The 54,877-nt window shown below is 70.1% G+C and carries 59 protein-coding genes (2 of these 59 only partly in view); 26 read left to right on the top strand and 33 right to left on the bottom strand.

Features of this window, described 5'->3' with window-relative positions:
* The 5 genes in view from NR111_RS13165 to NR111_RS13145 are tightly spaced (at most 55 nt apart) and all read right to left on the bottom strand, a layout consistent with a single transcriptional unit that may run on beyond the window.
* On the bottom strand, positions 1–339 hold the 5' end (the start) of the coding sequence (locus NR111_RS13165; protein WP_067718784.1) for an APC family permease. The gene continues 996 nt to the left of window position 1, outside the view; the window shows 339 of its 1,335 coding nt (coding positions 1–339); it begins with the start codon at positions 337–339; the stop codon falls past the left edge of the window.
* A 55-nt stretch (positions 340–394) separates the two neighbouring features.
* Positions 395–823 (bottom strand): ChaB family protein, encoded by a 429-nt coding sequence (locus NR111_RS13160; RefSeq protein WP_096906548.1) that lies wholly within the window; start codon positions 821–823, stop codon positions 395–397.
* Positions 824–841: 18 nt separating this feature from the next.
* Complete coding sequence (locus NR111_RS13155) at positions 842–1,324, bottom strand: hypothetical protein (RefSeq protein ID WP_096906549.1); 483 nt, start codon at positions 1,322–1,324, stop codon at positions 842–844.
* Complete coding sequence (locus NR111_RS13150; protein WP_256821041.1) at positions 1,321–3,729, bottom strand: molybdopterin oxidoreductase family protein; 2,409 nt, start codon at positions 3,727–3,729, stop codon at positions 1,321–1,323. The genes NR111_RS13155 and NR111_RS13150 overlap by 4 nt, the downstream gene beginning before the upstream one ends.
* Positions 3,730–3,736: 7 nt before the next feature.
* A complete protein-coding gene (locus tag NR111_RS13145) occupies positions 3,737–4,189 on the bottom strand; it encodes a DUF4383 domain-containing protein (protein WP_182633887.1) in 453 nt (150 codons plus the stop codon).
* A gap of 159 nt (positions 4,190–4,348) precedes the next feature.
* On the opposite strand from NR111_RS13145, the gene NR111_RS13140 reads away from it, so the two are divergent.
* The 4 genes from NR111_RS13140 to NR111_RS13125 all read left to right on the top strand — a co-directional run bounded on the left by NR111_RS13140 (position 4,349) and on the right by NR111_RS13125 (position 8,468).
* A complete protein-coding gene (locus NR111_RS13140; RefSeq protein WP_256821040.1) occupies positions 4,349–4,639 on the top strand; it encodes a metal-sensitive transcriptional regulator in 291 nt (96 codons plus the stop codon).
* Positions 4,640–4,707: 68 nt separating this feature from the next.
* A complete protein-coding gene (locus NR111_RS13135) occupies positions 4,708–4,923 on the top strand; it encodes a heavy-metal-associated domain-containing protein (RefSeq protein ID WP_007633030.1) in 216 nt (71 codons plus the stop codon).
* Between the two features lie 7 nt (positions 4,924–4,930).
* Positions 4,931–7,354: a cation-translocating P-type ATPase gene (locus NR111_RS13130; protein ID WP_256821039.1), complete on the top strand. Its 2,424-nt coding sequence runs from the start codon at positions 4,931–4,933 to the stop codon at positions 7,352–7,354.
* 184 nt (positions 7,355–7,538) lie between these two features.
* A complete protein-coding gene (locus tag NR111_RS13125; protein ID WP_256821038.1) occupies positions 7,539–8,468 on the top strand; it encodes a TspO/MBR family protein in 930 nt (309 codons plus the stop codon).
* A gap of 30 nt (positions 8,469–8,498) precedes the next feature.
* Here the strand turns inward: NR111_RS13125 and NR111_RS13120 are convergent, their stop codons facing one another.
* From NR111_RS13120 to NR111_RS13080, 9 genes are all read right to left on the bottom strand, one after another.
* A complete protein-coding gene (locus NR111_RS13120) occupies positions 8,499–9,152 on the bottom strand; it encodes an A24 family peptidase (protein ID WP_256821037.1) in 654 nt (217 codons plus the stop codon).
* Between the two features lies 1 nt (position 9,153).
* Positions 9,154–10,062, bottom strand: coding sequence for a type II secretion system F family protein (locus NR111_RS13115; RefSeq protein ID WP_256821036.1), 909 nt, complete (start codon positions 10,060–10,062; stop codon positions 9,154–9,156).
* Between the two features lie 69 nt (positions 10,063–10,131).
* Entirely contained in the window at positions 10,132–11,076 is a 945-nt protein-coding gene (locus tag NR111_RS13110) for a type II secretion system F family protein (RefSeq protein WP_256821035.1), read from the bottom strand.
* A complete protein-coding gene (locus tag NR111_RS13105; RefSeq protein ID WP_256821034.1) occupies positions 11,073–12,578 on the bottom strand; it encodes a CpaF family protein in 1,506 nt (501 codons plus the stop codon). The genes NR111_RS13110 and NR111_RS13105 overlap by 4 nt, the downstream gene beginning before the upstream one ends.
* On the bottom strand, positions 12,575–13,807 hold the full coding sequence (locus tag NR111_RS13100) for an AAA family ATPase (protein WP_256821033.1): 1,233 nt from the start codon (positions 13,805–13,807) through the stop codon (positions 12,575–12,577). Before NR111_RS13100 ends, NR111_RS13105 begins: the two co-directional genes overlap by 4 nt.
* Positions 13,807–14,526: a Flp pilus assembly protein CpaB gene (cpaB, locus tag NR111_RS13095; RefSeq protein WP_256821032.1), complete on the bottom strand. Its 720-nt coding sequence runs from the start codon at positions 14,524–14,526 to the stop codon at positions 13,807–13,809. The genes NR111_RS13100 and cpaB overlap by 1 nt, the downstream gene beginning before the upstream one ends.
* 10 nt (positions 14,527–14,536) lie before the next feature.
* Positions 14,537–15,481, bottom strand: a complete 945-nt coding sequence (locus NR111_RS13090) for a pilus assembly protein TadG-related protein (protein ID WP_256821031.1) — start codon at positions 15,479–15,481, stop codon at positions 14,537–14,539.
* Entirely contained in the window at positions 15,469–15,861 is a 393-nt protein-coding gene (locus NR111_RS13085; protein WP_256821030.1) for a TadE/TadG family type IV pilus assembly protein, read from the bottom strand. Before NR111_RS13085 ends, NR111_RS13090 begins: the two co-directional genes overlap by 13 nt.
* Positions 15,862–15,964: 103 nt before the next feature.
* Positions 15,965–16,201, bottom strand: coding sequence for a Flp family type IVb pilin (locus tag NR111_RS13080; protein WP_256821029.1), 237 nt, complete (start codon positions 16,199–16,201; stop codon positions 15,965–15,967).
* A gap of 444 nt (positions 16,202–16,645) precedes the next feature.
* Between NR111_RS13080 and NR111_RS13075 the strand changes: the two genes are divergently transcribed.
* Positions 16,646–17,368, top strand: coding sequence for a superoxide dismutase family protein (locus NR111_RS13075; RefSeq protein ID WP_256821028.1), 723 nt, complete (start codon positions 16,646–16,648; stop codon positions 17,366–17,368).
* Here the strand turns inward: NR111_RS13075 and NR111_RS13070 are convergent, their stop codons facing one another.
* Entirely contained in the window at positions 17,369–17,941 is a 573-nt protein-coding gene (locus NR111_RS13070) for a peroxidase-related enzyme (protein WP_096906562.1), read from the bottom strand.
* A 105-nt stretch (positions 17,942–18,046) separates the two neighbouring features.
* Positions 18,047–18,457 (bottom strand): PPOX class F420-dependent oxidoreductase, encoded by a 411-nt coding sequence (locus NR111_RS13065; RefSeq protein ID WP_067718824.1) that lies wholly within the window; start codon positions 18,455–18,457, stop codon positions 18,047–18,049.
* Positions 18,458–18,606: 149 nt separating this feature from the next.
* Between NR111_RS13065 and NR111_RS13060 the strand changes: the two genes are divergently transcribed.
* On the top strand, positions 18,607–20,016 hold the full coding sequence (locus NR111_RS13060; RefSeq protein ID WP_256821027.1) for a rhodanese-like domain-containing protein: 1,410 nt from the start codon (positions 18,607–18,609) through the stop codon (positions 20,014–20,016).
* Here the strand turns inward: NR111_RS13060 and NR111_RS13055 are convergent.
* Positions 19,977–21,782 carry an amidohydrolase family protein gene (locus tag NR111_RS13055; protein ID WP_256821051.1) on the bottom strand — a complete coding sequence of 602 codons (1,806 nt, stop codon included), beginning with the start codon at positions 21,780–21,782 and terminating at the stop codon, positions 19,977–19,979. The two genes, NR111_RS13060 and NR111_RS13055, sit on opposite strands and share 40 nt — an antisense overlap.
* A 233-nt stretch (positions 21,783–22,015) precedes the next feature.
* Between NR111_RS13055 and NR111_RS13050 the strand changes: the two genes are divergently transcribed.
* Both NR111_RS13050 and NR111_RS13045 read left to right on the top strand, forming a co-directional pair.
* Complete coding sequence (locus NR111_RS13050) at positions 22,016–23,389, top strand: MFS transporter (protein WP_256821026.1); 1,374 nt, start codon at positions 22,016–22,018, stop codon at positions 23,387–23,389.
* 54 nt (positions 23,390–23,443) lie between these two features.
* The gene (locus NR111_RS13045) at positions 23,444–23,890 is read left to right on the top strand and encodes a hypothetical protein (protein WP_256821025.1); all 447 of its coding nucleotides are present in this window, start codon (positions 23,444–23,446) and stop codon (positions 23,888–23,890) included.
* Position 23,891: 1 nt separating this feature from the next.
* On the opposite strand, the gene NR111_RS13040 is transcribed toward NR111_RS13045, so the two are convergent.
* Positions 23,892–24,527: a DUF1707 domain-containing protein gene (locus NR111_RS13040; RefSeq protein ID WP_206475104.1), complete on the bottom strand. Its 636-nt coding sequence runs from the start codon at positions 24,525–24,527 to the stop codon at positions 23,892–23,894.
* Between the two features lie 123 nt (positions 24,528–24,650).
* On the opposite strand from NR111_RS13040, the gene NR111_RS13035 reads away from it, so the two are divergent.
* Positions 24,651–25,151 (top strand): carboxymuconolactone decarboxylase family protein, encoded by a 501-nt coding sequence (locus NR111_RS13035; protein WP_256821024.1) that lies wholly within the window; start codon positions 24,651–24,653, stop codon positions 25,149–25,151.
* Positions 25,148–26,056 carry a sigma-70 family RNA polymerase sigma factor gene (locus tag NR111_RS13030; protein WP_256821023.1) on the top strand — a complete coding sequence of 303 codons (909 nt, stop codon included), beginning with the start codon at positions 25,148–25,150 and terminating at the stop codon, positions 26,054–26,056. Before NR111_RS13035 ends, NR111_RS13030 begins: the two co-directional genes overlap by 4 nt.
* Here the strand turns inward: NR111_RS13030 and NR111_RS13025 are convergent.
* Entirely contained in the window at positions 26,053–26,406 is a 354-nt protein-coding gene (locus tag NR111_RS13025) for a VOC family protein (protein WP_256821022.1), read from the bottom strand. The two genes, NR111_RS13030 and NR111_RS13025, sit on opposite strands and share 4 nt — an antisense overlap.
* A gap of 89 nt (positions 26,407–26,495) precedes the next feature.
* Between NR111_RS13025 and NR111_RS13020 the strand changes: the two genes are divergently transcribed.
* Together NR111_RS13020 and NR111_RS13015 are read left to right on the top strand one after the other, a co-directional pair.
* The gene (locus NR111_RS13020; RefSeq protein WP_256821021.1) at positions 26,496–27,872 is read left to right on the top strand and encodes a TrkH family potassium uptake protein; all 1,377 of its coding nucleotides are present in this window, start codon (positions 26,496–26,498) and stop codon (positions 27,870–27,872) included.
* A complete protein-coding gene (locus NR111_RS13015) occupies positions 27,865–28,545 on the top strand; it encodes a TrkA family potassium uptake protein (protein ID WP_256821020.1) in 681 nt (226 codons plus the stop codon). Before NR111_RS13020 ends, NR111_RS13015 begins: the two co-directional genes overlap by 8 nt.
* Before the next feature lie 90 nt (positions 28,546–28,635).
* Here the strand turns inward: NR111_RS13015 and NR111_RS13010 are convergent, their stop codons facing one another.
* Together NR111_RS13010 and thiM are read right to left on the bottom strand one after the other, a co-directional pair.
* Entirely contained in the window at positions 28,636–29,349 is a 714-nt protein-coding gene (locus tag NR111_RS13010; RefSeq protein ID WP_256821019.1) for a thiamine phosphate synthase, read from the bottom strand.
* Positions 29,346–30,203 (bottom strand): hydroxyethylthiazole kinase, encoded by an 858-nt coding sequence (gene thiM, locus NR111_RS13005; RefSeq protein WP_256821018.1) that lies wholly within the window; start codon positions 30,201–30,203, stop codon positions 29,346–29,348. Before thiM ends, NR111_RS13010 begins: the two co-directional genes overlap by 4 nt.
* A 71-nt stretch (positions 30,204–30,274) precedes the next feature.
* On the opposite strand from thiM, the gene NR111_RS13000 reads away from it, so the two are divergent.
* The 3 genes from NR111_RS13000 (at position 30,275) to NR111_RS12990 (ending at position 33,446) form a co-directional block, all read left to right on the top strand.
* Positions 30,275–31,303 carry an LLM class flavin-dependent oxidoreductase gene (locus tag NR111_RS13000; protein ID WP_256821017.1) on the top strand — a complete coding sequence of 343 codons (1,029 nt, stop codon included), beginning with the start codon at positions 30,275–30,277 and terminating at the stop codon, positions 31,301–31,303.
* 93 nt (positions 31,304–31,396) lie between these two features.
* Positions 31,397–32,599, top strand: coding sequence for an acyl-CoA desaturase (locus NR111_RS12995; RefSeq protein WP_154830144.1), 1,203 nt, complete (start codon positions 31,397–31,399; stop codon positions 32,597–32,599).
* Positions 32,600–32,621: 22 nt separating this feature from the next.
* Positions 32,622–33,446 (top strand): thioesterase family protein, encoded by an 825-nt coding sequence (locus NR111_RS12990; RefSeq protein ID WP_256821016.1) that lies wholly within the window; start codon positions 32,622–32,624, stop codon positions 33,444–33,446.
* Positions 33,447–33,568: 122 nt separating this feature from the next.
* On the opposite strand, the gene NR111_RS12985 is transcribed toward NR111_RS12990, so the two are convergent.
* Positions 33,569–35,224: a DEAD/DEAH box helicase gene (locus tag NR111_RS12985; protein WP_256821015.1), complete on the bottom strand. Its 1,656-nt coding sequence runs from the start codon at positions 35,222–35,224 to the stop codon at positions 33,569–33,571.
* A gap of 247 nt (positions 35,225–35,471) precedes the next feature.
* On the opposite strand from NR111_RS12985, the gene NR111_RS12980 reads away from it, so the two are divergent.
* Positions 35,472–37,028 (top strand): adenylate/guanylate cyclase domain-containing protein, encoded by a 1,557-nt coding sequence (locus NR111_RS12980; RefSeq protein ID WP_256821014.1) that lies wholly within the window; start codon positions 35,472–35,474, stop codon positions 37,026–37,028.
* A gap of 6 nt (positions 37,029–37,034) precedes the next feature.
* Here NR111_RS12980 and NR111_RS12975 read toward each other — a convergent pair whose 3' ends face one another.
* On the bottom strand, positions 37,035–37,769 hold the full coding sequence (locus NR111_RS12975; RefSeq protein WP_067718862.1) for an LmeA family phospholipid-binding protein: 735 nt from the start codon (positions 37,767–37,769) through the stop codon (positions 37,035–37,037).
* Between the two features lie 86 nt (positions 37,770–37,855).
* Here NR111_RS12975 and NR111_RS12970 point away from each other — a divergent pair, with 86 nt between their 5' ends.
* The 3 genes from NR111_RS12970 (at position 37,856) to NR111_RS12960 (ending at position 39,963) form a co-directional block, all read left to right on the top strand.
* On the top strand, positions 37,856–38,416 hold the full coding sequence (locus NR111_RS12970; protein ID WP_163376153.1) for a type 1 glutamine amidotransferase domain-containing protein: 561 nt from the start codon (positions 37,856–37,858) through the stop codon (positions 38,414–38,416).
* A 13-nt stretch (positions 38,417–38,429) separates the two neighbouring features.
* Entirely contained in the window at positions 38,430–39,446 is a 1,017-nt protein-coding gene (locus tag NR111_RS12965) for a glycosyltransferase (RefSeq protein WP_256821013.1), read from the top strand.
* A gap of 238 nt (positions 39,447–39,684) precedes the next feature.
* Positions 39,685–39,963 (top strand): WhiB family transcriptional regulator, encoded by a 279-nt coding sequence (locus NR111_RS12960; RefSeq protein WP_067718868.1) that lies wholly within the window; start codon positions 39,685–39,687, stop codon positions 39,961–39,963.
* A gap of 46 nt (positions 39,964–40,009) precedes the next feature.
* Here NR111_RS12960 and NR111_RS12955 read toward each other — a convergent pair whose 3' ends face one another.
* Positions 40,010–40,474 (bottom strand): hypothetical protein, encoded by a 465-nt coding sequence (locus NR111_RS12955; protein WP_200841539.1) that lies wholly within the window; start codon positions 40,472–40,474, stop codon positions 40,010–40,012.
* 2 nt (positions 40,475–40,476) lie between these two features.
* Positions 40,477–41,715 carry a fatty acid desaturase gene (locus NR111_RS12950; RefSeq protein ID WP_067718873.1) on the bottom strand — a complete coding sequence of 413 codons (1,239 nt, stop codon included), beginning with the start codon at positions 41,713–41,715 and terminating at the stop codon, positions 40,477–40,479.
* Positions 41,716–41,829: 114 nt separating this feature from the next.
* Between NR111_RS12950 and NR111_RS12945 the strand changes: the two genes are divergently transcribed.
* From NR111_RS12945 to NR111_RS12930, 4 genes are all read left to right on the top strand, one after another.
* Positions 41,830–42,564 carry an amino acid ABC transporter ATP-binding protein gene (locus NR111_RS12945; RefSeq protein ID WP_069389523.1) on the top strand — a complete coding sequence of 245 codons (735 nt, stop codon included), beginning with the start codon at positions 41,830–41,832 and terminating at the stop codon, positions 42,562–42,564.
* Between the two features lie 57 nt (positions 42,565–42,621).
* On the top strand, positions 42,622–43,440 hold the full coding sequence (locus NR111_RS12940) for a glutamate ABC transporter substrate-binding protein (RefSeq protein WP_256821012.1): 819 nt from the start codon (positions 42,622–42,624) through the stop codon (positions 43,438–43,440).
* A 113-nt stretch (positions 43,441–43,553) separates the two neighbouring features.
* Positions 43,554–44,216: an amino acid ABC transporter permease gene (locus NR111_RS12935; RefSeq protein WP_067718880.1), complete on the top strand. Its 663-nt coding sequence runs from the start codon at positions 43,554–43,556 to the stop codon at positions 44,214–44,216.
* The gene (locus NR111_RS12930) at positions 44,213–45,043 is read left to right on the top strand and encodes an amino acid ABC transporter permease (RefSeq protein ID WP_163376157.1); all 831 of its coding nucleotides are present in this window, start codon (positions 44,213–44,215) and stop codon (positions 45,041–45,043) included. Before NR111_RS12935 ends, NR111_RS12930 begins: the two co-directional genes overlap by 4 nt.
* A gap of 138 nt (positions 45,044–45,181) precedes the next feature.
* On the opposite strand, the gene NR111_RS12925 is transcribed toward NR111_RS12930, so the two are convergent.
* The 3 genes from NR111_RS12925 to NR111_RS12915 all read right to left on the bottom strand — a co-directional run bounded on the left by NR111_RS12925 (position 45,182) and on the right by NR111_RS12915 (position 47,175).
* Complete coding sequence (locus NR111_RS12925; RefSeq protein WP_256821011.1) at positions 45,182–45,958, bottom strand: SDR family NAD(P)-dependent oxidoreductase; 777 nt, start codon at positions 45,956–45,958, stop codon at positions 45,182–45,184.
* Positions 45,959–46,018: 60 nt separating this feature from the next.
* Positions 46,019–46,447, bottom strand: coding sequence for a VOC family protein (locus tag NR111_RS12920; RefSeq protein WP_163376158.1), 429 nt, complete (start codon positions 46,445–46,447; stop codon positions 46,019–46,021).
* An 83-nt stretch (positions 46,448–46,530) separates the two neighbouring features.
* On the bottom strand, positions 46,531–47,175 hold the full coding sequence (locus NR111_RS12915; protein WP_256821010.1) for a maleylpyruvate isomerase N-terminal domain-containing protein: 645 nt from the start codon (positions 47,173–47,175) through the stop codon (positions 46,531–46,533).
* A 108-nt stretch (positions 47,176–47,283) separates the two neighbouring features.
* Between NR111_RS12915 and htpG the strand changes: the two genes are divergently transcribed.
* Positions 47,284–49,356 carry a molecular chaperone HtpG gene (htpG, locus tag NR111_RS12910; RefSeq protein WP_256821009.1) on the top strand — a complete coding sequence of 691 codons (2,073 nt, stop codon included), beginning with the start codon at positions 47,284–47,286 and terminating at the stop codon, positions 49,354–49,356.
* A 25-nt stretch (positions 49,357–49,381) separates the two neighbouring features.
* On the opposite strand, the gene NR111_RS12905 is transcribed toward htpG, so the two are convergent.
* From NR111_RS12905 to NR111_RS12895, 3 genes are all read right to left on the bottom strand, one after another.
* Positions 49,382–50,023, bottom strand: coding sequence for a hypothetical protein (locus tag NR111_RS12905; protein ID WP_256821008.1), 642 nt, complete (start codon positions 50,021–50,023; stop codon positions 49,382–49,384).
* Between the two features lie 199 nt (positions 50,024–50,222).
* A complete protein-coding gene (locus tag NR111_RS12900; RefSeq protein ID WP_256821007.1) occupies positions 50,223–50,795 on the bottom strand; it encodes an O-acetyl-ADP-ribose deacetylase in 573 nt (190 codons plus the stop codon).
* A complete protein-coding gene (locus NR111_RS12895) occupies positions 50,792–51,613 on the bottom strand; it encodes a phosphatase PAP2 family protein (RefSeq protein WP_256821006.1) in 822 nt (273 codons plus the stop codon). The genes NR111_RS12900 and NR111_RS12895 overlap by 4 nt, the downstream gene beginning before the upstream one ends.
* A gap of 106 nt (positions 51,614–51,719) precedes the next feature.
* On the opposite strand from NR111_RS12895, the gene aspA reads away from it, so the two are divergent.
* Positions 51,720–53,183 (top strand): aspartate ammonia-lyase, encoded by a 1,464-nt coding sequence (aspA, locus tag NR111_RS12890; RefSeq protein ID WP_067718899.1) that lies wholly within the window; start codon positions 51,720–51,722, stop codon positions 53,181–53,183.
* Positions 53,184–53,241: 58 nt separating this feature from the next.
* On the opposite strand, the gene NR111_RS12885 is transcribed toward aspA, so the two are convergent.
* A complete protein-coding gene (locus tag NR111_RS12885; RefSeq protein ID WP_120285388.1) occupies positions 53,242–53,421 on the bottom strand; it encodes a hypothetical protein in 180 nt (59 codons plus the stop codon).
* A gap of 146 nt (positions 53,422–53,567) precedes the next feature.
* Here NR111_RS12885 and NR111_RS12880 point away from each other — a divergent pair, with 146 nt between their 5' ends.
* The gene (locus tag NR111_RS12880; protein WP_067718905.1) at positions 53,568–54,344 is read left to right on the top strand and encodes an acetoacetate decarboxylase family protein; all 777 of its coding nucleotides are present in this window, start codon (positions 53,568–53,570) and stop codon (positions 54,342–54,344) included.
* On the opposite strand, the gene NR111_RS12875 is transcribed toward NR111_RS12880, so the two are convergent.
* Positions 54,296–54,877 carry the final stretch of a glycosyltransferase 87 family protein gene (locus NR111_RS12875; RefSeq protein ID WP_256821005.1) on the bottom strand. Its footprint extends 639 nt past the window's final position, so only the last 582 of its 1,221 coding nucleotides appear in the window; the start codon falls outside the window, past its right edge; the stop codon is at positions 54,296–54,298. The two genes, NR111_RS12880 and NR111_RS12875, sit on opposite strands and share 49 nt — an antisense overlap.

Genomic DNA, 54,877 nt, shown 5'->3' with positions numbered 1-54,877 from the left:
GTAGGTGCCGAAGGTCCTGCCGAGGAGGGACTCGGCGAGGATCATCGACACGTACATGAACAGGGAGAACGAGCCGGCGACCACGCCGGGGCCGTACGCGGCCTTGAGCAGCATGGCGATTCCGCCGGACGACGGGTTGGTCGCCGAGTACCGGATGTACGAGTACGTGCTGAACAGCACGACCACCGCGCCGGCGAGAAACGCCCACGGCATCCACCCGCCGGCCAGCTCGCCGACCTGGCCGACCAGCGCGAAGATGCCGGCGCCGATCATGACCCCCGTGCCCAGCGCCACTGAACCGGTGAGTGAGAGTGATTTCCGGTCACTGGTGTGGTTCATTCTGTGGTCACATCCTCGGTGTGGCAGGGGCGGGGCGGTCCTCCTCCTGCCGGGCTCACGAGTCGTCTCGGCTCTCCCTCGTCTTCCGGTCGTTGGCCTTGCGCAGCGCCTCCACGAGCTCGTCCTTCGTCATGTCGGAGCGGCCCTCGATGTCGAGCCGCTGCGCCTGCTCGTAGAGGTGGTCCTTGCTGGCGTTGGCGTCCACCCCGCCCTTCGACTCTCCGGAGGGGTTCGGGCCGCCGCTCTCCGAGCGTGAATCCGAGGGTCCCTTGCCGTCCTTGGGCTCCCAGTGGTCGCCCACCTTCTCGTGCGTGTGCTTGACGGCGCTCCAGGCGGTCCGCGCGACACGGGACTCGTCGCTGTACTCCTCCTCCGCCGAGTCATAGGCCTTGGCGAAGGTGTCCTTGGCCTTCTGGTCGCTTCGCTGCAGCGTCGAGGGCAGCTCGCTGTCCTTCGCGTTCCCGTCGCTGTCTGTCTTCGGCATGGCGATTCCTCTCGTTTGTCAGCTCACCAGGATCTGGGTGGCGGTCTCTTTGAGCTTGGCCTGGGCCCATGTGGCCTGGCGCGTGGTCTGGGGTTGGCATTTCTCCGCGACTTCGAGAAGGTCGCGGTGCCGTAGGCCCTGCGCGGCCTGGGCGATGAGGAGCCAGTCCATGGCGACCCCGGAGGCCTCCATGTAGACGGTCCGTAGGTCCTCGAGCAGGAGCAGCTCCGGGGTGTGGTGTCTGCCGAGCAGTTCGCTGCCCTTCTCCCGCGCCCGTTCGGCCAGTCCGAGTTCGAGTCGGGGGGCGGGGTCGAGGTCCTGGCCGTAGTCGCCACCGATCCGGGCGATCCCGGCGATGTGGCTGCGGGACCAGCCCACCAGGTCCCGTGCGACGTGGTAGATCTCATGATCGACCTTGTGGCGCTCGGAAACCTGCAGAAGTTTGTGCGCGAGCCCGACCTCGGAGCGGTGTAGTTCGCGGAGAACGGGTCCGAGCCTCATGTCGGGCCTCCTGTCGATACGCGTGTCGGGCGGCCACGGGAGGTGGTGTCGCGGTCGGCGACCCGGGCGATGCGTGCGGCGGCGGTCTTGAAGATCGGCTGTTTGGAGGCGGGGTCCCAGTCCGTGGGGGTCAGCTCGTTGGCCGCGGTCCCCACGGCGTCGCCCTCTGGTCCGGCACTGTCGCCGGTGTCCCAGTAGCCGTAATGGAACGGCAGGAAGATCACTCCCGGTCGGATCCCGGTGATCCGGGCGGCCGCCCGCACCCGTCCGCGGGGGGTGGCGATCTCCGTGAGGTCTCCCTCGGTGATGCCGGCGGCCGCGGCGTCGGTGGCGCAGATCTCCACCCACACCTGCGGGGCGGCGGTTTGCAACTCGGGGGCTCTGCCGGTTTTGGTGCGGGTGTGGAAGTGGTAGATGGTCCGGCCCGTGATCAGCTGCAGGGGGAAGTGCTCGTCGGGCGGTTCGTGCGCGGGGAGGTATTCCGCGCCCTTGAGCATCGCCTTGCCCTCCGGATTCATCGCCTTGTACTCGGTGGCGTCTTTCGGGGCTCCGGTGACCAGGTCGCGACCGTAGTTCTCGCAGTAGTCCGGGTCCGCCCAGAATCTGCCGTCGGAGTAGAGGCGCTCGGTGCCGTCGGGGTTGTCGTCGTTGCACGGCCATTGGATACCGGAGCCGCCGCGCAGTCTGTCGTAGGTCAGTCCGGTGTAGTCGCACGGCCGGCCGGCGGTGCAGTCCTTCCACGCTTCGAACGCCGATTCGGGGTCGTGCCACTTGATCAGCGGCTCGCCGTCCTTGTCCTTGAGCCCCAGGCGGTGGGCGAAGTCGATGAAGATGTCCAGGTCGGCCCTGGCCTGGCCGGGCGGATCGACGGCCTTCTCCGACAGGTGCACGGTCCGGTCGGTGTTGGTGAACGTGCCGGTCTTCTCGCCCCATGTGGCGGCCGGCAGGACGACGTCGGCGAGCCTGGCGGTCTCGGTGAGGAAGATGTCCTGCACCACCAGTGTCAGTCGTTCCTGGGACAGGATCGAGCGGATGCGTGTGAGTTCCGGCAGGGAGACGGCCGGGTTGGTGCCGCTGACCCACAGCAGCCGGATCGAACCGTCCTCCACATACCGCATCATCTGCATGGCGTGGGTGGGTGCCGAGTAGTGCGGGATGTCCATCGGGTCGACGTTCCACACCCGGGCCAGGTCCTGCACGTGCGAGGTGTTGGACCAGTTCCGGAAGGCCGCCAGGTCGCCGTCGGCGCCACACTCACGGGTGTTCTGGGCGGTGGGCTGGCCGTTCATCTGCAGCACGCCGCACCCGGGCCGGCCGAGCATCCCGCGCAGCAGGTGGATGTTGTTGACCTGCACAGCGGCCGCGGTGGCCTGGTTGGACTGGTAGAAGCCCTGGAGCACCGTGGACATCAGCCGCTCGGCGCCCCCGATGAGCCGGGCGGCCCGGCGGATCTGCTCGGCCGGAACGTCACAGATCTCGGCCACCCGCTCCGGCGGGTAGTCGGCGACCTGCTCGGCCAGTGACGAGTATCCGACCGTGTGCTGGTCGATGTAGTTGCGGTCGATGTGGCCGGCGTCGAGCAGTTCGTGGATCAGGCTGTTCATCAGCGCCAGGTTGGTGCCCGGCCTCGGTGTCAGATGGATAGTGGCGTGTTCGGCGACCGGGGTGGGGCGTGGGTCCACGCACAGGATCGCGGGCGGGTCGTCCCCGGCCAGGCGATCCAGGATCCGCATCCAGGTCACGCTCTGCGTCTCGGCCATGTTGTGTCCGTAGAGGCAGATGACGTCGGCGTGGTCGATGTCGGCGTACGAGCCGGGCTGACCGTCACATCCGAAGGACGCCTTGAGTGCCGCGGCGGCCGTCGCGGTGCACAGCCGGGTGTTGCCGTCGACGTGGTTGGTGCCGATGCCACCGTGGGCGATCACACCGAGGGTGTAGTACTCCTCGGCGAAGAGTTGCCCGGTGGTGTAGAAACCGATCGCGCTGGGGCCCTGCTCGTCCAGCAACTCGGTGGTCCGGCCGACGACCCGGTCCATCGCCGTGTCCCAGTCGGTCTCCACCAATACGCCGTTCTCGCGTACCAGCGGGCGGGTCAGCCGGTCCGGTGAGGAGTTCGCCTGCCAGCCGTAGAGGTCCTTGACCCCCAGCCGGCCCCGATTGACCCGGTCCTCTGCACGTCCACGCACCCCGCAGATGCGGCCTTCGGCGACGGCGATGTCCAGCCCGTCGCCGTTGGAGTGCAGGATCGAGGCCGTCTGCACCCACCGGTCGACATCCGCCTCGGCCATTCCGTCGGCCAGGTGGGTGTCCACTCGGACGGGCCACTGCTCGCCGGGGCCGTACGGCGTGCGTTCGCCCCACGGGTGAGTGACCCGATCGGGCGTCGAGTCGCTGCCGGGTGTCATGGTGCTCCTAGGCTCGGCGCGGCTGCCCGCGGTGGAGGAAGGACAGGGCGACCATGGCGAGGCCCAGGATCAGGTGCAGCCAGTTGTCGGCCGTGTTGAGCGGCACGAAGTTGGCCGCCGAATCGTGGCCGATCACCAGGCCGTAGATCCACAGGGCCAGGTAGACGATGCCGCCAGCCAGTAGATAGATGCGGGCCGGCGGGGCGGTCCGGGACATCAGGATCCCGACGACGCCGTAGAGCAGGTGGACGATGTTGTGGAGGATCGACACCTGGAACAGGCCCAGCAGCATGGCCTCGGATTCGTGTCCCGCGAACTGCATGGTGTCGTACGCGGTGGTGATCCCGGGGATGAAGCCGGCGATCCCCACGAGCAGGAACACCACGCCGAAGGCGAGGGCTGCGTACTGGACGGGGGAGCGGTGCCGGGCCGGGCGAGCGGTCTGGGTCGTGTCCGTCATGAGTCCATTCCTTTCTCGACTGATCGACATCGGAAGTGACGCTGCCCCGACCATAAACAGCAGGGGCCGGATTGAAAACCGGTGCCGGGGGTCGGAGCGCTCGTCGGAGAACGCGATCGACTCTTGCGGCACCTACCCTAGGGGGGTACCGTATGCGGCATGGCCGAGCATGGATACACCCCGCACAAGGATGACCACCTCAAGCGGCTGCGCCGCATCGAGGGACAGGCCCGCGGGCTGCAACGGATGGTCGAGGAGGACAAATACTGCATCGACATCCTCACGCAGGTCTCCGCCATGACCCGGGCCCTACAGTCCGTCTCGCTGAGCCTGCTCTCCGAGCACCTCGGACACTGCGTCGCCGGCGCCATCGAGAACGGCAGCCCGGAGGAAGCCGAGGCCAAGCTCGCCGAGGCCAACGCCGCCATCGCCCGCCTGGTCAGGTCCTGATCACCGCGCCGACCGATCGCGGGCCCCAAAAGTCACCGCACACCCACCACCCGAACGAGGAGAACACCATGTCCGCCACTGCCACCTACACCGTCTCCGGCATGACCTGCGGCCACTGCGTCGCCTCCGTGACGGAGGAGGTCTCGGAAATCTCGGGAGTCACCGAGGTCGAGGTCGATCTGGAGTCGGGTCGCCTCGTCGTCGTCTCCTCCGACCCGGTCGATCCCGCGGCGGTCCGCGCCGCCGTGGACGAGGCCGGGTACACAGTCACAGCGCAGGAGTGAGCACACCATGACCACCACCGACAGCCGGGACACGGCGCCCTCCGCCGGGACCACCTTGGTCGAGCTGCAGATCGAGGGAATGACCTGCGCCTCATGCGCCAACCGGATCGAGCGCAAACTCAACAAGCTCGACGACGTCACCGCCGAGGTCAACTACGCCACCGAGAAGGCGCGCGTGCGGATCCCCGAGGGTCTGCAGCCGCAGCTGCTGCTGGACACGGTCGAGCAGGCGGGGTACCACGCACAGCTGCCGCGTCCCCGGAACACTCAGCCCCGCACGTCCGCGCCCGGCGCTGACGGTGCCGCGGCCGACGCCGGGCAGTCGACCGGCCACGCCGGCAACGCCACCGACGACACCGCCGCGTCCGACCGGGTCGACGAGCTGCGCCAGCGTGTCATCATCTCCGCCGTCCTGTCGATCCCCGTGATCGCGATGGCCATGGTCCCAGCGCTGCAATTCACCAACTGGCAGTGGCTGTCGCTGACGCTGGCCGCCCCGGTCATCGTGTGGGGCGCGTGGCCGTTCCACCGCGCCGCCGCGATCAACCTGCGCCACGGTGCGTTCACCATGGACACGCTCGTCTCGCTCGGTACGTCCGCGGCGTTCCTCTGGTCGCTGTACGCCCTGTTCTTCGGCCACGCGGGCATGCCCGGGATGACCCACGGGTTCGAGTTCAGCCTCTCGCCCAGTGACGGCGCCGGCGACATCTACCTCGAGGCCGCGGCCGGGGTGACCACGTTCATCCTGCTGGGCCGCTACTTCGAGGCGCGGTCCAAGCGCACGGCAGGCGCCGCATTGCGATCACTGCTCGAGCTGGGCGCCAAGGACGTCGCCGTGCTTCGCGGGGGTGTTGATGGCGGGCGTGTGGAGACCCGCATCCCGGTGGAGGATCTGCAGGTCGACGACGAGTTCGTCGTCCGCCCCGGCGAGAAGATCGCCACCGATGGCGAGATCGTCGACGGCGCCTCGGCGGTCGATACGTCCATGGTCACCGGCGAGTCCGTGCCCGCCGAGGTCGGTCCCGGCGACGCCGTGGTGGGCGGCACCGTCAATGCCAGCGGCCGCCTGACCGTGCGCGCCACCCGCGTCGGTTCCGACACCCAGCTCGCCCAGATGGCGCAGATGGTGGAGGACGCCCAGTCCGGCAAGGCCGCTGCACAGCGCCTCGCCGACCGCATCTCCGGGATCTTCGTCCCCGTCGTGCTGGTGCTGGCCGTGGCGACGTTCGCGTTCTGGATGCTCACCGGCGGTGGCGCGGCCCTGGCGTTCACCGCCGCCGTGGCGGTGCTCATCATCGCCTGCCCGTGTGCGCTCGGCCTGGCCACGCCGATGGCCCTGATGGTGGGCACCGGCCGCGGCGCGCAGTTGGGCATCCTCATCAAGGGCCCCGAGGTCCTGGAGTCCACCCGCAAGGTCGACACGATCGTCCTGGACAAGACCGGCACCGTCACCACCGGTCAGCACGCATTGGTCTCTACGACTGTCGCGACCGGTGAGGATCGAGCCGAGGTGCTGCGCCGCGCCGGGGCCGTGGAGGACGCCTCCGAGCACCCCATCGCCCGCGCCATCGCCGCCGGCGCCCGCGAGGAGGTCGGCGACCTGCCGGCCGTAGCGGACTTCGCCAACCACGAGGGTCTGGGGGTGTCGGGGCGCGTTGGCGCTGGTCCCGGACGCGCGACCGCGGAACCCGCTGTCGCCGGTTCCTCCGGGGCCGACGACGACGAGGTGGTCGTCGTGGGCCGTCCCGCCCTACTGGCGGAGCGGAACATGCCGCTGACGCAGGAGCTGGACAGCGCGATCGCCGAGGCCGCCCGGGCTGGCCAGACCGCGGTCGCGGTGGGCTGGGGCGGGAAGGCCCGCGGGGTCCTCGTGGTGGCTGATCAGATCAAGTACAGCTCCGCCGAGGCCATCGAGAAGTTCCGCGAGCTGGGTCTCACCCCGATCCTGCTCACCGGGGACAACGCCGCGGTGGCCGCGTCGGTGGCCGGCGAGGTCGGCATCGACCCGGGTCCCCAGACGGTGATCTCCGAAGTCATGCCGGCGGACAAGGTCGATGTGGTCCGCCGGCTGCAGGCCGAGGGGCGCGTGGTGGCGATGGTCGGCGACGGTGTCAATGACGCGGCTGCCCTGGCCACCGCCGACCTGGGCCTCGCGACCGGTACCGGTACCGACGCTGCGATCGAGGCCTCCGACCTCACGCTGGTGCGCGGGGACCTGCGCTCGGCGGCCGACGCGATCCGACTCTCGCGGAGCACGCTCGGCACCATCCGAGGGAACTTGTTCTGGGCGTTCGCTTACAACGTCGCGGCGCTCCCGCTGGCCGCGGCGGGGCTGCTCAACCCGATGATCGCGGGCGCCGCGATGGCGTTCTCTTCGGTGTTCGTGGTGGCCAACAGCCTGCGGCTGCGGAGGTTCCGCGCGACCGTCTGACCGAACCCGCCCGGCCGCCCCTCCCCTCCAGATCCGCTACTCCGAATCGGCATCGGCTAGTCCAATTGGGCTCGCCGATCCCGATTCGGAGTAGCCGATTTCGCGGCTGGGGGCGGCCGGGGTGCGTCGGCGACCGGCTGCACCGTGGGGTGTCGCGTGGTTGGGTGGAGTTATGAGCTCTCGCATGACCCCCGCGAGCGATAGCCGGGCGAGCGGTAACCCCGCTGGCCGTGACCGAGCGACAGGCCCCGGGCCCGCCGGTGTGCCGGGCGGGCCCGCAGACGCCGGCGGACCCGGTGAGCTGGGCGCCCCCACCGGCTGGGCGCTGCCCATCATCACCCTGCTGGGGACCGCCGCCGCGATCGTGGCCGCGTTCATCGGCAGCGGAGCGCTGGGCGGCACCCCGATCGCCGAGGCTGCCGGCGGCGTCCTGTCCGCCGACGCGACCCCGGTGGCTCCCGCCGGGTCGGCGTTCAGCATCTGGAGCGTGATCTACCTCGGGCTCGCCGCGTACGCGATCTGGCAGCTCACCCCGGTGGCCCGGCGCTCCGCCCGGCAGGCTGCGCTGCGGCCGTGGGCCCTGGCCTCGGTGCTGCTCAACGCCGCGTGGGTCTGGTCCGTGCAACTGGGGTTGATCCTCGGCTCGGTGATCGTGATCGTGCTGCTGTTCGCGGTGTTGATCCGCATCATGTTCATCCTCGGTGCGCCGCGCATCGGCGGGGTGATCGAGACCGTGGTCACGGACGGCACGTTCGGCCTGTACCTCGGCTGGGTGTCGGTGGCGTTCTTCGCCAATACATACGCGTGGCTCGCGAGCGCGGGGGTCGACGTGGTGACCGAGGTGCCGTTCGGGATCGTCGGCATCGTCGTGGCCGCGGCTGTCGGCGTGGCGACCGCGCTCATCAGTGGCGGGCGCATCCCGCCGGCGCTGGCGACGGCTTGGGGTCTGGCGTGGGTGGCATACGGCCGCACCTCGGGCGAGCACGAATCGGCGGCCCGGGTGTGGACGGCGGCGATCGCGTCGGTCGTGGTGGTCGTGGTCGCCCTCGTCCGGCGACTCACGGTCCGCAAGCGGCAGCCACGTCGTGCTGCCGAGGTCGGGCGCACGGCTTAGCGGGCCGCCGGGCCTAGCTTGGTCCGGGCGTCAGCCCGCCAGCGCCGCAGAGCGCACGGCCCAGTAGGCGGCGCCCACGACTGCGCCGATCACCATGGCCGGGCCGAACGCGATTCCGCTCTTGGCTCCCACCCGACCCGCGGCCAGCAGCACGAGTGCGACGGTGGCGTTGATGACGAACGCGGCCAACGTCCCGGCGACCACGGCGGGCCAGCCGAACCAGCCGAGGAACGCGCCGAGCACGCCGGAGAGTTTGACGTCGCCCAGGCCGAGACCGGACGGATTGATGAGCGCCAGCACGAAATAGAACGCGAGCAGCGCGGCCGCGGCGGCGGCGGCCCGGCCGAGCGAACCCCAGACATCGAACATCGCGGCCGTCACCGCGAGCCCGCCGAACACGATGGGGTACAGGGGCAGGACGATCTTGTCGGGCAGTCGGAAGACAGCCAGGTCTATCGCGATCAGGAGCGCGCAGCCCACGGCGAGCGCGGCGAACGTCACCAGGTCGGCCCAGCCCAGAGCCAGGTACGCGGCGCCGAACCCTCCGGCCGCCGCCAGCACCACATGCAGGCCACTGCGCAACCACCGGGAATCGGACTCGGCGAGGGAGCGCATCCATCGCCCGAGCGCCGCCGTCGCCAGACCGGATACGACGGCCGAGGCCACGGCGATCACGAAGAGCATGTCAGGAGAACGCCTCCATCATGTTGATCGCGGTCGGGCCGAGCAGCACGATAAACAGTACGGGCATGATGCACGTCAGGAGCGGGAAGATCACCTTGACGGGCACCTGCTGGGCCTTCTCCTCGGCGCGCTGGCGGCGCTTGAGCCGCATCTCGGCGGCCTGGGTGCGCAGCACGTCGGCGACGGAGATGCCGTAGGCGTCGGCCTGGATGATCGCGCGGACGAACCGCCGCAGGTCGGGGACGTCTGTCCGCAGCGCCAGCGACTCGTAGGCGGTGCGGCGTAGCTGGCCCACCTGGATCTCCTGCAGGGTGCGGATGAGTTCCTGGGCGAGCGGGCCGGTGCCGTTGCGGCCGGCGCGGGCCATGGCGGCATCGAAGCCGAGGCCCGCCTCCACCGCGATGGTCATCTGGTCGAGGGTATCGGCCAACTCGAGCTGGATCTCGTCGTTCCGCTCCTGGCTACGGCTGCTTAGGAGTAGCTCGGGCAGGAAGTAGCAGACCGCCGCCGTACCCAGAACAAGGAGCAGGAGAAGTGGCTCCGGCCTGGCTCGGAACAGCATGAGGCCCAGCAGGATCACGAGGAGGGGCACGACGATCTTGGCGATCACCAGGCGCGACAGGGACCAGCCCTTGGGCCGACCGGCCCGGATGGTCAGCCTCTCGAGCCTGCGGATGGTGCCTGTCGGCGTGAGTCGGCGGGCGAACTCGTACAGGCGACTGCGGGAGTCGTCGTCGTCGACCCCCGTGAGGTCCACGGGTGCAGCGGCGTATCCCTCGTCGATCCCCCGGCGGAGGTTGGCGACGGTGCGCGCGCGGACGGTGTCACGGCCGGCGAATACCGCGAAGGCAAGCATGAACATCGACGCGGTGAGGACGAACACGGCCACCGCGGCGGGCAGTGAACTCACGCGGGGCTCCTTTCGAAGGGCGAGAGGGGAGGGGGAGGAGGGGCGGCTCTGAGGGAGGAGCCGACCCTGTCAGAATTTGATGCGGACGACCTTGCTCAGCCAGATGCCGCCGATAATCAGCATCACGACGCCGGCCGCGATCATTCCCCAGCCGAGCAGGCTCTGGGTGAGCACGCCGATGTAGGATGGGTTGGAGATGAAGAGGAACCCGCCGATACCGAACGGCAGCGACATAAGGACGTAGGCGGACAGCTTACCCTCGGCGGCCAGCGCCGCGACCTGCCGGCGGATCTGGTTGCGCTCACGGATGGTGTGGCCGACGGCGTCGAGAACCTCGGCGAGGTTGCCGCCGACTTCGCGGTTGATCGCGATGGCCTGGGTGACCCACACGAAGTCCTGGCTGCCCATCCGGTTGGCGGTCTCCTCGAGGGCGGAGCCGAGGTCGCGGCCGACGCGGGTCTCATTGATGATCCGCGCGAATTCCTCGGAGGTGGGCTCCTCCGCCTCGCGCGCGACCGAGGCCAGCGCCTGCAGCATGGAGTGTCCGGCGCGCAGGCTGCTGGACATGAGCTGCAGGGAATCGTCGAGTTGGTCGGCGAACTTGGCGCGACGGCGAGAAGCGAGAATCTGTAGAAGAGCGTAGCCACCTGCGGGCGCGAGAAGGGCCAGAAACGTGCCCATCAGCGGACCGACGAGGATGAGGCCGAGGGCGAACGCGACGATCGAGGCGACGACGACGAGGAAGACGTAGTCCTGGAGCCCCATGCGGACTCCGGCGCGTTCGAGCTGGCCGGCTCCGGTGGTCCCGCGGCGGCGCAGGAGCGAGTCGATCGCATCGGTGGCGGCGGTGGCCGCGCGGCTGATCGGTCCGGGGCCTTCCGCCATGCCGGGCCGTCGGCGTTCCCGGGGAATCCGCCCCGGCGCGGGAGAGAGGATGAGGTAGCCGCCCGTGAGCAGCGCGAGCGTGAGGGCGGCGATCGCGAACCCCGCGGGGGACAGCAGCGTCTGGCTCATCGGATGGATCCGGGGTTCTCGGTGGTCGCGCCGAACACCCGTGGGGACAGGGTGATGCCGAGTTCGTTGAACCGGTCGGTGAAGCGAGGCCGGACGCCGGTGGCCTGGGGCTTGCCGAGGAACTTGCCGTCAGGGCCGAGGCCGGCGGAGTAGTCGAAGAGGAAGGCGTCCTGCAGGGTGACGGTCTGCCCCTCCATCCCCTGGACCTCTGTCACCGCGGTGACGCGACGGGTGCCGTCGCGGAGCCGGGTGAGCTGGATGATCACGTCGACGGCAGAGGCGATCTGCTCGCGGATGGCGCGCAGGGGAAGGTCCATGCCGGCCATGAGGACGAGGGTCTCCAGTCGGGCGATGGCGTCACGTGGCGAATTGGAGTGGACGGTGGAGAGTGACCCGTCGTGGCCGGTGTTCATGGCCTGGAGCATGTCGAGGGTCTCTCCGCCGCGGACCTCGCCGACGACGATGCGGTCGGGCCGCATACGCAGGGAGTTGCGCACCAGCTCGCGGATGGTGATCTCGCCGCGTCCCTCGATGTTGGCCGGTCGGGACTCGAGACGGACCACGTGATCCTGCTGGAGCTGCAGCTCCACGGCGTCCTCGATGGTGACGATCCGCTCACCCTCGGGGATGTAGGAGGACAGTACGTTGAGCAGGGTGGTCTTGCCGGAGCCGGTGCCGCCGGAGACGATGATGTTGAGCCGCGCCTCCACGCAGGCCTGCAACAGTTCGGACATCTCCGGGGTGAGGGTGCCGAACCGGATGAGGTCGTGCACCTTGAACGGGTCTTTGGAGAACTTCCGGATGGTCAGCGAGGAGCCGTTGACGGCCAGCGGCGGGATGACGGCGTTGACGCGCGAGCCGTCGGCGAGTCGGGCGTCGACCAGCGGGGAGGATTCGTCGACGCGGCGGCCGATACGCGAGACGATCCGCTCGATGACCTGACGGAGGTGTTCCTCCGAGGCGAACCTGGAGGGATGGCGGGTGAGCTGGCCTGCGCGCTCGACGAAGATCATGTCGGGCCCGTTAACCATGATCTCGGTGATCTCCGGGTCGTCGAGCAGCTTCTCCAGCGGGCCGTGACCCAGCACGTCGGCCTGCACGTCGGTGATGAGGCGCACGCGCTGGTCGCTGGTGAGTGGGACGGTCTCGTCTTCGACGACCTTATTGAGCTCGCTCCGCACCATGGCGTGGAGCTGCTCCTCGGTGAGCGACGGGTTGTTCAGGCGAGCACCGATGCGCTCGAACAGGGCGCTGGCTGCGCGCTCCTTGAGGGCGACCAGCGGATCGACAGTGGGATCGTCGGCGGGTGTGCTCCCCGCGGTCTTCGTGGACGGAGTGTTGGTGGCAGTGGCCGGCTTCGTCGTCGTCCCCGTCGGGGCGACCACGGTCGGCGTGGATGGTGGCGCGGCGGAGGCCGACGATGCGGCGTCGGACGCGGGCGCGTCGGTGCCGGTGGCTCCCGGGGCGACGCGGGCCGCGCGGAGGCGTTCGGACAGGCTCATGCCTTCACTCGCTTTCGGCGGAGTCGGTGCCGACCACCCTCGGCGGTCAGCACGGCGGTCGCGGTGGGGCGCATGGGCGCCGGGGTGAACCTGTCGACCAGCTTGCGCAGCTGCTTGGCCATCGCATCGCGGCCGTCGCTCTGCAGGAGGGGGACTCCCTGGTTGACCGACACGGGAACCGCCTTGCTGCGGGGGAGCACCAGATCGACGCCGGTGCCGATGGTGGCTTCGACGTCGGCCTTGGTGAGCCCGCTGCGGGGGTCGGCGAAGTTCACCACGACGTGCCGCTTCTCGAGATTCAACCCCAGGTCGCGCAGGATGTTCAGTTCCTTGCGCAGCCCGCGCACTCCGGGCACGTCGAGGCTGGTCAGCGTGACCAGTTCGTCGGCCTGGTCGATCGCGGCGAGGGCGTGGTCGTCGAGTCCGGGAGCGGTGTCCACCACGACGTACCGGAATTCCGAGGCAAGGGTCTGCAGGAGCTGGGCCACGTCGGCGGCGGTGATGTCGTCGGCGTCGGCGGGCGAGGTCGGCCCGCACACGGCGTAGAGGCCGGTCTGGTGCTGGGTGAGGAAGGTCTTGAGCACCATGGAGTCCTGCACGGCCGGGCCGCGGACCACGTCGAGGAGGGTGTGCTCGGGATCCAGATTGAGGGCGCTGGCCACGTCTCCGAACTGCACGTCGAGGTCAACGATCACGGTCGAGAGAGGGGCTGTCCGGGCCAGGCCCACCGCGAGGTTGGTGGCGACGGTCGTCTTACCGACTCCACCCTTGGGGGAGACGACGCTGATGACACGGCCCCGCGTGCTGGCTTTTCCGTTCATGGCGGGGTCGCCCGGCCCCTGAGGTGCGGTCGAGGCGGCGACCTGGGCGGCCCGGCCGAGCACAGCGGCGAGCTCGCCGACCTCGGCGTCGGGATGCACCACGTCGCACGCGCCGGCACGGAGGGCGGCCAGGGCGAACGTGTCGGGATGCTCGCTCACCAGCACCACGGCCATGCCGGGGCATTCGGAGGCGAGGCGGGACGAGAGCCCTAGTGCCTCGTTGCGGCCGGCGGCGACGTCGATCACGACGACCTGGGGGATGGCGACGCCCGGCCCGAGCTGCTGGAACAACTGCGACGGACCGGTCGGCAGGGGGCGCCCGGCGATCACCGAGATCGGCTCACCGGTGGCGGTGGCGACCCTCCCGCGAAGGTCGGCGGAATCGGTGGCGATCAGTATGCGACTCATCAGTAGAAATCCCTTGCATCGACCCGGCCGGTGCCGTCCTGCGGAACGGTGGAGTCCTCGAGGGACAGCCAGATACTCCCGTGCTCGACTGAGAACGCGACCGTTTGGGCCTGGTCAGTGGTGAGCGCCATCGTGATCATGGCACCGCCCTCTGGAACTGGTGCCGCGTCGGGGTTCTCGATCCCTTCGTTCGGCTGGGTCGCTCCTAGCCCGCCCTGGACGCGGGTGACGAGGATCTTTCGTAGGACGAGGTGAGTCGATCCGTCGTCGAGGGTGACGAACACGCCCACCGTGTCCCCAGGAGTGACGGTGCCGCCGACCACCCGTGGAGCCTCGAGGGGGATGGTCACCTGGTGGTAGCCCTCCGGGACCGGGATCCCTCCGAACCGCTCCAACGACTGGCGGGTGACGAATCGGGCGCCGAGGACCTGTTCGCCGGGTTGGAGGTCGGTCGCGGCAACGCGGCCGGCCACCTCTGCGAGTGACCGGACCGCATCGGGCCCGACTGCGGCCTTGGGCAGGCGCTGGGTCGTCACCGACGCGGCGACTTCTTCAGCAGGTGTCCCCTGGGCGATGGGTGCGGACACGACCAGCACCTCGATGGGGTCCATGTTCGCCATCGCGCGACTGTCTGCGTTGTTGACGTAGCTGACGAGCAGCACTGCGCCAAGGATGGCGAGTACGCTGGCCGCGATGGCTGAGACGAGACGTCGGTTCATTGGTCTCTCACTAGTCGGGTAGTAGAACGACGGCGGCGGCGCCGAGATCGGGCCCGCCTGGTCCATAGTCGAAGTCGGGGTCTTCCTGGAGCATGGTTGTGAAGTAACCGCTGATGCACCGTTTGTTTCCACTGCATGGCGGGTTCCAGCTCTGCCCGGAGAAGTGGTAACCGGTCACTGTGAATGCCGCGTAGCCGTACACCATGTACCAGGCGCCTCTCCCCTGGCCACCTCTCTCATCCGGGTCAGCGTCGTCGAAGATCGGCACGAGGATCGTGCGGTCGCGGATCGTGGAGAGATCGCAGTGCTTTGCCGTGTTCCCCGGTTCGCTCTCGGCCCGGGTGCCGATCCGCGTTGTGGCGTTGCAGCTCTTTTTGACGTCGGTCTCCAACCAACCGAAGCCGCCCGGGAGGTACGTGGGGGAATTATCGGCCGAGCCCGAGCATGTTTCCGCCGGCGTCGTGACAATCACTTGCTCCCGTCCCGAGGGGCGACCGTCCACCGAGTACCTGTTGAAGTCGCAAAGAGAGAAGATCATGGGGAGTGCCGAAGTCCCGCCCGTCGGGGAACCCCAGCCCGCGGTGGCAGAAGTTGCGAGCTCGGTCGAGTCCACACCCAGGACCGGAGCAAACCAGTGCTGCCGGACCGCCGAGGTGCGAACGGTAACCCGTCCGGAGCTTTCGGTAGGAACCGAGTCGAGACTTGCCACCGCGTCACCCGAGTTGCTGTTTAGCGTGGCGAGGGACTGCGCAGTGTCGGTCGGCGCACCGCAGTTCTTACGGGCGCAGTCCTGGGCAATTGCGAGCGCAGCTGCGTCCGCACCCGTTTGGAGCTGCTGTCGCTCGGCATGGGTTGCCGCTATGTCGACGGAGATGGCGGCGAAGCCGAGGATAGGCACGAGGAGGATCGCGATGAGGACGGCGATCGCTCCGCGGTCGTCGTCTATCCGAAGCATCGCATTGTCCCTTTCCCGGTGAGAGTGAAGTCATCGATGGGAAGGAATCCCGAGACCAGGGAAAACGGGTAGGTGATCGTCACCGAGGCGAGCCCGGCGCCCGTAAGTGCGGACGAACAGCCTGATGTCGGCGTGACAACGATCGTGGCGTCGGAGAGGTCGAGGGGGCTAGCGGACGCTTCGGCTGCTGAAACGGCGGCGGTGGCGCTGTCCTGCAGTGCCATGACCCGGACGCCATCGCGTGCGGCGTTGGAGAGGGTGGTCTGCACGTGATACGCGCGACCGAATTCAAGGATTCCGATGACCAGAAGGAGAAGTATCGGCAGTACGAGCGCGAACTCAACTGCGGCTGCTCCGCGGTCACGTGAGGGCGTGAACATTGCGGCGCCTGGGGGAGAGGGTAAGGGGACGTCGAGAGGGGGAGTCCGCTCTCGACCGGCGCCGCACCTGAATCGGGGCGGCGCCGGTCGAGCTTCTTACTAATTAGAGGGGGTCGCCACCCTCGGCGGCTGCGGCACCATCCGGCAGGCGGTCGGCAACGTTGTCGAAGAGGGTTTCGAGGTTGCCGCCGAGGAGGATCACCGCAGCGATGATCGCGACCGCGATCAGGCCGACCATCAGTCCGTACTCCACGGCGGTCGCGCCGCGGTCCTTGCGGTTCTCGAAGCGGTCGTCGAGGAACGCCTGGAAGGTGGCCATGAGGGCATAGACCTGGTTCATGATGAACCCTTTCTTGCGAGGGAATGAGCCGGTGGCTCGAGGGGGAGGGACGCCCCGCGAGGGCCAGAGGAATCTGTGCGGGGACTGAGAAGAGTATGCACCCGCTTCTCAGGTTGTGCAAGCGTTCAGATATGTTCTCGTGATGAACTTCATAGGACGCGCGCATTTGCCGTGCTCGCGGGCCTGCGCCCTGCGAGATATTGACCAGCGCAACGGGTCTCGGGCGCGCTGGTCTGCCCGCTAGGGCTCGGCATCAGGACGTTGGTCCGTTAGTGCGGCTGCGAGGTGAACGACACCTGAGTAAGAAGTGCAAGTGACTTCTTACTTTGTGGTAGGGGCCGCCGGTGAGTGATCTGCCAGCGAAAATGCAGGCCGCAGACGCGGTTGCGCGTCGGGTCTGCCTCGGTACCGTCACCCTCACGACGCCGTCCGAGGAGGTTTGTGATGACCGCACGCACCGTGTCCACCGCCCGCCGCGCCCGGAGGGGTTCGACCTTCGTGGCCCTGTCCGCAACCGCGCTCCTGCTGGCCTCATGCGGCACCGGAGAGGACTCTCCAGCCGCAGGGGGTGACGTCACGCCCCAGGACGGCGCGGGGAACACGTCCGAGACCAGCACCTCCGAGACCACCACAAAGACGTCCGGCCAGAACGCCGGCGGCCAGGCGTTCGCGACCGCCGAGCTGGTGAACCCCGAGGGTGAGCCGCGGGGGACGGCCGAGTTCGCCGAGGCCGACGGTGGCACGCTCGTCACCGTCGAGGCGACCGACCTGGAGCCCGGGTTCCACGGTCTGCACATCCACGGCACGGGCCTGTGCGAGCCCGACAGTGAGAACCCCACCCAGCCGGGCGAGCGGGGCGCGTTCCTCTCCGCCGGCGGCCACCTGGCGGGCCCCGGCGGCGAAGCCGGCCACCCCGAGCACGCCGGGGACCTGCCGACCCTCTACGTGACCGAGGACGGCACGGCCCGGATCGCCACGCTCACCGACCGCCTGGACCGCGACTTGCTCCTGGACGAGGACGGCTCGACCTTGATGGTCCACGAGAACTCCGACAACCTCGCCAACATCCCCGAGCGCTACGCGCCCGAGGGGGCCGACGAGGAGACGCGCAACGCCGGCGACGGCGGGAGCCGCATCGCCTGCGGGGTAGTGACCGAGGAGGGCTGACTACTTCTGCCGCGGCACCCGGCCCATGAGGTAGAACTCCGGGTTCGGGCGCATGTCGGTGGCGTTCGCCAGCCGGTTGCTCAGCCCGAACAGCCCGGTGATCGCGGCGATGTCCCACGCGTCCTCGTCGTCGAGGCCGTGCTCGTGCAGGGCGGCGAAGTCGGCGTCGCCCAGCTCGTCGGAGTGCAGGTTGACCTTGGTCGCGAAGTCGCAGATCGCCCGCTCGCGCGGCGTGAGGTCGGCCTTGCGATAGTTCACCGCCAGCTGGTCGGCGAGCATCGGCGCCTTCTTGACAATCCGCAGGATCGCCCCGTGCGCCACCACGCAGAACAGGCAGCTGTTCTGCCCGGAGATGGTCACCACGATCATCTCCTTGTCCGCCTTGGACAGGTTGCCCTCGCGCTCCATCAGCGCGTCGTGATAGGCGAAGAACGCCCGCGACTCGGCGGGGCGGCGCCCGAACATCAGGAACACCTCGGGCACGAACCCGGCCTTCTCCTGCTCGGCGAGGATCCGCTCGCGCAGGTCATCGGGCAGGTCATTGAGCTCGGCGAGGGGGTAGCGGTCCGACATGGAGGTCTCCGGGGCGTAGACGGGCGAGGGGTCGCCTCAGCGTAGGGCGCGCGCGGGGCCGCCGGACGCGATCGGCGGGCCCGCCCCCGTGCGGGTCACCCGCGCTCAGGACTCGCGGAGCTGACCCCACACGTGGACGTGGTCGATCTCCACCCACGCGTCCACGCGGGCGCGGTCGCGCACCGGGTACGGCTCACCGGTGTAGTGCGTGCTCAGGGCGTCGATGCCGGACAGGTCCGGGTCGTCGGCGATCTCCACGACCCGCCCCTGGATGCTCGCGTGGGTGTACCAGTCCTCGGACGCGATGACGGACAGTGCCACCCGCGGGTCGCGTCGGAGGTGCTGCAGCCGCACTCGGCCGGCGTCGAGGTTGAGGTGGATCCGGTCACCCTCCACGAGTCGATACCAGGTCGGCACGGTGACCGGGGAGCCGTCCTTGCGCAGCGTCGCCATGACGGCCGGGTTGGGTGCGAGCAGGACGGCGCGGGTGTCGTCGTCCAGGTGGGAATCGGTCACGGCGGGGATCCTTCCATCGGCGTTGCGGTTCGCCCCCAGTGTGCGCTGCCCGACCGCGACGGCGCACGAACCGACCGGTAGCCAGATACCCCGCAGGGTTTTACGGTGGATGATGTACGTGTTCCCCCAAGGAAAAAGGACGCAGCACAATGCTTCTCGAACGCATCTATGACTACGACCTGGCCCACGCCAGCTACTTCATCGGCTGCCAGAGCAGCAGCGAGGCGATCGTCGTGGACCCCAGCCGCGACCTGCGGGCCTATTTCGACATGGCCGACCAGCACGGCATGAGCATCGTCAAGGTCACCGAGACCCACATCCACGCCGACTACCTGTCCGGCACCCGCGAACTGGCCGCCGCGACCGGCGCCACCGTCTACCTCTCCGACGAGGGCGGTGACGACTGGCGCTATGGGTTCGAGGGTGAGCGGCTCGGCGACGGCGACACCATCGAGCTCGGCAATGTCCAGCTCAAGGCCGTGCACACCCCCGGCCACACGCCCGAGCACCTGATGTTCCTCGTCACTGACGGTGCGTTCGCCGACGAGCCCGGCTACGCGCTCACCGGCGACTTCGTGTTCTGTGGTGACCTCGGCCGACCGGACCTGCTCGACGAGACCACCGGCGGCAACGCGTCGAACGACGAGGACACCCGCTTCGAGAGCGCCAAGCAGCTGTTCGCCAGCCTGCGCGAGCGCTTCCTCACCCTGCCCGACCACGTCCAGGTGTTCCCGGCCCACGGCGCGGGCTCGGCCTGCGGCAAGTCCCTGGGGGCCTTGCCGTCCAGCTCGGTGGGATACGAGCGGACGTTCGCGTGGTGGCCGAAGTACGTGGAGAACGACGACGAGGAGGGCTTCATCTCCGAACTCCTCGACGGCCAGCCCGACGCGCCGGCGTACTTCGGGCGGATGAAGCGCGAGAACCGGGACGGCCCCTCCGTGCTCGGCAATCCCCTACCAGGGCTGAGGGAGCTGCCCGCCGAGGAGGTGGCCTCCGGCATCGAATCCGGTGACCTCGTCGTCGTCGACCCCCGCCCCGCCGACGACGTCCACGACGGCACCGTCGAACGCGCCATCAACCTCCCCGCCGGCCAGGCGGGCACCTACGCCGGCTGGGCGATCGACCCCGAGAAGGACACCCGCGGCCTGGTGTTCCTCGCCGAGGACGCCGAGGAGGCCGACGAGCTGCGGCGCCACGTCATCCGCGTGGGCGTCGACACCACGCGCGGATACGTCACCTCCACCGACGGACTGCCCACGTTTCGCCCGGAGACCGTGGACCCGAAGGACCTGGAGTCCCACGAGCACGCCATGGTGCTCGACGTCCGCGCCACCTCCGAGTACTCCGACGGCCACGTCCCCGACGCCTCCCAGCTGCACGGCGGCCAGGTGATGTGGGAGCGCGACGAACTGCCCGACTCGGGAAAGATCGTCACCTACTGCCAGTCCGGCACCCGCAGCTCGGTGGTCGCCAGCTCACTGCGCAGCGTCGGCTACGACGTCACCGAGCTCAAGGGCAGCTACTCGGCCTGGGAGGACGCCGGGATGCCCACCGAGTGAGCGGCCGGCCGTGGCGCCGCCACCGGACGCGGTGCCACGGCCTCGCCCGCGGGGAGGAACCGGCCCGCCGCGAACTCCCGGCCGTAACCGTCCGCGAACTCACCGTCCGACCACACCACGTGGCCGCCGATGATGGTCGCCGCGACCGCCCGGTCGTTGCGGTTGACCATCCGGCGGATCCCGCCGAACTCGTCCATGGCCTCCTCGTGGTAGTCGAGGGACTCGCCGTCGAGCCCGGACGGGTCCACCACCACCACGTCCGCTCGCGCGCCCACCTGCAGGCGCCCGGCGTCGAGGCGGTAGAAGTCCGCCAGCTCGCCGGTGAGCTTGTACACGGCCTCCTCGGTGGTGAGGAACGGCGCGCCCTTGAGTTGTGCCTGGTGGACGCGCTCGAGCAGGCGGATGCCGAAGTTGTAGAAAGCCATGTTGCGCAGGTGCGCGCCGGCGTCGGAGAAACCGATCGTCACACCCGGGGTCCGCACGAGCCGGTTGGCGACCTTCTCCCGCGCGTTGGCGATGGTGGTGGTCCAGCGGAAGTCGGTGCCGTACTCGACCACCAGGTCGAGGTAGGCGTCTGCCGGGTGGAGCTTCCGGGCGCGGGCGACGTCGCCGACGGTCTGGCCGACCAGCGACTCGTCGGGGCAGGCGACGATGAGCGCGTCGTCGAAGTCCCGGTGCCACACGCGCGGGCTGAAGCGCTTCTCGAAGTCGCGGCGGAACCAGCGCCGGTAGCTCTCCTGCTCTAGCAGGTCGGTGCGGGCCATCTCGTCGACCAGGTGCAGTGCCTCGCGGCCGGAGCCGAACTCCTCGAACACCACCAGGTCGATCCCGTCGGCCCACACCTTGAATGTCGTGGGCAGGTGCTGCCACACGAACTTGCCTTTACCCAGAGTGTTGGCGGCAAAGGCGATGGGCCGGAAGATGCGGTTGACCCACGGCTCGGCCAGCGTGTCGGCGGCCGCCAGCAGCGAGACACGCAGGGGCTTGCGGAACAGCCCGGTGCTGGTGGCGGCGTAGAAGGCCACGTCGACCTTGGTGTTGAGGTTGGGCACGCCCTGCAGGACGCGGTCACGGCGACGCAGCAGCCGGCTGATCCGCCGGAACTCGCCCCACGAGGCGTGCGTGGAGGGCAGGGTCCGCGAGCGGTAGCGGTCACCGTCCATCTTGTCCCACGGATTGGTCATGGTGGACACGCCGAGGAAGCCCTCGTCGAGAGCGGCGTTGATGCGGCGGTCGATCTTGCGCAACTCGTCGCGGCTGGGGGACTGCGTGGGGTCGGTCGCCCGGCCCAACCCCATCACCGAGGCGCGGACGTCGGAGTGGCCGAGGAACGACGCGACGTTGGGTCCCAGTGGCAGGTCCTCGACCGTGCGCCGCCAGTCCGACGGGCCCGACCAGGTCTTCTTCTGCTCGAGCGCCGCCAGCACCGCGTCGCGGGGCAGGGCCTCGACGCGGCTGAACAGGTCGGCGACGTCGACGGTGCCCGAGTACACGCCCGAGATGGAGCAGTTGCCCACCAGGACGGTGGTCACCCCGTGCCGAACGGATTCGCCCAGGCCCGGGGAGACGACCAGTTCGACGTCGTAGTGGGTGTGGGTGTCCACGAACCCGGGCGTCACCCACCGCCCCTCGGCGTCCACGACCTGCGTGCCCGGCGAGACGGGCAGCGGCGCCGGGCTGATCGCCGCCACGACACCGGCCCTGATCCCGACGTCCGCGCGGATGCCCGGGGCGCCGGTGCCGTCGAAGACCGTGCCCCCGCGGATGACGACGTCGAAGTCCGCCCCGCCCGGGCTGGCGTTCTCGGCGTTCTCAGCGCGATCGGCGCGATCGGCGCGATCGGCGCGATCGGCGCGATCGGCGTTCTCGGTGATGCTCACGAGGAACTCCTCTTGATGTGATGTGGAACACAGCTGCTCCCAGGCTACTCGGACATTCGTCCATGTCCAGCCCGGGTTGGCACCGGGCTGTGTCAGGGATGCCGAGTAGCGTGGCCGCCATGACGACCCGCACGGAGCGCCTGGACGGCCTGCCGTTCACCCGCAAGCACCGCAAGCTGCTGCTCGGCTCGGGCGTGGGCTGGGCACTCGATGCCATGGACGTCGGCCTCATCTCGTTCGTCATGGCGGCATTGGCGGTCCACTGGTCGCTCTCGCCCACCGAGCTGTCCTGGGTCGGGTCCATCGGGTTCGTGGGGATGGCGATCGGCGCCGCCCTCGGCGGACTGCTCGCCGACAAGATCGGTCGACGCCAGGTCTTCGCCGCCACCCTGCTGGTCTACGGCCTCGCCACCGGCGCGGCGGCCCTGTCGACCGGCATCGCCATGCTCATCGTGCTGCGGTTCATCGTCGGCCTGGGCCTGGGTGCCGAGCTGCCGGTGGCGTCCACGCTGGTCAGCGAGTTCGCGCCGCGGCGGATCCGTGGCCGGGTGGTGGTGATCCTCGAGGGGTTCTGGGCCGTCGGCTGGATCATGGCCGCCCTCATCGGCTACTTCGTGGTGCCGGTCGGCGACGACGGGTGGCGGTGGGCCCTGGCCATCGGGATCATCCCGGCCGCGTACGCGCTGGTCGTGCGATTCGGACTGCCCGAATCGGTGCGCTACCTGGAATCGACGGGCCGCGTCGACGAGGCCGAGCGGATCGTCCGCGACTACGAGGCGTCCGCAGGGGTCGAGCCGCCGGCCGCGCCGTCCACGGCCGCACCCGCTCATGCCGGCGCCGACGGGGCCGCGTCCGTCGCCACCGGCGCCGCGCTCGCATCGCCCGCCGAGCCCGCCGAGCCCGCCGAGTCCATCTGGTCCGCGCGCCTGCGTAAGCGCACCGCCGCCCTGTGGATCGTGTGGTTCGGGATCAACTTCTCCTACTACGGCGCCTTCATCTGGCTACCCAGTCTGCTCGTCTCGCAGGGCTTCGATCTGGTGAAGTCGTTCGGCTACACGCTCATCATCACCCTCGCCCAGCTGCCGGGGTACGCGGCGGCGGCATGGCTCATCGAGATCTGGGGTCGGCGGGTCACGCTCGCGGTGTTCCTCACCGGTTCGGCGGTGGCGGCCGGGCTGTTCGGCCTGGCGGACTCCCCGGCCACGATCATCGCCGCCGGCATGGCGCTGTCGTTCTTCAACCTCGGTGCGTGGGGCGCCCTGTACGCGATCGGCCCGGAGCTCTACCCCACCTCGACCCGCGGGTCCGGCACCGGCGCCGCGGCGGCGTTCGGGCGGATCGCCTCCATCATCGCGCCACTGCTCGTGCCGCTCCTGCTCGATCTGGGCGACACCGCGATGGTGTTCGGTGTCTTCGCTGCGGCCTTCGTCGTCGCCGCCCTCGCCGCCTTCACCCTCCCCGAGCGCAAGGGGGTCGCGCTCGAGGACACCTGACCGCGGCCGTCCGGCCCGGATGCGCTGTCGCACCGGGGATGTGACGATAGCGCCGTGACCACTCGCGTGATCGGTGCCCTCGTCGCCGTCCTCGGCCTGCTCGTGGTGCTCGGCGGGATCCTGCTGGGCAGCCTCGGCGTGTCCACGGGCGGCTTCGTGCAGCGAGTGGACTGCGGCACCTACTTCAGCCCCGACTACACCGAGGCCCGCGACAAGGACAACGCCCTCACCTCGCTGAGCTGGAAGGACCTCCTGCGCGGCGAGCGTCCCCAGCCGAGCACGGAGGCCCAGGAGGCGTGCGACGCCGAGCTCGCCCAGCGCCGTGTCCCCGTCCTCGCCTCGCTGGGGATCGGGACGATCATCGTGGCCGTGGGGCTGGGCATGGCACTGTTCCCCGTGGTGGCCGCGGCCCTGGCCAGGCGCGAGGAGCCCGGAGTCACCCACGAGCAGAACGGCGGCGCCCGTGAGCGGGACACCGACCGTGGGGACGGGGTCGGGTAGCTCAGGCGCGGTTCTCCCGACCGTCACCCAGCTCGCGGATCCGCTCGTTCGCCGCGCGCAGTCGGTCCTCACGGGCCTTCTTGTCGGCCTTCTTGAGCTTCTCGTACGTTTCCTCCTCGGAATCCGTGTATCGCAGGATCAGGCGCGGGATCCCCAGGGTGAGCGCCAGCGACGGCCACACGATCCACGCGTACTGCCAGTCCACGATGATCTGCAGCACGAGGAACGTGACCAACGTCAGCCCCAGCACGACGCCGTCCAGCGACTCGACGAGCGAGCCGCGCTTGCGCAGGTCCTCCAGGTCGGCGTCGGTGCCACGACCGGCGGGCGTCACCGCGACGGCGGGGGACGACGACAACGACGACGACGGCGACGACGACGAGGAGACCTCCAGTTCCCCACCGGAGGCAGCGGCCGAGTGCACGATCATGCCGTCCACCGAGGTCAGCGGCGTCCCCCCGGGCAGGTCGGCGAAGGAGCCGCGCAGCTGGCCGAGGGTGCGGGACGCGGCCACATCGCCGGAGCGGGCGTGGAACTCGGCGTCGTCGAGTCGGCCGGACGCGTAGTGGTCGCCGAGCGCCATGAGGGCGTGCAACCGCTCGGCGTCGGAGAGGAGCAGGTCGTCCGGGTCGGTCATGGGCTCAACGCTAGGACGGCCCGGCCCCCGACGCCATAGGGGACCGCCCTGATCCGCGTCGTGGGGCGGGGAGAAAGCGGGGTGACCGTGTCACATCCGGTGGTGCTCGTGCGTCGAAGAGACATGAACACTCCACGACACAGCACCGACCCGCGCAAACAGGTCAGCGCGGGCGCGATGGCGCCCATGCTGGCACTCGAGGCCTACTCCCGGGCGCGGGTCTCCCGGGAGGACAGTCACCTCATCCGGCTCCGCGTCTCCGCCGTGAACGGCTGCCGCTACTGCCTGGCCATGCATCGACGAGACGCACGCAGGGACGGCTGGAGCCAGGCCCGGATCGCGGTCACCGAGAACTGGCCCGCCCACGCCGGGGAGTTGTCCGCGGGCGAGCGGGCGGTGCTCGCGTTCGCGGACGCCGTCACCCACATCGACGGCGAGGACTCCGTGCCCGACGAGCTGTGGGACGAGGTGGTCCGCCACCGGGGCGAAGGTGGGGCTGGACAGCTGGTCATGGAGATCGTCACGATCAACGCATGGAACCGGATAGCGATCGCCACCCGCAAGGACCCGGCGACGCTGCGCGGTCTCGTCCCGAGCGACCTGGAACCGGCGACCCGGCAATGACCGTGGCCCCGCCCGCGACCCCCGCGGCCGGCCCCGCGCTGCCGGACCGTGCCGCGCTGGAGCGGGTGCGGGGCCGCCTGCTCGGGGTGGGCTACCGCATCACCGGGACCTGGGCCGACGCCGAGGACGCCGCCGACGAGGCGCTGGCGCGGTGGGTGGCGCTCGATCCGTCGTCCGCGCCCAGGAACGTCGACGCGTGGCTGACCACCGTGGCGACGCGGCTGTGTCTGGACCGGCTGCGCAGGCGCAAGCGGGAGGATTACGTGGGCGAGTGGCTGCCCGAGCCCGTCGACACCGCCCTGCTACCGGCGGACCGGACCGAGCGCCGCGACGACCTGCGGATCGCCGTGCTGCTGGCCTACGAACAGCTGGGCCCGGACGAGCGCGCGGCGTTCGTCCTTCGTGAGGCGTACGACCTGCCCTACGCCGAGATCGCCGACACCCTGGGCGCGGCCGTGGCCACCGTCCGCCAGTGGGTGAGCCGGGCCCGGCACCGCCTGTCGTCCGACCTGCGTCCACCCGAACCCGCCTCGGACGCGGTGATCTCGACACTGGTGGAGGCCGTCCTGGCCGGCGATCTCCCGCAGACGATCGCCGCCCTCACCGCGGATGCCCGCGTGATCTCGGACGGCGGAGGCAAGGTCAACGCCGCCCGGCGGGACATCGTGGGGGCCCGCAAGTGCGCCTACTTCCTCATCAAGGCCACGGAGCTCTCGGGCGGGATGATCGCGCCCGTCGAGGTCAACGGCGAATTCGCGCTGGCGATCCTCGCCCGCGGTGTCCTGCGGGTGGCGCAGGTCGGCGTGGTCGACGGCCGGATCTCACGCCTCTACTTCCACAGCAACCCGGACAAGCTCACCCGGCTCGCACTACCCGCGGGGTTCGCGTCGGCCGGACGGTTCTAGGCTGGCGCCGGCACCCACATCGCCATCTCGCTCCCGCCGGGCTCGCGGAAATGGAAGCGACGGCCACCGGGGAAGTCGAACGGCCCGAACGTCACCATGCCACCGGCGGCCTCGACCTGCTCGCGGGCCTCGTTGAGGTCCGGCACGCGGATCACCATGAGCGGGGCGGGGGACTGCTCGTCGTCGTCCCCCTGCACGCCCACGTCGATGCCCCCGCCGGCCAAGCAAGCGTACGACCCCCCGTACACGGTGGGCTCCCACCCGCAGACCGTCGCGAGGAACTCGCTCGTGGCCGACATCGAGGTGCTGGGGAACTCGACCAGCGTGATTTCGAGAGGGATCCGTGGCATACCGCCGACGTTACGAGTGTTGACGCCGTTCAGTAACGACTTCGCGCACCAACTGGGGCCGACGCGGCGGCCGGGATTACCCTCGCGGCATGGTCTCGACGATTCCGGGGGTCGTGTCCTCGGGCGCGCAGGCAGCCCGGGCGTTCACCTACAGTTCCCCGGCCCGCTCGGCGCTCCTGGCGTTCGCCGCGGCGATCGCGGTCTTCACGGTGCTGCTGATGATGCCCTGGGCCACCTCCTCGGGAGAGCACGCGCACCTGCACGACGCGGTGTTCACCGCCACCTCCGCCGTGTCGGTGACCGGCCTGACCACCGTTGACACCGCGACCCACTGGTCCACGGCCGGGCAGGTGGTGATCCTGGCGGGCATCCAGGTCGGTGGCCTGGGGATCGTCACGATCTCCTCCCTGTTGGCACTCTCGGTGACCCGGCAGTTCGGGGTGCGTACCCGGCTGCTCGCCCAGACGGGCGTGTCGGCGGGTGGACTGGGCGAGGTCCGATCGCTGATCAAGACCATCGTCGTCTCGTCCGCCCTGGTGGAGCTCGTCATCGCGCTCATCCTCGCGCCCCGGTTCATCGCCCATCAGGGCACGTTCGGGGACGGGCTGTGGCGCGCGGTGTTCTACGCGGTGTCGGCGTTCAACAACGCCGGGTTCGTCCTCCACCCCGACGGCCTGGCCTCGGTGGCCGACGACCCGGTCGTGTTCTGGGCACTGATCTGCGCCGTGTTCCTGGGCAGTCTGGGCTTCCCCGTCCTGTTGGTGCTGTGGAAGCACCAGTGGCACCTGGGACGCTGGAACCTCCACACGCGTCTCACGGTCGAGGTCAGCGTGCTGCTCATGCTCGTCGGTGCCCTCGGGTTCGCCGCGCTCGAGTGGGGCAACGGGGCCACCCTCGGTGGCGAGGGCGTGGTCGACAAACTGCAGCACTCGGTGTTCGCCTCGGTGATGATGCGCTCCGGGGGTTTCGCCATCATCGACCCCGTCGACACGACGGCGTCGACCATGCTCATCACCGACGCCCTGATGTTCGTGGGGGGCGGTTCGGTCTCGACCGCCGGCGGCGTCAAGGTCACCACCCTGGCCGTCATCTTCCTGGCCTTCCTCGCCGAGGCCCGGGGCCGGGAGGACGCCACGGCACACGGGCGCGCGCTGCCCACCTCGTCGATCCGGGTCGCGGTGTCCGTGGCCGGGATGGGGCTCACGCTGGTCGCCGGATCCGCCCTGGCCCTGATGATCCTCACCGGTGAGGATCTCGGACGCCCCCTGTTCGAGTCCATCTCCGCCTTCGCCACCTGCGGGTTGAGTTCAGGTCTCAGCGCCGAACTCGAGCCGGCGGGGGTGTACCTTCTGTCCGGGCTGATGTTCGCCGGACGAGTCGGCATCATCACCTTCGCCACCGCGCTGACCATGCGAGCAAAGCGGACCAGGTATCGCCTACCCACAGAGAGGCCGATCATTGGCTGATCGCACCCGTCGCCAGTCCCCAGTCCTCATCATCGGCCTGGGCCGGTTCGGCGTCTCCCTCGCCACCCAACTCGTCGGCCAGGGCCGGGAGGTCCTCGCGGTCGAACGCGACCACGGACTCGTCCAGAGGTACGCCGACTCCCTGACCCACGTGGTGGAGGCCGACGCCACCGACCTCGAGGCGCTCCAACAGCTCGGGGCCCAGGACTTCTCCACCGCCGTCGTCGGCGTGGGCACCTCGATCGAGTCGTCCGTGCTGGTCGCGGTGAACCTCGTCGACCTGGGGATCGACCAGGTCTGGGCCAAGGCGATCAACCAGGCCCACGGCAAGATCCTCACCCGCATCGGATGCGACCACGTGGTGTTCCCCGAGCACGACGCCGGCGTCCGCGTGGCCCACCTGGTGGCCAACCAGATGATGGATTTCATCGAGTTCGACGAGGACTTCGCCATCGTCAAGATGCGGCCACCGCGGGACGTCATCGGCAAGTCGATCGACTACTGCCACCCGCGCAAGCGTCACAAGGTCAACATCGTCGGCATCAAGGGCCCGGGCAGCCCGTTCCAGTACGCCCAACCGGAGACCATCATCGGCGCGGACGACGTCATCATCGTGTCCGGCCACGTCCGCGACCTGGAGCGGTTCGCCGACTTCTCCGAGCGCAAGAGATAATGAGCGCCGCGCGCCCCGGGAGGCCGGGTCGGACCTGAGCCCCGGGCCCGCATCCTGCATCCGTGCCCGGCCCCTGCACCCGTGCCCGGATCAGCGGCGGGCGGCGTCCCAGCGGGCGAGCAGGTCGGCGGCCGCGGCCCGCGGGTCCGCGGCGGCCATGATCGACGAGACCACGCAGACCCCGTCCAGCTCGGTCGCGGCCAACCGCGCGACGGTCAGGGGCGTGACCCCGCCGATCCCCACCGCGCGGATGCCCGCGTCGGCATCGCCGGGGACGCCCCCGGGTCGGCGGTAGGAGTGCGCGGCCCGGGCCAACCGGTCCGCACCCTCGGGACCGAGCGCCTCGGCGGTGTCGGTCTTGGTGGCCGTCGACCACACCGGGCTCACCCCGATCACGTCCGGCGCCGGTCCCGGCCCCGTCGTCGCCGCCGCCAACTGCGCGTCCGACTCGATCGACAACCCCAGCATCAGCCCGTCCGGCAGCGCCGCGCGGGCCGCCGCGAACGGCACGTCCCGCTGGCCGATGTGCAGGTGCAGTCCCAGCTCCCGCGCGACGTCGAGACGATCGTTGACGAACACCGGCACGTCACGGCCCGTCTCGGCGCACGCCCGCGCGACGGACTCCGCGACGGCGGCGGCGTGCGTGGCGAACTCGTCGTCGTCGCACTCCTTGTCCCGCACCTGGACCACACCCACCCCGCCCAGCACCGCCTCGTGGGCGATCCCCGGCACCGCGTCGCGCCCGCCGCCCAGGTGGGGATCGGTCACCAGGTAGAGGCGCCAGTCGACGCCGGCGCCGCTCACGCCTCCGACACCGTGACCAGGCCCGCGATCTCCTCCGGGGTCAGCGTGTACAGGGCGTCGAGCCACGCCACGGCGAAGCTGCCCGGACCCGCCGCGGTGCGTCCGGCGACCGTCCCCGCGGCGCCGGCGTGGGCGTGAGCGGCGACCACCGCGTCGTGGTCCGCGATCCCGGCCGACCGCGCCGCCCCGAGATAGGCCGCCGTGAGCGCCCCGAGGGCGCAGCCGGTGCCGATGACCTTCTGCAGCAGCGGGTGACCCGACTCGACCCACGTGGTGCGGGTGGGAGGCGCGGCCTCGCCGAGGTGGCCGGGGCGCTGGGTGACGACGAGGTCCCGCGGCCCCGTCACGGCGACCACGGCCCCCGACCGGGCCGAGAGGTCCCGGGCAGCGGACTCGGCGGCGAGGACATCCTCCGTGGAATCCACGCCCCGGCCGCCCGCCCCCGTGCCGGCGAGCGCGATGGTCTCCGACGCGTTCGCCCGGATCGCGGCGGGCCCGGCCTCCAGCCAGTCGGTGGCCAGCCCCGTCCGCAGGACCAGACCGCCGACCGCCACCGGGTCCAGCACCCACGGGGTGCCGGCGGCGCGGGCGGAGGCGATCGCGGCGTGCATGCCCTCGACCTGCTCGGCCGTCGGGTTGCCCACGTTGATGAGCACGCCGGAGGCGATGGCGGCGAAGTCGGAGGCCTCGTCGGGGTGGTCGACCATCGCGGGCGCCGCCCCGGCGGCGAGCAGCACGTCCGCGGTGATCTGCCGGACCACCGAGTTGGTCAGGCAGTGCACGAGCGGGCCGGTCTCGCGCATGACGGTCACGAGGCGGGCGAGGTCGGCGGCGCGGTCAGCAGCGGGGGACATGCCCCCCAGTCTGCCGCCCCCGCCCCGCCGCCAACAGGAATAGCGTGCCGGGGGCCCGGGTTGCACGGGGCATGACCTCCCCCGAGACCAGCTCCCCCCAGTCCGGTACTGCCCTGCCCCTGTCCGTCATCGACTTCGCGACCGTCCGCCCCGGCCAGAGCATCGGGGAGGGACTGCAGGATTCGGTGGCGCTGGCGCAGAAGGCGGAGGAACTGGGCTACGAGCGGGTCTGGTACTCCGAGCACCACAACATGCCGTCCATCGCCTCCTCCGCGCCGGCGGTACTCATGGCGCACATCGCCTCGCAGACCGAGCGGATCCGGCTCGGCTCCGGCGGCGTGATGCTGCCCAACCACTCGCCGATCGTGATCGCCGAGCAGTTCGGCACCCTCGCCGAGCTGCACCCCGGACGCATCGACCTCGGCCTGGGGCGCGCCCCCGGCACCGACCCGCAGACCCTGCGTGCGCTGCGCCGCGAGCCGTCGGCGGCCGAGAACTTCCCCGACGACGTCCGCGAGCTGCAGGCGTTCCTCGGCGACTCGCCCTCCGACTTCGCCCGCACGCGCGGGATCGCCGCCATTCCCGGGCGGGGCACCAAGGTGCCGCTGTACATCCTGGGCTCGTCCCTGTTCGGCGCGCAGCTCGCCGCCGCCTACGGGCTGCCGTACGCGTTCGCCTCGCACTTCGCGCCCGACGCCCTCGAGCAGGCCTCGCAGGTCTACCGCGAGCGCTTCCAGCCCAGCGAGCAGCTGGCCGAGCCGTACATGATCGCCGCCGTCAACGTGGTGGCCGACGACGACACCGAGCGAGCCGAACTCGAACTGCACTGGTACCGCCGCCAGCGGGTCAAGCTCATGGCCGGCCGCGGGCGCGAGTTCTCCGACGAGGAACTCGACATGATTATGGAGTCCGCCGGCGGTCGCCAGATTCTGCACATGATCCACTACACGGCGGTCGGCGACGGGCCGGCGGTGCGCGAGTACCTCACCGACTTCGCGCGCACCGCGGGGGCCGACGAACTGATGATCGCGCCGGTGGGATCGACGGTCGAGCGGATCCACGGCTCCCTGGAAGTGTTGCGCCGCGCCTGGAGTGACTGACGCCGGTCGGATCGGGTGCCCTTGATCACGAAAGCAGGGCGGCCGGACCCGCAGCCGTAGCCGCGGGCACCCGAACCGGCCTATCCTGAACTCATGGCGATCTCCGATGTCGGCGAATACGCCCACCTCAGCTCCGATCAGATAGAGGAGCTCGGGCGGGAGCTCGACGCTGTCCGCGCCGAGGTCATCGCTTCCCGGGGGGAGCGCGACTACCGCTACATCCACAGCATCATCAAACTCCAGCGAGGCCTGGAGTTCGGTGCCCGCGCGCTGCTGTACTTCGGCGCCCGCAACCGCACTGTCTGGGCGCTCGGGACCGGCACCCTCGCCGTGGCCAAGATCCTCGAGAACATGGAACTCGGCCATAACATCATGCACGGCCAGTGGGACTGGATGAACGATCCGGAGATCCACTCGACCAACTGGGAATGGGACCTCGTCGGCAGCTCCGCCGACTGGAAGCACACCCACAACTACCTGCATCACAAGTACACCAACATCGTCGGTGTGGACGACGACGTGGGATTCGGCGTCCTGCGCGTGACCCGGGACATCCCCTGGGAGCCCCGGTTCGCCGGGAACGTCCTCGTCAACGCGGTCCTCATGCTCGGCTTCGAGTGGGGGATCGGCCTCCAGGCAGTCGACACGGCCGACGCGTTCGACCGCGACGCGTCCCCGGCCGACCGCCGCCGCGCCCGCGCCTTCCTGCGCAAGGCCGGCCAGCAGATCCTCAAGGACTACATCCTCTTCCCGGTGCTCGCCGGACCGAGCGGCCGCCAGGCCCTCACCGCCACGATCACGGCCAACATCATCCGCAACATCTGGACCAACGCCGTGATCTTCTGCGGGCACTTCCCCGACGGTGCCGAGAAGTTCACCATGGACGACATCGAGAACGAGACGCAGGCGGAGTGGTACCTGCGGCAGATGCTCGGCAGTGCCAATCTCGACGGCGGCCCGGCGATGAACCTCATGTCCGGCAACCTGTCGTTCCAGATCGAGCACCACATGTTCCCGGACCTGCCGTCCAACCGGTACTCGGAGATCTCGCTCAAGGTACGCGAACTGTGCGAGCGATACGACCTGCCGTACGTCAGCGGGCCGCTGTGGAAGCAGTACCTGCAGTCGTGGCGAACCATCGCGCGGTTGTCACTGCCGGACCGTTTTCTCCGCCGCACCGCCGACAACGCCCCGGAGACCCGCAGCGAGAAGATGTTCGCCCTCGGGCCGCGCATGCCCGGTCTGGCCACCGCGCTGGCCGGGGTCCGGAAGGGACGCGCCCACCAGAGCCGCTGACCCCCGGTGACAGAATGACCGCATGTCGCTGACGAGCATGTTGGAGGCCGCCGCGCGCGGCGGGACCGTCGAGGTCGAGCAGGGTTGGACGCAGGGCAGGGCGATCTTCGGGGGCCTGACCGGCGCACTGCTGCTGGCCGCCATGAAGGGGTGCCTGCGCAATCGGGACACCGGAGACGGCTCGGCCCCCGTCGTCCACCCACTGCGGTCGATCACCGTGTCGTTCATCGGCCCCGCGACGACCGGCCCCGTCGAGGTCGACGCCGAGATCCTGCGCGTGGGCTCCAACGTCGTCCAGTGCCAGGCGACCGTTCGGCAGGAGGGCGCGATCGTCGCGACCGCGCTGGCCGCGTTCGGCAAGCACCGGCAGTCGTCGATCTCGGTCGCGCCCGCCCATCCGATGCCGGCGCTGGGCGATCCGACGGCGATCGAGGCGTTCCCCTACATCGAGAAGCTGACGCCGGAGTTCTACCGGTTCGTCGAGCTGCGGCAGGTCGGCGGCCAGTTGCCGTTCTCCGGTTCCGAGACGGCCGACCTGTCCGGGTGGGCGTCGCTGCGCGAGACTCCGGAGCGGTTCGAGGAGGAGCACCTGGTGGTGTTGGCCGACGCGTGGCCGCCGGCTCCCATCCAGATGCTCGACGGGTTCGCGCCCGGCAGCAGCCTGACGTGGACGCTGGAGCTGATCGCGGAGGTGGGCCCGGAGGCGTTCCCGGCCGACTCTATGCTCGGATACGCCGCCGCCACCGATACCGCCCGCGACGGCTACGCGCACACCCACGCGATGCTGTGGCGGCCGGACGGCGAGCTGGTGGCGATCAGCCGGCAGACCATCACAGTCTTCGGCTGACCGGCGCCCCAACGCCAAATCCGCTACTCGAAATCCGGATCGGCTAGTCCGATTGGAGTAGCCGATCCGGATTTCGAGTAGCGGATTTTCGGGTGGGGAGGGGAGGGGTGGCTCCCCTCAGGTCAGCCGGCGGTGCGGGTGGAGCGGCGACGCTGGTCGCTGCGGGGCCGCCCGGCCGCCTGGCCCACCGACTGGCGTGCGCCGGAGCCCTGGGTCGCGGAACCCTGGCCGGCCGAGCGCTGCCCGCCCGAGCCCCGTGCGCCGGAGCCCTGACGTGCGGAGCCCTGGCGGGGCGCACCGTGGGCGTCGGCGGTCTGGGGACGACGACGAGCGCCGCCGGTGCCGGAGCCCTGCTGATCACGGCCACCGCGTTCTGAACCACCGCGTTCTGAACCACCACGGCCGGCGCCGTCCCGGCTCTGGCCGCCGTCGCGACCCTGCCCGCCGCTGCGACCCTGCCCGCCGCTGCGGCTCTGCTCGCCGTCACGGCCCTGACCGCCACCGCGGCCCTGACGCTGCTGGTTCTGGTTCTGACGGCCCTGGCCACGGCTGCGACGGGCCTGCCCGCGGACGGACTGGCCCTCGGCACCGTCGTCGGACGGCACGTGCGCGGGCGGCTCGGGGGCGTCGGCCAACGCGACGGCGGCATCGGCCCCGATGGGCAGCTCGATCTCGCCGGCGGTGACCCCGGCCGCGCGCAGCAGCGACCGCACCTCGCGCACCTGGTCGGAGGTGGCGACGGTGACGACGGTGCCGATGGCGCCGGCGCGGGCGGTGCGGCCCGAGCGGTGGACGTAGGCCTTGTGCTCGGCCGGCGGGTCGGCGTGGACGACCAGCCCGACGTCGTCGACGTGGATGCCGCGGGCGGCGATGTCGGTGGCCACGAGCACGGTCGCCTGCCCGGAGGAGAACGCGTCGAGGTTACGCACGCGGGCGTTCTGCGACAGGTTCCCGTGCAGGTCCACGCTCACGACGCCGCGGCCGGTGAGCTGCTTGGCCAGACGCTTGGCACCGTGCTTGGTGCGGGTGAACATCACGGTCCGCGGGTGCGCCACGGCCAGGTCGGCGAGGGCGCGGACGCGGTCGTCGGCGTCGACGCGCACCACGTGGTGGGCGGTCGGGCCGGAGGTGGCGGTGCCGTCGTCGACCGAGTGGTCCACGGGATCGGTGAGGAACTTGGTGACCAGCTTCTGGACGCCGGAGTCCAGGGTCGCGGAGAACAGCAGTCGCTGCGCACCGGACGGGGTCGCCGCGAGGATGCGGGTGACGCCGGGCAGGAAGCCCAGGTCGGCCATGTGGTCGGCCTCGTCCAGCACGCTGATCTCGATCGAGTCCATGCGGCAGTGCTTCTGTCCCATGAGATCCTCGAGTCGACCCGGGCAGGCCACGACGATGTCGACGCCACGATTGAGCGCCTCGACCTGACGGCCCTGGGAGACGCCGCCGAAGATGACGGTGGTCTTCAGGCCCATGGAGGTCGCCAGCGGCTCGAGGGTCTCGTTGATCTGCCGGGCGAGCTCACGGGTCGGCGCCAGGATCAGCCCACGCGGGGAGTTGCGGGCGCGGCGGCCGCCGGACGCGGCGAGGCGGGCGACCAGCGGGATGCAGAACGCGTAGGTCTTGCCGGAGCCGGTGCGGCCCCGGCCCAGCACGTCACGGCCGGTCAGTGCGTCCGGCAGCGTGGCCGACTGGATGGGGGTGGGGGTGGTGATCCCCGCGCTGCCGAGAACGTCGAGCAGGGGGGAAGGAACGCCGAGATCGGCGAAAGAACGTGACAAGGGAGAAGGCTCCGTACATAGAGAATGGCGTCTTGCCCGGCGCGCTCGCGGGGAGTCGCATCCACTTCGATGAGCGATGCGCCCGGTGCGCGACCACGGGGAGGTCGACAACCGCACGGCCCGAGGCAAGAGTGGTGCGGGCCGTCCGAGGACCACCCTACGCGTAGCGGGCCCCACACCCCAGCCCCGCGGCCCGGGTGTGACGAGGGCATCACGATCGCCTCCCCGTGGTGGCACGATACGAGGCGTGCGAATAGACCTGTCCCTGCTGCGTCGACCGGAACTGGGGTCTGTGCTTCTCGGCCGGGAGGAGGAGTCCGGCCGCCTGCGCGCGTGGCGCGTCCGGATCCTGCTGCTCCTGACCCTGCTCGCCTCCAACCTGGTGGGCGTCGCGGTGGCCGTGGTGCTGGTCTTCTTCGTGCTGCCGGGCCCGGCGGTGCTGTCGCGGGAGTTCCTCGTCCCCTCGGTGATCGTGGTGCCCGTCTACGTGACGATGGCGGTCATCGTGGGCACGATCTGGGTGACCGGTGCCGTCTACCGTCGGGTCCGGTGGTTCCTCGACGGGCGGGACCCCACCGATCGTGAGCGGGTCGCGACGCTGCGTCTGCCCGGCCGCGTCACCGTCATCCAGGCGTTCCTGTGGCTGCTCGGCGCGGCCGTGGTCACCCCCGCGTACGGCGTGGTCGACCCGTCCTCGATCCCGGTGGTCGGGTTCACGATCGTCTTCGCCGGGATGGTCGTGTGCGGTGCCGCGTTCCTGCTCGCCGACTTCGGCCTGCGGCCCGTGGCGGCGGTCGCACTGTCCACGGGCCGCGCGCCGCGGACCCGGCTCCTCGGCGCCATGACGCGGCTCCGGGTGGCGTGGGCCCTGGGTAGCGGGGTGCCCATCACGGGCCTGATCATCGTCGCGATTTACACCCTCGCGGGCCGAGCCCTGTCACTGGAACGCCTCGCCGTCGTCGTCATCGTCCTGGGCGCCACGTCCCTCCTGGCCGGTTTCCTCCTCATCTCCCTGGCGACGGGCTCGATGATCGCCCCACTGCGCAGCGTCCGGTGGGCGATGCAGGACATCAGCGACGGCACCCTGTCACGGCGGGTGGTGGTCTACGACGCCACCGAGCTCGGCGAACTGCAGCGTGGCTTCAACCGGATGGCCGCCGGGCTGCAGGAACGCGAACGGCTGCGCGACCTGTTCGGCCGTCACGTCGGTCGCGACGTCGCGGAGGCCGCGGAGCTCGACGATCCCGAGCTGGGCGGGCGCGACTCCCGCGTCGGCGTGGTGTTCGTCGACCTCATCGGCTCCACCGAGATGGCCGTGCGGTCCGAGGCCGGCGAGGTGGTGGACGTGCTCAACCGGTTCTTCTCCGTGGTGGTGGAGACCGTGGAGGAATACGACGGCATCGTCGACAGCTTCCTCGGCGATGCCGCGCTCGTCGTGTTCGGTGCGCCCCGGTCGATGGCGGACCCGGCGACCGCGACCCTGGCCTGCGCGCGGGTGCTGGCCGAGCGCCTGCCCGCGCGGGTGCCGGACTGCCGCGCGGGCATCGGGGCGTCCTACGGGGACGTCGTGGCCGGGTACGTGGGCTCGGATGACCGCTTCGAGTACACCGTCATCGGCGACGCCGTGAACGAGGCCTCGCGGCTGTGCGAGCTGGCGAAGGAGCAGCCCGGCCTGGTGCTGGCCTCCGGCGTGGCGGCCGACGCCGCCGCGGAGTCCGAGCGTGGCCGCTGGCAGGAGGTCGGATCCGAGGTCGTGCGCGGTCGCACCGAGCCCACGAGACTGTGCGCGCCGGCGCCCGACTGACCACCCCTAGCGCAGCACCACGTCACGCCCGCCGAGCATCACCTCGAGGCCGTCGTCGACCACGCGCGCGTCCTCGATCACCACTCCCTCGGGCAGTGAGGCCATGGTCGTGTCGACGGTGCCGGTGATGCCGGAGAACAGCCCGTCCGGCAGCGGGAACCCCAGCAGCGAGGTCTGCTGCGGCGTGAGCGTGAGCTGCCCGTCGTTCACCCCGGGCTGCACCCCGATCTCCGCGATGCCGCCGATGTCGGCGCGCAGCAGGCCGGCCGGTGCGTCGGGGCGCACCGAGCGCACCTCCGTCATGCCCGCGATCGGCGAGCCCTCCGCTGGGTTGCCCTCCGCGGCGGCCGCCGCGAGCTGGTCGGCGCTGAGTGTGGCGGTGCCGTCCGCGGACTCGGCGCGGATACCGCCGTCGACCTGCGAGACCGAGTAGCCGGTCACGTCGATCCGCGGCACGGTGGCGTCACCGGGGGAGGTCAGGCGGACCGTGCCCACGGCCTGCTGCGTGGCCAGGTCCCACAACACGGGGCTGGTCCCGAACTCCACGGACACCGGCGCCCCGAGCTCCGCCGACGCCTCGCGCTCGGCCCGGTCCGACAGGTACCAGCGCGCGCCGAACTCCGCGGCCACCACCAGACCCGCCAGAAGCAGGAGCAGCAGGACCAGCGAGCACCCGCACCCGCACCCACCGCGCCTATTGTCGCGACGCCCTCTGCGGTCCATCCGATCTCGTCTGCCCATGGGGGTATCGTGCCGGACCGGAGCACCCGGGTCTACCGTCGCCGGACCGGTTGCGGCGCGGCGGGCAGGACCTCACGATCGGGATCATGACCGAGACACAGGATGCACTCACTGACACCCGTACCGTCGCCTTCCTCGTGGCCTCCGAGGGGATCGAGCGCGTCGAGCTCACCGAACCGTGGGACGCCGTCTCCGACGCCGGCTTCCGGCCGGTCCTCGTCAGCACGGAGGACGGCGAGGTCGGGCTGGTCGATCACCTCAGCCCGGCCGGCACCCGGCCCGTGGACCGCACGAGTGCGGACATCTCCGCGGCCGACGTGGACGTGCTCGTCCTGCCCGGCGGCGTCGCGAACCCGGACGCCCTGCGCGGGGACCAGCACGCGGTGACCCTCGTGCGCGAGATGGTCGAGGCCGGCAAGCCCGTGTTCGCCATCTGCCATGCGCCGTGGGTCCTCATCGAGGCGGACGTGGTGCGCGGCCGGAAGGTCACCTCCTTCCCGAGCCTGCGGACCGACCTGGTCAACGCCGGCGCGGAGTGGGTCGACTCCGAACTCGTCAGCGACGACGGGGTCTTCACGAGCCGCCGGCCCGACGACCTCCCGGCCTTCTGCGAGGCCATCGTCGGCGCCGCCCGGGGGTCGGCCTAGGGACGACCGGGCGATGATCGGCGTGTACGTCCACAACCGTGGACGGGGGCACCTGCACCGGGTGCTGCCGGTCGTCGCCGCGCTCCGCGACCGGGGCGACGAGGTCACGATGCTCGTCACCGGCCCCTTCGACGACACCCAGCGTCCCCCCGGGACCCGCGTGGTCCACCTGCCGACAGAGCCGGACGCACGGACCGGGCCCGCCGCCGCGCACGCGGCCGGACCGCCGGCGCGGGACGAGATCACCCTCGCCGCCCGTCGTGCCGCCGTGGCGTGGATGGACCGTGAACGCCCCCGCGCGCTGTGGGTCGACGGCTCCCCGGCGATGTCGCTGGCCGCCCGCATGACCGGTACACCCATGGTGAGCACCCTTCCCCCGGGCGTGCGCGACGACGAACCGCATCTGCTGCGGTGCCGGGCGGCCGAGAGGCTCATCGCCGCCTGGCCGCCGGGCGTGCACCGGGAGGCCGTGGCGCGGGCGGAGAAACGGGTGAGCGAGATCGGCGGCGTCTCCCGGTTCGAGCGACGCGGACGCGAGCCGCGGGCTCGTCGTCGTCCCCGTGTCGTCCACCTCAACGCCTCCGGTACCGGCGGTGACCACCGCTTCTGGCGCGCCGTACGGACCACCGCGGCGGAGCTGGGCGTGACGGACTGGCTGGAGTTGGGCGGGCCCGACGGCGAGTGGCACAAGGATCCCTGGCCGGCGCTGAGCTCCGCGGACGTCGTGGTCACCGGCGCGGGACAGGCGTCCGTCGCCGACGCGGCCTGCGCCGATGTGCCGCTGGTCGTCGTCCCCGGTAAGCACGAGTACGGCGAACACGACGCCACCGCCGAGGCATTGGCCTCGATCCCCGGCGCGTCGGTCCTGCGCTACGGCGACGGTCCGACGGCTGTCGCGCGCGAGGTGCGCGCGCAGGTGGACCGCGCCCTCGACGGCGAGGCCTCCGGGATCCGGTCGTGGTGGGGGGTGGACGGGGCGGCACACCGCGCCGCGGAGGTCATCCGGGCGACGGCGACGACGACGAGGTAGGCCCGATTCGGGTAACGTGCGCCTCCCGATGCGCGAATAGGCCTTTTCTCACGATGTCGTCACGAAGGCTGGTAACTGCTGCACACATGCCGTCCCCGGGGGCGATACTTCATCTCACGACCCCGAAAGTGCGGCGCGACGTCCCCGGAACCCTGACAGTATTGCGTCATCGACTGCGAACGACGAACTTTCAGGGCTCGAGGCAGGGCACTTCGCGAGGCGCAGGGACGGAGGATGAATGCCGAGATACAGGAACCTCGAACCCACCTCGGACTTCTGGTCCTGGCGTGACAACGCCGCGTGCATCGGGCACGAAGACCTGTTCTACAGCCTGGAGGAGGAGTCGAAGGGGGAGCGGCGCAAGAAGGAGGAGCAGGCCAAGTCGGTCTGCGCCACGTGCCCGGTCTTCGATACCTGTCGGCAGTTCGCCCTCAATTCCGGTGAACTCTACGGAGTGTGGGGCGGACTCACCGAGGCCGAGAGGCACAGGATCTCCGGCCGCCACAGAACGGGCTGATCGCTCGGCTGGTGGGTCCTCGGCTGACGGTCCGGCGGTCCGGATCCTAGTTGCGATCCTGCGGGGTGGCCTCGTGCCCCCGGCGGCCGCCGGTCCGGTTGGCCTCCTTCATCTCCGCCTCGTGGACATGCCGTCTTCCTCCGGTGAGCTCGTCGCGCACCGCACTGTCCAGGGCGCGGGCCGTGCTCCAGAACCCGTCGTCGAACTCCTCGACGATCTGGAACGTCCAGCGCCCGTGCAGGACGTTGACCCCCACCATCTCCTCACGGATGCGCGCGGCGAGCTCGGACCGGCCGGCATCGTCCAGCTGGTCGGCGGCCTCCTGGAAGAGGATGTCCGCCCGGCCGATCAGCTGGTGCAGGTCGTACAGGTGTCCGCGGGCGCGCTCGATGTACTCCATCGCCTCGCCGACGGTCCCGGCCGCCTCGATCTCGGCGTCGGTCGCGCCGTCGGGTCGGCGATGCGTCCCGTCGACGCTCGGGGTCCGGTCGCCGGGTCCCGGGCCTGCCACGCTCAGACCGTCCGGGTCAGACGGCGGAGCTGGTCGGGGTCGGTGTGGTGCTTGAGCGCGGTGACCAGGCCGGAGCGCGGCCCCACGGCGTCGTCGTAGGTCGTCGGCTCGCCGGCGAACATCTTCTCCGAGCGGGTCTCCGGCGCGTCGTCCGGCGTGGCCTTGAGGAACCGGTTCGGGAGCGAGAGCTTGGCGATGGTGCGCCAGGACTGCCAGTACTGCTTGTACAGCGGCCCGGTGGTGTACGGCAGGTCCCACCGCCGGCAGACGTCCTGGACCTTCTCCGAGAGCTCCGCGTACCGGTTCGACGGGAGCGTCGGGAAGAGGTGGTGCTCGATCTGGAACGACAGGTTGCCGGACATGAAGTGCGTGAGCTTGCTGCCGGTGAAGTTCGCGGAGCCGAGCATCTGGCGCAGGTACCACTGCGCCTGCGTCTCGGACTCGAGATCGTCGAGCGTGAACTTGTCGGCGCCGTCCGGGAAGTGGCCACAGAAGATCACGGCGTTGGACCACAGGTTGCGGATGATGTTCGCGGTCATGTTGGCGCTCATGGTGGACTTCCAGTTGGGCCCCGACAGCAGCGGGAACCACACGTAGTCCTTGCCCACCTGGCGCCGGGCCTTGCGGAGGAACTGGCCGATCCGCTTCTTGCGCTCGGCCCGCCCGGAGGAGTTGATCGTCGCCGGCGCGATCTCCAGGTGCTGGACGCCGACGCCCCACTGGAAGGCGAGGGCGAGGATCGTGTTCCACACCAGGTTGAGCGAGTTCGCCGGGTGCCACGGTTGGTCGCGGGTCACCCGCACCACGCCGTACCCGACGTCGTCGTCCATGCCGACGATATTGGTGTACTTGTGGTGGTGGTAGTTGTGGGTGGCCTTCCAGTGCTCGGACGTGCCGACGATGTCCCACTCCCAGGAGCTGGAGTGGATGACCGGGTCGTTCATCCAGTCCCACTGCCCGTGCATCACGTTGTGCCCGAGCTCCATGTTCTCGATGATCTTCCCGGCCGCCAGTAGTCCGGTGCCCACCAGCCACGCGGGTCGGTACCCGGAGAAGAGGAGGACGACCCGGCCGCCGGTCACCAGTCCGCGCTGCAGGCGGATGGTGTTCTGCACGTAGCGGCGGTCGTCGTCCCCGAGGGAGTCGACGACCTCCTGGCGGATCGCGTCCAGTTCCTCACCGATGGCATCGACGTCCTCGGCGGAGAGATGGGCGTATTCCCTTACATCAGATATCGCCATGTAAGAACGGTACGTAGCGGTCAGCGTCATGTCGACCGTTCCGGGAAACCCGAACTGCGGACAACTACTGCCGAGTTGACCGGCAAGCGTTCATCGGACGCTTATGATCCCACCATGGCTCTCGTCGAGATCTCAGGCGTCAATAAGCACTTCGGTGACTTCCACGCGCTCAAGGACATCAACCTGTCCATCGAGCAGGGGGAGGTCGTCGTGGTGATCGGCCCGTCGGGGTCCGGGAAGTCGACGTTGTGCCGCACGATCAACCGGCTCGAGACCTTCGAGAGCGGCTCCATCACCATCGACGGCAAGCCGCTGCCCGAGGAGGGCAAGGCGCTGGCGAGACTGCGGGCCGACGTCGGGATGGTGTTCCAGTCGTTCAACCTGTTCGCGCACAAGACGATCCTCGAGAACGTGACGCTGGGTCCCATCAAGGTCCGCAAACAGTCCAAGTCGGAGGCCGAGAAGCGCGCGATGGAACTGCTCGAACGGGTCGGTGTCCACGAGCAGTCGTCCAAGTACCCGGCGCAGCTGTCCGGCGGTCAGCAGCAGCGGGTGGCGATCGCCCGGTCGCTGGCGATGGACCCCAAGGTCATGCTCTTCGACGAGCCGACGTCCGCCCTGGACCCGGAGATGATCAACGAGGTCCTCGACGTGATGACGGGGCTGGCCAAGACCGGTATGACCATGGTCGTGGTGACCCACGAGATGGGGTTCGCCCGCAAGGCGGCCGACCGCGTGATCTTCATGGCGGACGGAGAGTTGGTCGAACAGGCAACCCCGGAGGAGTTCTTCACCAATCCGCAGAGCTCCCGGGCCAAGGACTTCCTGTCCAAGATCCTCACCAACTAGTCGGGCCCGTCCGCGGACCCGAACGAGACCCATCCACCCATCCCACGAGGAGAACCCATGAACATCCGACGGATCGGAGCGGCCACGGCGGCCGTCGCCCTGGCACTCGGCGTGAGCGCGTGCGGTAGCGACGACGGTGGTGGCGAGAACCAGCTCAAGGTCGGCATCAAGTTCGACCAGCCGGGACTCGGGCTGAAGGAGGGCAACGACTACACCGGGCTCGACGTCGACGTGGCGCGCTACATCGCCGACAAGCTCGGGACCCCGGAGGACGAGATCGAGTGGGTGCAGGCACCCAGCGCCCAGCGCGAGACGCTGCTGGAGACCGGTCAGGTCGACATGATCGTCGCCACCTACTCCATCACCGACTCCCGCAAGGAGAAGGTCGGCTTCGCCGGCCCGTACTTCATCGCCGGGCAGGACCTCCTGGTCCGCTCCGACGACGACTCGATCACCGGTCCCGACTCCCTCGACGGCAAGCGCCTGTGCTCCGTCACCGGGTCGACCTCGGCCCAGACGGTCAAGGAGCAGGTGCCGGGTGTGAACCTGCAGGAGTTCGGCACGTACTCGGAGTGTGTCTCGGCGCTGGTGTCCAATGCGGTCGACGCGCTGACCACGGACGACACGATCCTCGCGGGGTACGCCTCCCAGGACCAGTACCAGGGCCAGCTCAAGGTGGTCGGCGAGCCGTTCTCCGAGGAGCGGTACGGCGTCGGCATCGCCAAGGGCGACACGGAGATGTGCGAGCAGATCAACGAGGCCATCCGCGAGATGATCTCCGACGGCAGCTGGGACACGGCCGTCGAGGAGAACCTCGGCGCCGCCGGCTTCACCCCGGGCGAGGGCAACCCGCCCGAGCCGGAGGCCTGCGCCTGATCTGATCCGACCCGGCCGGATCGGCACCCGATCCGGCCGACCACCGCCTCCCTCCCCGCGCCGACCCACCGGCGCGGGGAGGAGGGCGGGCACCTCACCACGGAAGGTGGACCATGGGCGACATCTTCGCCGACTACGACGTCCTCGGGGCGGTCTGGGTGACGATCCAGCTGTCGGTCCTGGGCACCATCGGGGCCATGGTCCTGGGGACGATCATCGCCGTCCTGCGCGTGTCCCCGGTGGCGGTCCTGCGCGGCCTCGGTACCTCGTACGTCAACACGTTCCGGAACCTCCCGCTGACGTTGCTGATGGTCTTCAGCATCCTGGGGTTGTCCTTCATCCTCCAGTTGTCGGTCTCGGACGACTTCGCCCGCAACGCCTTCTGGTGGGCCGCGATCATGTTGGCCGTCTACCACGCCGCGTATGTCTGCGAGGCCCTGCGCTCCGGCGTGAACACCGTCCCGGTGGGGCAGGCGGAGGCCGCCCGCTCGATCGGTCTGGCCTTCGGCCAGTCCATGCGAGAGGTCATCCTCCCGCAGGCGTTCCGCGGGTCCATCGCCCCGCTGGGGTCGGTGGTCATCGCGCTGATCAAGAACTCCACCGTCGCGGCGGTCATCGGTGTCGGGGACTCCGCCGGCCTGCTCCAGGTCATCACGGAGAACGAGGGCGCGAGCCTGCTGACGTTCTTCTTCTTCGCCATGGTCTTCGTGGTCCTCACCCTCCCGATCGGACTGTGGACCACCTCCCTCTCCCGGAAGCTGTCGGTGAAGCGATGAGCACACAGGCGGTACTTTTCGACGTACCCGGCCCCAAGGCCCGGCTGCGGCACAGGATCCTCACCGCTGTCGGCGTGGTCCTCGTGGTCGCCATCGCCTACGTCATCTATCTCCAGTTCGAGAAGGCCGGCCAGCTCAAAGCCTTCATGTGGGAGCCGTTCGTCACCGACCCCGAGGTGTGGACGTCCTATCTCATCCCGGGCCTCAAGGGGACGTTCACGGCGGCGGCGATCTCCATCGTGCTCGCCGTGGTCTTCGGGCTGCTCTTCGGCATGGGGCGGCTCTCGCCGTTCGCACCGTTGCGCTGGTTCTGCAGCGTGATCGTCGAGTTCTTCCGCTCGGTGCCCGTGCTGCTGATGATGGTCTTCGCCTACTTCGGGTACTTCGCCACCTCCAACATCGTGCCCAACCAGCACGCGCCGCTCGCCGCCGTCGTCACCGCGCTCACCCTCTACAACGGCGCGGTCATCGCCGAGCTCGTCCGCTCGGGTGTCCACGGGCTGCCCGCGGGGCAGTCCGAGGCGGGACTGGCCGTGGGCCTCACCCCGGGGCAGGTGCTGCGCTCAATCCAGCTCCCCCAGGCACTCACGGCGATGCTCCCGGCCCTCGTCGGCCAACTCGTCGTCGTCCTCAAGGACTCCGCACTGGGCTACGGCATCACCTACCTGGAGCTGCTCAACTGGTCCAAGACCCTGGGCTCGGCGTACGCGAACACCGTCCCCGCCTACATCGTGGCGGGCATCCTGTTCATCCTCGTCAACTACACACTCACCAAGTTCGCCGTGTACCTCGAGGGCCGGATGAAGAAGCGCCGCGCGAAGGCCTGACCCGCACCCGCACCGTCGAAAGCCCGCACCGTCGAGAACCGCACCGTCGAAAAGGACGTTCCGCGCACATCGCCCGAAAGGGGAGTGCGCGGAACGTCCTTTTCGATGCCCGGGGGCGTGGTCGATTCTGGGGGCGTGCTACTTCGGTGGCATCCGGATGCCACCGTCGACGCGGATGGTCTCCGCGTTCATGTACGGGTTGGTGAGCAGCTCCATGACCATGGACGCCAGCTCATCGCCCGAGCCGAGACGCTTCGGGAACAGGACATTCGAGCCGAGGTTGGCCTTGAACGCCTCCGAGTCCGGGCCCTCGCCGTAGATCGGGGTGTCGATGAGGCCGGGTGCCACGGTGTTGAGGCGGATGCCGGCGGCCGATAGGTCGCGCGCGACGGGCAGGGTCAGGCCGACGATGCCACCCTTCGAGGCGGAGTAGGCGGCCTGGCCGATCTGGCCGTCGAACGCGGCGACGGAGGCCATGTTGACGATGGCGCCCTTCTGGCCGTCCTCGTCGGCCTCCTGCGTGCTCATCTTGGTGGCGGCCAGCCGCAGCATGTCGAACGAGCCGATGAGGTTGATGTCGATGACCTTGCGGAACGAGTCGATGTCAAAGGCCGACGAGTACTCGCCGTCGCGGCCGATGGTGCGCTGAGCCCAGCCGATGCCGGCCGAGTTGACGAGGTAGCGCAGCGGACCGAGCTCGAGAGCGGCGGCGACGGCCTTCTCGTTCTGGTCGGTCTTGGTGACGTCGACGGAGACGAACACGCCCCCGACCTCGTTCGCCAGGGCCTCACCCTTCTCGGCATTGAGATCGGCGACGACGACCTTGGCGCCCTTGGCGGCGAGCTGACGGACGACGGCGGCGCCGATTCCCGACGCACCGCCCGTGACGATGGCACTTGCTCCAGAGATTTTCATGCCAGAACGGTAACAAGCACGGGCGCTGGATAAGGGTGGCTTGGCCGGGTCAGTGCGTAATCAGTCGCCGGTACCCGGCACGACGACGTCCCAGCGGATGCCGAACCGATCGTGGACTTGCCCGTACCGGTCACCCCACGGGGCGACCTCGAACGGCATCGCCATCTCGCCCCCGCTGCCGGTGACCTTGTCCAGGAACGCACGGGCCTCGTCCTCGGTGTCGAATCCCAGCAGGAACGAGTAGACGTCGCTGCGCGGCTGCGGGAGGCTCTCGCCCATGGCGTCACCGCCGGTCAGGCTGATCCCGGGGGCCTCGAGGGTCGCGTGGGCGACCGAACCGTGCGGTGGGTCGAACGGGAAGTCCTCGGTGGAGGGGAACTGGTCGTAGGTCATCACCTCGAGCTTCCCGCCGAAGAGTTCCTGGTAGTAGGGGAACGCCTCCGCCGCATTGGCGGGGAAGGAGATGTAGGGGACGCAGGTCATGGCCATGTCGGAGCCTCTCGTCGTGGGCGACCGCGTGCCGGTGCTACCCGGTATTCGCAACGCTAGACCCGTCTGCGGCGCCGGACACGTTAAATCTGGTCGCTGTCGCTGTCGCTGTCGCTGTCGCTGTCGCTGTCGCCGTTGCCGCCCGGCCCGGCCGGGGAGGGGCGCCGTCCGGACAGCGCGAGCAGTCGGGCCCGAGAATCCGCCCCGAGCGTCACGGGGCTCGCCTCGGCGAGCACGTCGAACGACCGCATCAACTCCACCACGCTCCTGGCGTGGTCGAGGGTCCAGGCGGCGAGGTCCTCCGCCTCCGTCGACTCCCAGGTCCGGGGGTCGAGGTCGTGGGCGTGGACCAGCAGTTCGAAGACCCGTAGCGCGAGCAGGTCGCGGACCGGGATGTCGGCCAGGCGGTGCGGGACGGTCGCGTCCGCGTCCCGGGCCCGCGCGAGTTCCCTTCGCAGACCGGCGGACGTGCGGTGCAGGGCGGGGACCGGTTTCTCGCCGGCGTGGTCGGCGGTGCGGGTCCACTCGATCTCCGACTCCGGCAGCCGTGAGAAGTAGGCGGCGTATCGCAGCCCACCGCCCAGGACGTGGTTGGCGCAGTCGCGGCGGGTCCATCCCGGGCAGGCGTCGCAGTCTCCGTCGAGACCGCCGGCGAGCGCGCGGCCGAACAGGGTGGTGGCCCCGTCGAGAACCGCGAGGTCCTCCGGGCTCAACGGGGTCGGGGTCACGGGCACCTCACCTCCAGGAATGTCTGTGCTTCACACTAGGTTGACTGGGACGGTGTGAACAGATCGCGCCAGCCCTTCAGCCGTGACGAGAAAGGACCGATACCCGCCATGAGCCCGCAGACCTCCGGTGCAGCAGAGACCCGGGAGTTCCAGGCCGAGACCCGGCAGCTGTTGGATCTGATGATCCACTCGATCTATTCGAATCCGGACACCTTCCTGCGCGAGGTCATCTCCAACTCCTCGGACGCGCTGGACAAGCTCCGGTTGGCCGCGCTGCAGGATTCCTCGCTCGGCGCGGACACCTCGGATCTGCACATCGAGCTGATCCCGGATGCCGCCGCCCGGACGCTGACGATCCGCGACAACGGCATCGGCATGTCCCGCGACGAGGTGGTGGACCTCATCGGCACGCTCGCCAGGTCGGGCACCGGGCAGATGCGGGAGGCACTCTCCGCGGCCCGGGCGGCGCAGGAGTCCGGTGAGGTCTCGGAGCAGGCCACCGCGGACCTCATCGGTCAGTTCGGCATCGGCTTCTATTCGACGTTCATGGTCGCCGACACCGTCACGTTGGTCACCCGCAAGGCGGGCGAGAGTGTGGGGACGCGTTGGACGTCGAGCGGCGAGGACACGTACACGATCGAGGACGCCCCGGACGCTCCCCAGGGCACCTCGGTGATCCTGCAGCTCAAGCCGGCCGGTGGGGACGCGGCGCTTCCGGACTACGCCGAGGAGCACACGCTGCGCCGGGTGGTGCGCACCTACTCGGACTTCATCGCCTGGCCGATCCGCATGGACGTCGAGCGCCCGGCGCCGGAGTCGACGGACGGGGCCGGTGCGGACGGAGACGGCGCAGACGATGCCGCCGAGGACGCCGCGCCCGAGGCTCCCGGCACGGTCACCGAGACGGAGACGCTGAACTCCCAGAAGGCGCTGTGGACGCGGCCCCGCTCGGAGGTCACCGACGAGGAGTACGCCGAGTTCTACCGTCACGTCTCGCACGCGTGGGACGAGCCGCTGGAGACGATCACGCTCAAGGCGGAGGGCACGTTCGAGTACCAGGCGCTGCTGTTCCTTCCCACGCAGGTGCCGTTCGACCTGTTCTCCCCGGACACCAAACGCGGGGTGCAGCTCTACGTCCGTCGTGTCTTCATCATGGACGACTGTGAGGAGCTGGTCCCGCCGTTCCTGCGCTTCGTCAAGGGCATCGTCGACGCCCAGGACCTGTCGCTCAACGTCTCCCGCGAGATCCTCCAGCAGGACCGCCAGATCCGGGCGATCCGCAAGCGCCTGGTCAAGCGGGTGCTGCAGACGATCGAACAGATCAAGACCGACCGGCCGGAGGAGTTCCGCAGCTTCTGGGCCAACTTCGGTGCCGTCCTCAAGGAGGGCCTGATCGCGGACGTCGACGCCCGGGAGCAGTTGCTGGCCGTGAGCACGTTCGCCTCCACGCGTCCCGCCCAGGCGGGCGCCGGGGACGCCGGGTCCGGATCGGACGAGACCCCGCGCGACGACGAGCGTGACGACGGCGAGGTGGGCACCACCATCGCCGAGTACGTCTCCCGGATGGCCGACGGGCAGGAGGAGATCTACTACCTCACCGGAACGTCCCGCGCGGCGGTGGAGAACTCCCCGCACCTGGAGGCGTTCCGTGCCCGCGGCGTCGAGGTCCTCATCCTCACCGACCCGGTCGACGAGGTGTGGGTGGACGCGGTCGGCGAGGTCGACGGCAAGCGCCTTCGGTCGGTGGCCAAGGGCGACGTGGACCTGTCCGGCATCGGCTCGGAGGGCGAGGAGAACAAGGACGAGCCCGACGCGGCCGAGTTCGCCGACCTGCTCACCTGGCTGGGCGAGGAGCTGTCGGACGAGGTCAAGCAGGTGCGCCTGTCGCACCGGCTCACCGAATCGGCCGCGTGCATGGTGGGCGACGAGTTCGACATGACTCCGCAGCTCGAGGCCATGTATCGCGCTTCGGGCATGGAGTTGCCCACGAGCAAGCGGATCCTCGAGCTCAACCCCACGCACCCTCTGGTCGAGCGGCTGCGCGAGCAGTACGCATCGGATCCGTCGGCGCCGGGCCTGGCCGATACCGCCCGGCTGCTGTCGGGTGCGGCCGTCCTCGCGGAGGGCGGCACGCTTTCCGACCCGGCCGCGTTCGCCAAGCTGCTGGTCGACCGCATCTGACTCGACTCCGCCCCCGGGGCGGCGGCTACCCGACCACCGGTGTCCGGCCGCCGCCCAGGGAGCCGCAGGTCACGCCGATCATCGCCCCGAGCGCGGTCTCGGTCGGGGTGTGGTGGCTGATCCGCACGCGCGCCCACGCCACCGTCGGTACGAGGGCCAGCAGTCGCCAGTAGCGGGGTGAGAGTTCGCGGGCGAGGACCGTGGCGACCCCGGCGAGCACGGCGGTGTGGAACGAGACCTTGATCCGGAGCGTCGCGGCCCCGGCCACGCCCAGCGCCACCAGTGCGGCCCGCGTCATCCGCTGCAACTCGTCCGGGGCGTCGCCCCACCGTTGGGCCGCGAGCAGGGTCGCCACCGACCCGGCGATGCCGACGATCACCAGGGGGCGGTCCTCCCGCCGGGTGACGTGGTGGTCGGACAGCGCCTTGCGTCGGACCCGCCAGGTGATCGCGGCCTGCGGAACGATGCCCAGGCCGGCGGCGGTCGCGAGCCCCCACCCGGTCGACCCCACCGCCCGGCCGAGGTGCACCGACCCGACGGTGAGCACCACCCACGGGGCGCAGACCTCCGTCAGAACCGTCGCCGGGAGCACGCCACGCGCCCGCCCATCCGACGCGACCGGGCCCCGGGCCGACGCACCGCTCTCGACCACCACGCTCTCCGCCACCCCCGAAAATCTGCTATGCCGAATCCGGATCCGCTGGTCGGATTGGACTAGCGGATCCGGAGGGAGAGTAGCGGATCTGGCCGGGGCGGATCGGAGTGCGGTGCGGTGCGGTGCGGGGTGGGGTGGTGCGTGCGGTGCGGTGCGGGGTGGCGCGGGGCGGGGCGGACCGGAGTGCGAGGCGGGCCGGGCGCGGGGCGGGTCAGCGGGGCCGGATCTCGGCGAGGCACTGCTCGGCCAAGCTCAGGGTGGCTGCGTCGAACAGCAGCAGCGTGGCGGACTCCACCTCGGTGTCGATGCCGGCGAGAGTCCCGAGCGCGGTGCGGATCGCGTCCTCCCGTGGCCAGCCGTAGGCCCCGGCGGAGATGAGCGGGAAGGCCACCGTGCGGGCGCCGAGCTCATCGGCCACGGCGAGAGAATTGCGATAGCAGCCGGCCAGCAGCGCTCCGCCGCCGGTGCCGCCCGTGCCGCCCGTTGCTTCCGCGCCGCCGGTCCGTCGGTAGACCGGGCCCACGGTGTGGATGACCCAGCGGGCGGGGAGCTCTCCGGCACCGGTCGCGACGGCCTGTCCCGTCGGCAGCCCGTCGCGCAGGCGGCCCGCCCTCAGCTCCCGGCACTCGGCCAGGATCGTCGGCCCGCCCGCGCGGTGGATCGCCCCGTCCACACCGCCGCCCCCGAGCAGGGAACTGTTGGCCGCGTTGACCACCGCGTCGACGGCCATCCGGGTGATGTCGCCGTGGCCCAGCTCGATCCGGGCGCGCCTCGTCGTCGTCATCCCGACACCCCGGGCGTCACGGCCTCGCGGGCCGACCTCCGGTGGGTGATCATCGGCGTCGGCGAGTCGTCGAGGCGGTCCATCAACCACATGATGGTCGCCACCTCGCCCACCCACGCCAGGCTCACGCACCAGCCGGCCAGGATGTCGCTCGGGAAGTGCACACCCAGGTACATGCGGGTGACGCCGATGGCCGGGACGTACCCCGCGGACCCGACGATCACCGGGTAACGCCACGCCGTTGGCCAGGCCAGGACGCAGGCGCACCCGGCCAACGCCGCGCTCGCCATGGCGTGACCGCTGGGGAACGAGTAGCTCTTCTCCTCCACGATGTGGGTGAAGAACGTGGGCCGACCCCGCCGGTACAGGGCCTTGAGCACCGAATTGATGATCGTCGACCCCACCAGGGACACCGTCAACAGTGCGGCGGGCCGGCGACTGCCCCGGACGGAGACCAGATACGCCGAGGTGGCCAGAGCGAACAACGGCACCGCAGTGACTCCGCCGAGTTCGGTGACGGCCCGGACGATGCGCGTGTTGCGCGGCGAATGGCGACTCTGCAGCCACAGCATGACGGGCCGGTCGAAGGGCAGGCCCGCATCGCCGCGGATGCGCTCGGCCAGCTCGACGAATCCGATCACCGGGGTCGCGAACCCCACGAACGCCACCCCGAAGATCGTCCACGTCCCGCGCGGCAGCGGCATCTCGCGCCGGTCGACGATGCTCCCCAGCACCCCGTCCGACGGGTACAGCTGCCGCAGGATGTCCCGAGCGGAGTTGAACGCTCGGGAGCGACGGGAGGTCGTCGTGCGCGACATGCCACCACACTAGGCAGAGCGGCGGCCTTCCCGCCGGTGGATCGCCGCGAGGTCGGGTGCGGCGCGGTTAGGGTGGGCCGCAGGCGACCCGAGAGGCGGAGGACGAATGAGCCAGACCCGTGTGGAACATGACCTGCTCGGTACCAAGGAGGTCCCGGCGGAGGCCTATTACGGCATCCACACGGTCCGGGCCGTCGAGAACTTCCCGATCACCGCCACCACCATCAGCGACATCCCCGACTTCGTGCGCGGCATGGTCATGGTGAAGAAGGCCGCCGCGCTCGCGAACCTCGAGATGGGTGTCCTCGACGAGACGGTGGCGAAGGCGATCGTCGGGGCCTGCGACGAGATCCTGGTCGACGGGCGCTGCATGGACCAGTTCCCCTCCTGCCAGTTCCAGGGCGGCGCCGGCACCTCGGTGAACATGAACACCAACGAGGTCGTGGCCAACCTCGCCCTCGAGCGCCTCGGCCACCCCAGGGGCTCCTACGACATCGTCAGCCCCAACGACGACGTCAACCGTTCACAGTCCACCAACGACGCCTACCCGACCGGATTCCGCATCGCCCTTTGGCACGCGCTGGAACGGCTCGAACCGGCGATCGTCGCCCTGCGGGAGGCCTGCTACGACAAGTCCGAGGAATTCCGCGAGGTCCTCAAGATGGGGCGCACGCAGCTGCAGGACGCGGTCCCCATGTCGATGGGCCAAGAGTTCGGCGGCTTCGCCGTGACGCTCGACGAGGAACTCCACGTCCTCGGCGCCGCGGCCCGGATGCTGCTCGACGTCAACCTCGGTGCGACCGCGATCGGCACCGGAGTCAACACCCCGCCCGACTATCGTCGCGCCGTCATCAAACATCTGCGGGCCGTCACCGGACTGCCGGTCACCGGCGCGATGAACCTCATCGAGGCCACCAGCGACACCGGCGACTACGTCAACGTCCACGCCGCCCTCAAGCGGACCGCGGTGAAGGTCTCCAAGATCTGCAACGACCTGCGGCTGCTGTCCTCGGGGCCGCGCGCCGGCTTCAACGAGATCAACCTGCCGGAGCTGCAGGCCGGGTCTTCGATCATGCCCGCCAAGGTCAACCCGGTGATACCCGAGGTCGTCAACCAGGTGTGCTTCAAGGTGATCGGCAACGACGTCACCGTGACCATGGCCGCCGAGGCCGGTCAGCTGCAGCTCAACGTCATGGAGCCGGTGATCGCCCAGGCGATGTTCGAGTCGATCTCCCTGCTGACGAACGCCATCGAGACCCTGACCGAGAAGTGCGTGGAGGGGATCACCGCCAACGTCGAGGTGGCCCGACAGAACGTGATGAACTCGATCGGGATCGTCACCTACCTCAACCCGATCATCGGACACCACAACGGCGACCGGGTCGGCCGCGAGTGCGCCAGGTCGGGCCGCGGGGTCCGCGAGGTGGTGCTGGAGATGGGGCTGCTGTCGGCGGCGGAGCTCGACGACATCCTGTCGCCGTCCAACCTCCTGCGGCCGAAGTACAAGGGGAAGGCCGACAAGCGGGACGTGGCCCAGCCCGGGCAGGACATGACCGGTCCCACGGCCTGAAGCGGTGGGTCGGGCACGTCTGACCCGGGCGGTCCGACGCCGTCGCGGGTGAGCCGTGTCAGGTGGTGGGCTCGCCGACGCGGCCGATGCTGCTCACGGCGAGATTCCCCAGCGAACTGTCGAAACCGAACTGCTGGTCGATGAATGCGGACGAGCCCGAGATCGCGGCGTTGATGGCGGCGGACGAGCCGACGGTGAAGTCGAACTGGGCGAAGAAGTCGGCGATGGCCTTGAGCATGAGTGCCTCCAGATGGATCGGTGGTCGCGCCGCGAACCGGGCGGCGGGACGTGAGCTGGCCTACACAGGTGATATCGGACCCGCCGCCCCGATCGTTAGCCGCGCAAACTGATGATTCCGGCCCGAGCGCCCGCTACCGTCGCACCATGAGCTCTCCCACCTCCCGCGTCGTCGCCGGACGCGAGATCACCTTCCCGGTCCCCGTCGTGTCCGCCTCGGTCTCCGGCGCGGCGTTCCTCACCCGGGCAGCCGTCGTCCGCCGGCTCATCGCGGCCGGCCGTCAGTCCGCCGTTCTCGACGCTGCGGGCGCCGAGCCGGTGGCACTACCCGGCGGCCGGACCCCCGCGATCATGATCCACGTGCGGTACCACGACGTGCCCGGCAACGTCCTGGGTGCGTACCACGAGATGGGAGTGGCTTTCCAGCTCAAGGTGCCGGGCCACGGGACGCTGGTGCACATCCACGAACTGCCGGTGGACCAGGACTTCACCCTCGCGGCGGGCAACGAGCTGTGGGGCTTTCCCAAGTGGAAGGGCGACATGGTCGGCACCGCCGGCGGGGCGCTCGACGATGCCCGTCTCGGGGCGGTCGGGTCGGCGGGCGCGGGCGGGGTCGATCTCAGGCTGGATACCCGCGTCGGTGTCCCGATCCCCGGCAGCCAATCACTCGCGATGAACTGCGTGCAGGTCCTCGACGGTCAGCCGGTGCGGGTCACGGCCGAGGCCACCGCCCGGGGTGGGCGGATGCGTCCGCTGAGCGGCGCTCGCGTGACGATCGCGACGGGCGCGGATGACAGCGACGCCGATGTCGCGCGGTTCGCCGAGGCGGTACGCGAACTCGGGCTGGACCGCGCCCGCGCCCTCGCCACCTTCTCCTACGACAGGTTCGAGGCCGAGTTCCAGGCGCCCGAACGGATCGGCTGACGCCGCCCGGGGGCGCCGCCCAGAGCGGCGTCGCCCAGAGCGGCGTCGCCGAGCAGCATCGCGAACGCGGCGATTCCGCTCACACCCTGCGCGTTGCCGATGAGCCACTGCAGCACGTGGGCGGCTGGGTCGACCGCGGTGAGCGCGTAGGCGTAGTGCGTGCCGATCAGGTGGGTGAGGACCAGGACCGCCACCGCGATCCGGACCGGTCTGCGCCGGGCGGTCAGTAGTAGCGGGATGGCGATGACCACGCCGGACCAGTGGTGGGTCACCGCCACCGGAGAGGCGATGAAGACCCCGAGGGCGACCAGGAGTAGGGCGTCGACGGGCCGGCTGTCCCGGGTCAGTCGCCAGGCTCCCCAGGTGGCTGCCGCGGCGACGAGCAGGAAGAAGCCGTAGACGGGCGGGTCGAGGTGCTCGGCGGGGATCCGGGCCCGGGTCAGCAGGCCGCTCAGGGCCTGGTTGGGGACGAAGTGCCGTGTGCCGCCCCGTTCGGTGAGGAAGAACTCGGCGGTCCAGAAATGCCAGGACTC

This window comes from Dietzia sp. Die43, from assembly GCF_024519835.1.
GTDB lineage: Bacteria > Actinomycetota > Actinomycetes > Mycobacteriales > Mycobacteriaceae > Dietzia > Dietzia kunjamensis.
This window is presented reverse-complemented; position numbering and strand designations above follow the sequence as displayed.

Coding starts and splice junctions, on each gene's coding strand:
- NR111_RS12970 (WP_163376153.1), top strand. CDS start 37,856: ATGACCGAGACACAGGATGCACTCACTGACACCCGTACCGTCGCCTTC.
- NR111_RS13135 (WP_007633030.1), top strand. CDS start 4,708: ATGTCCGCCACTGCCACCTACACCGTCTCCGGCATGACCTGCGGCCAC.
- NR111_RS13130 (WP_256821039.1), top strand. CDS start 4,931: ATGACCACCACCGACAGCCGGGACACGGCGCCCTCCGCCGGGACCACC.
- NR111_RS13025 (WP_256821022.1), bottom strand. CDS start 26,406: ATGCCACGGATCCCTCTCGAAATCACGCTGGTCGAGTTCCCCAGCACC.
- NR111_RS13140 (WP_256821040.1), top strand. CDS start 4,349: ATGGCCGAGCATGGATACACCCCGCACAAGGATGACCACCTCAAGCGG.
- NR111_RS13060 (WP_256821027.1), top strand. CDS start 18,607: ATGCTTCTCGAACGCATCTATGACTACGACCTGGCCCACGCCAGCTAC.
- NR111_RS13030 (WP_256821023.1), top strand. CDS start 25,148: ATGACCGTGGCCCCGCCCGCGACCCCCGCGGCCGGCCCCGCGCTGCCG.
- htpG (WP_256821009.1), top strand. CDS start 47,284: ATGAGCCCGCAGACCTCCGGTGCAGCAGAGACCCGGGAGTTCCAGGCC.
- cpaB (WP_256821032.1), bottom strand. CDS start 14,526: ATGAACCGACGTCTCGTCTCAGCCATCGCGGCCAGCGTACTCGCCATC.
- NR111_RS13020 (WP_256821021.1), top strand. CDS start 26,496: ATGGTCTCGACGATTCCGGGGGTCGTGTCCTCGGGCGCGCAGGCAGCC.
- NR111_RS13040 (WP_206475104.1), bottom strand. CDS start 24,527: ATGACCGACCCGGACGACCTGCTCCTCTCCGACGCCGAGCGGTTGCAC.
- NR111_RS13125 (WP_256821038.1), top strand. CDS start 7,539: ATGACCCCCGCGAGCGATAGCCGGGCGAGCGGTAACCCCGCTGGCCGT.
- NR111_RS12880 (WP_067718905.1), top strand. CDS start 53,568: ATGAGCTCTCCCACCTCCCGCGTCGTCGCCGGACGCGAGATCACCTTC.
- NR111_RS13035 (WP_256821024.1), top strand. CDS start 24,651: ATGAACACTCCACGACACAGCACCGACCCGCGCAAACAGGTCAGCGCG.
- NR111_RS13075 (WP_256821028.1), top strand. CDS start 16,646: ATGACCGCACGCACCGTGTCCACCGCCCGCCGCGCCCGGAGGGGTTCG.
- NR111_RS12950 (WP_067718873.1), bottom strand. CDS start 41,715: ATGGCGATATCTGATGTAAGGGAATACGCCCATCTCTCCGCCGAGGAC.
- NR111_RS13100 (WP_256821033.1), bottom strand. CDS start 13,807: ATGAGTCGCATACTGATCGCCACCGATTCCGCCGACCTTCGCGGGAGG.
- NR111_RS12930 (WP_163376157.1), top strand. CDS start 44,213: ATGAGCACACAGGCGGTACTTTTCGACGTACCCGGCCCCAAGGCCCGG.
- NR111_RS13150 (WP_256821041.1), bottom strand. CDS start 3,729: ATGACACCCGGCAGCGACTCGACGCCCGATCGGGTCACTCACCCGTGG.
- aspA (WP_067718899.1), top strand. CDS start 51,720: ATGAGCCAGACCCGTGTGGAACATGACCTGCTCGGTACCAAGGAGGTC.
- NR111_RS12925 (WP_256821011.1), bottom strand. CDS start 45,958: ATGAAAATCTCTGGAGCAAGTGCCATCGTCACGGGCGGTGCGTCGGGA.
- NR111_RS12990 (WP_256821016.1), top strand. CDS start 32,622: ATGTCGCTGACGAGCATGTTGGAGGCCGCCGCGCGCGGCGGGACCGTC.
- thiM (WP_256821018.1), bottom strand. CDS start 30,203: ATGTCCCCCGCTGCTGACCGCGCCGCCGACCTCGCCCGCCTCGTGACC.
- NR111_RS12940 (WP_256821012.1), top strand. CDS start 42,622: ATGAACATCCGACGGATCGGAGCGGCCACGGCGGCCGTCGCCCTGGCA.
- NR111_RS13145 (WP_182633887.1), bottom strand. CDS start 4,189: ATGACGGACACGACCCAGACCGCTCGCCCGGCCCGGCACCGCTCCCCC.
- NR111_RS13070 (WP_096906562.1), bottom strand. CDS start 17,941: ATGTCGGACCGCTACCCCCTCGCCGAGCTCAATGACCTGCCCGATGAC.
- NR111_RS12895 (WP_256821006.1), bottom strand. CDS start 51,613: ATGTCGCGCACGACGACCTCCCGTCGCTCCCGAGCGTTCAACTCCGCT.
- NR111_RS13085 (WP_256821030.1), bottom strand. CDS start 15,861: ATGTTCACGCCCTCACGTGACCGCGGAGCAGCCGCAGTTGAGTTCGCG.
- NR111_RS13080 (WP_256821029.1), bottom strand. CDS start 16,201: ATGAACCAGGTCTATGCCCTCATGGCCACCTTCCAGGCGTTCCTCGAC.
- NR111_RS12935 (WP_067718880.1), top strand. CDS start 43,554: ATGGGCGACATCTTCGCCGACTACGACGTCCTCGGGGCGGTCTGGGTG.
- NR111_RS13105 (WP_256821034.1), bottom strand. CDS start 12,578: ATGAGCCTGTCCGAACGCCTCCGCGCGGCCCGCGTCGCCCCGGGAGCC.
- NR111_RS13120 (WP_256821037.1), bottom strand. CDS start 9,152: ATGCTCTTCGTGATCGCCGTGGCCTCGGCCGTCGTATCCGGTCTGGCG.
- NR111_RS12960 (WP_067718868.1), top strand. CDS start 39,685: ATGCCGAGATACAGGAACCTCGAACCCACCTCGGACTTCTGGTCCTGG.
- NR111_RS12965 (WP_256821013.1), top strand. CDS start 38,430: ATGATCGGCGTGTACGTCCACAACCGTGGACGGGGGCACCTGCACCGG.
- NR111_RS12900 (WP_256821007.1), bottom strand. CDS start 50,795: ATGACGACGACGAGGCGCGCCCGGATCGAGCTGGGCCACGGCGACATC.
- NR111_RS13090 (WP_256821031.1), bottom strand. CDS start 15,481: ATGCTTCGGATAGACGACGACCGCGGAGCGATCGCCGTCCTCATCGCG.
- NR111_RS13000 (WP_256821017.1), top strand. CDS start 30,275: ATGACCTCCCCCGAGACCAGCTCCCCCCAGTCCGGTACTGCCCTGCCC.
- NR111_RS12995 (WP_154830144.1), top strand. CDS start 31,397: ATGGCGATCTCCGATGTCGGCGAATACGCCCACCTCAGCTCCGATCAG.
- NR111_RS13050 (WP_256821026.1), top strand. CDS start 22,016: ATGACGACCCGCACGGAGCGCCTGGACGGCCTGCCGTTCACCCGCAAG.
- NR111_RS12945 (WP_069389523.1), top strand. CDS start 41,830: ATGGCTCTCGTCGAGATCTCAGGCGTCAATAAGCACTTCGGTGACTTC.
- NR111_RS12885 (WP_120285388.1), bottom strand. CDS start 53,421: ATGCTCAAGGCCATCGCCGACTTCTTCGCCCAGTTCGACTTCACCGTC.
- NR111_RS12975 (WP_067718862.1), bottom strand. CDS start 37,769: ATGGGCAGACGAGATCGGATGGACCGCAGAGGGCGTCGCGACAATAGG.
- NR111_RS13160 (WP_096906548.1), bottom strand. CDS start 823: ATGCCGAAGACAGACAGCGACGGGAACGCGAAGGACAGCGAGCTGCCC.
- NR111_RS12920 (WP_163376158.1), bottom strand. CDS start 46,447: ATGGCCATGACCTGCGTCCCCTACATCTCCTTCCCCGCCAATGCGGCG.
- NR111_RS13110 (WP_256821035.1), bottom strand. CDS start 11,076: ATGAGCCAGACGCTGCTGTCCCCCGCGGGGTTCGCGATCGCCGCCCTC.
- NR111_RS13155 (WP_096906549.1), bottom strand. CDS start 1,324: ATGAGGCTCGGACCCGTTCTCCGCGAACTACACCGCTCCGAGGTCGGG.